32 protein-coding genes are annotated in these 57,671 nt (G+C 48.2%); 11 read left to right on the top strand and 21 right to left on the bottom strand.

Going from position 1 to position 57,671, the window contains the following annotated elements; translation table 11 throughout:
* The coding region (locus tag ACXAH1_RS20815) for an Ig-like domain-containing protein (protein ID WP_475199296.1) at nucleotides 1–10,517 on the top strand (10,517 nt) is incomplete at its 5' end.
* A gap of 107 nt (nucleotides 10,518–10,624) precedes the next feature.
* Nucleotides 10,625–11,566: a class I SAM-dependent methyltransferase gene (locus ACXAH1_RS20820; protein WP_475199298.1), complete on the top strand. Its 942-nt coding sequence runs from the start codon at nucleotides 10,625–10,627 to the stop codon at nucleotides 11,564–11,566.
* Here ACXAH1_RS20820 and ACXAH1_RS20825 read toward each other — a convergent pair.
* Nucleotides 11,559–12,302, bottom strand: a complete 744-nt coding sequence (locus tag ACXAH1_RS20825; protein ID WP_475199299.1) for a substrate-binding periplasmic protein — start codon at nucleotides 12,300–12,302, stop codon at nucleotides 11,559–11,561. The two genes, ACXAH1_RS20820 and ACXAH1_RS20825, sit on opposite strands and share 8 nt — an antisense overlap.
* A gap of 158 nt (nucleotides 12,303–12,460) precedes the next feature.
* On the bottom strand, nucleotides 12,461–13,222 hold the full coding sequence (locus tag ACXAH1_RS20830) for a hypothetical protein (protein ID WP_253047334.1): 762 nt from the start codon (nucleotides 13,220–13,222) through the stop codon (nucleotides 12,461–12,463).
* Nucleotides 13,223–13,437: 215 nt separating this feature from the next.
* Here ACXAH1_RS20830 and ACXAH1_RS20835 point away from each other — a divergent pair, with 215 nt between their 5' ends.
* Both ACXAH1_RS20835 and ACXAH1_RS20840 read left to right on the top strand, forming a co-directional pair.
* Nucleotides 13,438–15,453: a tetratricopeptide repeat-containing sensor histidine kinase gene (locus ACXAH1_RS20835; RefSeq protein ID WP_475199301.1), complete on the top strand. Its 2,016-nt coding sequence runs from the start codon at nucleotides 13,438–13,440 to the stop codon at nucleotides 15,451–15,453.
* Nucleotides 15,454–15,752: 299 nt separating this feature from the next.
* Nucleotides 15,753–17,975 carry a M14 family zinc carboxypeptidase gene (locus ACXAH1_RS20840; protein WP_475199303.1) on the top strand — a complete coding sequence of 741 codons (2,223 nt, stop codon included), beginning with the start codon at nucleotides 15,753–15,755 and terminating at the stop codon, nucleotides 17,973–17,975.
* Between the two features lie 61 nt (nucleotides 17,976–18,036).
* Here the strand turns inward: ACXAH1_RS20840 and ACXAH1_RS20845 are convergent, their stop codons facing one another.
* Entirely contained in the window at nucleotides 18,037–19,581 is a 1,545-nt protein-coding gene (locus tag ACXAH1_RS20845) for a M20/M25/M40 family metallo-hydrolase (RefSeq protein WP_253047347.1), read from the bottom strand.
* A 247-nt stretch (nucleotides 19,582–19,828) separates the two neighbouring features.
* Between ACXAH1_RS20845 and ACXAH1_RS20850 the strand changes: the two genes are divergently transcribed.
* Complete coding sequence (locus ACXAH1_RS20850) at nucleotides 19,829–20,887, top strand: hypothetical protein (protein ID WP_475199306.1); 1,059 nt, start codon at nucleotides 19,829–19,831, stop codon at nucleotides 20,885–20,887.
* Nucleotides 20,888–20,941: 54 nt separating this feature from the next.
* On the opposite strand, the gene ACXAH1_RS20855 is transcribed toward ACXAH1_RS20850, so the two are convergent.
* The 6 genes from ACXAH1_RS20855 to ACXAH1_RS20880 all read right to left on the bottom strand — a co-directional run bounded on the left by ACXAH1_RS20855 (nucleotide 20,942) and on the right by ACXAH1_RS20880 (nucleotide 31,193).
* A complete protein-coding gene (locus tag ACXAH1_RS20855) occupies nucleotides 20,942–21,310 on the bottom strand; it encodes a gamma-glutamylcyclotransferase family protein (RefSeq protein ID WP_475199309.1) in 369 nt (122 codons plus the stop codon).
* A 60-nt stretch (nucleotides 21,311–21,370) separates the two neighbouring features.
* Nucleotides 21,371–23,524 (bottom strand): DUF6351 family protein, encoded by a 2,154-nt coding sequence (locus ACXAH1_RS20860; RefSeq protein ID WP_475199312.1) that lies wholly within the window; start codon nucleotides 23,522–23,524, stop codon nucleotides 21,371–21,373.
* A gap of 84 nt (nucleotides 23,525–23,608) precedes the next feature.
* Nucleotides 23,609–24,799 carry a response regulator gene (locus tag ACXAH1_RS20865; RefSeq protein ID WP_475199314.1) on the bottom strand — a complete coding sequence of 397 codons (1,191 nt, stop codon included), beginning with the start codon at nucleotides 24,797–24,799 and terminating at the stop codon, nucleotides 23,609–23,611.
* Between the two features lie 33 nt (nucleotides 24,800–24,832).
* The gene (locus ACXAH1_RS20870) at nucleotides 24,833–25,207 is read right to left on the bottom strand and encodes a response regulator (protein ID WP_475199315.1); all 375 of its coding nucleotides are present in this window, start codon (nucleotides 25,205–25,207) and stop codon (nucleotides 24,833–24,835) included.
* Nucleotides 25,204–26,409 (bottom strand): EAL domain-containing response regulator, encoded by a 1,206-nt coding sequence (locus ACXAH1_RS20875; RefSeq protein ID WP_475199316.1) that lies wholly within the window; start codon nucleotides 26,407–26,409, stop codon nucleotides 25,204–25,206. Before ACXAH1_RS20875 ends, ACXAH1_RS20870 begins: the two co-directional genes overlap by 4 nt.
* A gap of 68 nt (nucleotides 26,410–26,477) precedes the next feature.
* Nucleotides 26,478–31,193, bottom strand: coding sequence for an ATP-binding protein (locus tag ACXAH1_RS20880; protein ID WP_475199318.1), 4,716 nt, complete (start codon nucleotides 31,191–31,193; stop codon nucleotides 26,478–26,480).
* A gap of 75 nt (nucleotides 31,194–31,268) precedes the next feature.
* Here ACXAH1_RS20880 and ACXAH1_RS20885 point away from each other — a divergent pair, with 75 nt between their 5' ends.
* The gene (locus ACXAH1_RS20885; protein WP_138543599.1) at nucleotides 31,269–31,763 is read left to right on the top strand and encodes a GAF domain-containing protein; all 495 of its coding nucleotides are present in this window, start codon (nucleotides 31,269–31,271) and stop codon (nucleotides 31,761–31,763) included.
* A 7-nt stretch (nucleotides 31,764–31,770) separates the two neighbouring features.
* Here ACXAH1_RS20885 and ACXAH1_RS20890 read toward each other — a convergent pair whose 3' ends face one another.
* The 6 genes from ACXAH1_RS20890 to ACXAH1_RS20915 all read right to left on the bottom strand — a co-directional run bounded on the left by ACXAH1_RS20890 (nucleotide 31,771) and on the right by ACXAH1_RS20915 (nucleotide 38,020).
* The gene (locus ACXAH1_RS20890; protein ID WP_475199320.1) at nucleotides 31,771–32,553 is read right to left on the bottom strand and encodes a substrate-binding periplasmic protein; all 783 of its coding nucleotides are present in this window, start codon (nucleotides 32,551–32,553) and stop codon (nucleotides 31,771–31,773) included.
* An 18-nt stretch (nucleotides 32,554–32,571) separates the two neighbouring features.
* Entirely contained in the window at nucleotides 32,572–33,309 is a 738-nt protein-coding gene (locus ACXAH1_RS20895; protein WP_475199322.1) for a substrate-binding periplasmic protein, read from the bottom strand.
* 141 nt (nucleotides 33,310–33,450) lie between these two features.
* Nucleotides 33,451–34,059, bottom strand: coding sequence for a hypothetical protein (locus ACXAH1_RS20900; protein WP_475199324.1), 609 nt, complete (start codon nucleotides 34,057–34,059; stop codon nucleotides 33,451–33,453).
* A gap of 154 nt (nucleotides 34,060–34,213) precedes the next feature.
* Complete coding sequence (locus ACXAH1_RS20905; protein ID WP_475199326.1) at nucleotides 34,214–36,676, bottom strand: TonB-dependent receptor; 2,463 nt, start codon at nucleotides 36,674–36,676, stop codon at nucleotides 34,214–34,216.
* A 259-nt stretch (nucleotides 36,677–36,935) separates the two neighbouring features.
* Nucleotides 36,936–37,646: a helix-turn-helix transcriptional regulator gene (locus ACXAH1_RS20910; RefSeq protein ID WP_475199328.1), complete on the bottom strand. Its 711-nt coding sequence runs from the start codon at nucleotides 37,644–37,646 to the stop codon at nucleotides 36,936–36,938.
* 56 nt (nucleotides 37,647–37,702) lie between these two features.
* Nucleotides 37,703–38,020 carry an antibiotic biosynthesis monooxygenase family protein gene (locus tag ACXAH1_RS20915; protein ID WP_253047386.1) on the bottom strand — a complete coding sequence of 106 codons (318 nt, stop codon included), beginning with the start codon at nucleotides 38,018–38,020 and terminating at the stop codon, nucleotides 37,703–37,705.
* 174 nt (nucleotides 38,021–38,194) lie between these two features.
* Here ACXAH1_RS20915 and ACXAH1_RS20920 point away from each other — a divergent pair, with 174 nt between their 5' ends.
* Complete coding sequence (locus tag ACXAH1_RS20920) at nucleotides 38,195–38,815, top strand: LysE family translocator (RefSeq protein WP_253047388.1); 621 nt, start codon at nucleotides 38,195–38,197, stop codon at nucleotides 38,813–38,815.
* A gap of 3 nt (nucleotides 38,816–38,818) precedes the next feature.
* Here the strand turns inward: ACXAH1_RS20920 and ACXAH1_RS20925 are convergent, their stop codons facing one another.
* Nucleotides 38,819–39,472: a hypothetical protein gene (locus ACXAH1_RS20925; protein WP_475199332.1), complete on the bottom strand. Its 654-nt coding sequence runs from the start codon at nucleotides 39,470–39,472 to the stop codon at nucleotides 38,819–38,821.
* A gap of 34 nt (nucleotides 39,473–39,506) precedes the next feature.
* Nucleotides 39,507–40,937 (bottom strand): aminotransferase-like domain-containing protein, encoded by a 1,431-nt coding sequence (locus tag ACXAH1_RS20930; protein ID WP_475199335.1) that lies wholly within the window; start codon nucleotides 40,935–40,937, stop codon nucleotides 39,507–39,509.
* An 86-nt stretch (nucleotides 40,938–41,023) separates the two neighbouring features.
* Here ACXAH1_RS20930 and ACXAH1_RS20935 point away from each other — a divergent pair, with 86 nt between their 5' ends.
* Nucleotides 41,024–42,400 (top strand): pyridoxal phosphate-dependent decarboxylase family protein, encoded by a 1,377-nt coding sequence (locus ACXAH1_RS20935; RefSeq protein ID WP_475199337.1) that lies wholly within the window; start codon nucleotides 41,024–41,026, stop codon nucleotides 42,398–42,400.
* 100 nt (nucleotides 42,401–42,500) lie between these two features.
* Here ACXAH1_RS20935 and ACXAH1_RS20940 read toward each other — a convergent pair whose 3' ends face one another.
* Complete coding sequence (locus tag ACXAH1_RS20940; protein ID WP_475199338.1) at nucleotides 42,501–45,995, bottom strand: PKD domain-containing protein; 3,495 nt, start codon at nucleotides 45,993–45,995, stop codon at nucleotides 42,501–42,503.
* Between the two features lie 428 nt (nucleotides 45,996–46,423).
* Here ACXAH1_RS20940 and ACXAH1_RS20945 point away from each other — a divergent pair, with 428 nt between their 5' ends.
* Nucleotides 46,424–48,472: a winged helix-turn-helix domain-containing protein gene (locus ACXAH1_RS20945; protein WP_475199340.1), complete on the top strand. Its 2,049-nt coding sequence runs from the start codon at nucleotides 46,424–46,426 to the stop codon at nucleotides 48,470–48,472.
* A gap of 49 nt (nucleotides 48,473–48,521) precedes the next feature.
* Here ACXAH1_RS20945 and ACXAH1_RS20950 read toward each other — a convergent pair whose 3' ends face one another.
* A complete protein-coding gene (locus ACXAH1_RS20950) occupies nucleotides 48,522–50,708 on the bottom strand; it encodes a carbohydrate binding family 9 domain-containing protein (RefSeq protein ID WP_475199342.1) in 2,187 nt (728 codons plus the stop codon).
* Nucleotides 50,709–50,877: 169 nt separating this feature from the next.
* Here ACXAH1_RS20950 and ACXAH1_RS20955 point away from each other — a divergent pair, with 169 nt between their 5' ends.
* Together ACXAH1_RS20955 and ACXAH1_RS20960 are read left to right on the top strand one after the other, a co-directional pair.
* Nucleotides 50,878–51,918 (top strand): S66 family peptidase, encoded by a 1,041-nt coding sequence (locus ACXAH1_RS20955; protein WP_475199344.1) that lies wholly within the window; start codon nucleotides 50,878–50,880, stop codon nucleotides 51,916–51,918.
* A 145-nt stretch (nucleotides 51,919–52,063) separates the two neighbouring features.
* Nucleotides 52,064–53,311, top strand: a complete 1,248-nt coding sequence (locus ACXAH1_RS20960; RefSeq protein WP_475199393.1) for an alkaline phosphatase family protein — start codon at nucleotides 52,064–52,066, stop codon at nucleotides 53,309–53,311.
* A gap of 304 nt (nucleotides 53,312–53,615) precedes the next feature.
* On the opposite strand, the gene ACXAH1_RS20965 is transcribed toward ACXAH1_RS20960, so the two are convergent.
* Both ACXAH1_RS20965 and hutH read right to left on the bottom strand, forming a co-directional pair.
* Nucleotides 53,616–55,628 (bottom strand): urocanate hydratase, encoded by a 2,013-nt coding sequence (locus tag ACXAH1_RS20965; RefSeq protein ID WP_475199346.1) that lies wholly within the window; start codon nucleotides 55,626–55,628, stop codon nucleotides 53,616–53,618.
* Nucleotides 55,629–55,641: 13 nt separating this feature from the next.
* Nucleotides 55,642–57,135, bottom strand: a complete 1,494-nt coding sequence (gene hutH / locus ACXAH1_RS20970) for a histidine ammonia-lyase (RefSeq protein WP_475199348.1) — start codon at nucleotides 57,133–57,135, stop codon at nucleotides 55,642–55,644.
* Nucleotides 57,136–57,671: the final 536 nt, after the last annotated feature.

Consider the following 57,671-nt stretch of genomic DNA (forward strand, 5'->3'; position numbering starts at 1 on the left):
CGGGCAACAGTGTGACGGTGACCATCACGGATAACAATTCATCTGTCAGTCGCACCGTGACCGCCGACAGCTCAGGCAACTGGACGCTGAGCGGCAGTGAGCTGGATATCAGTGGTCTGAACAATGGCACGCTGACAGTGTCTGCGACGCAAGCGGATACAGCGGGTAACACCTCCACGGCTGCGACACAAAGCATCACACTCGATAATGTGGCGCCATCTGCGGTCACCATCACTACACCCATTGAAACCGATGGTATTGTGAATGCCGCAGAAGATAACGATGTACTCATTGCGGGCTCCGGTGCGGAAGCCGGCAACAGTGTGACGGTGACCATCACCGACAACAACAGCTCGGTGAGCCGTACGGTGACCGCCGATAACTCTGGCAACTGGACGCTAAGCGGCAGTGAACTGGACGTCAGTGGTCTGAACAACGGCACCCTGACGGTGTCTGCTACACAAGCGGATACGGCGGGCAACACCTCCACGGCTGCCACGCAAACCATTACCCTGGATAACGCAGCACCCTCAGCAGTGACCATCACCACGCCGATTGAAACCGATGGCATTGTCAATGCCGCGGAAGACAACGACGTACTCATTGCGGGCTCCGGTGCGGAAGCCGGCAACAGTGTGACCGTGACCATCACCGACAACAACAGCTCGGTGAGCCGCACGGTGACCGCCGATAACTCTGGCAACTGGACGCTGAGCGGTAGTGAGCTGGATGTCAGTGGTCTGAACAACGGCACGCTGACGGTGTCGGCCACCCAGGCGGATACGGCGGGCAACACCTCCACGGCTGCCACGCAAACCATTACCCTGGATAACGCGGCACCTTCGGCGCTGACCATCACTACCCCGATTGAAACCGATGGCATTGTCAATGCGGCGGAAGATAACGATGTACTGATTGCCGGCTCCGGTGCTGAGTCGGGCAACAGCGTGACGGTGACCATCACCGACAGTAACAGCTCGGTGAGCCGTACGGTGACCGCCGACAGCTCAGGTAACTGGACGCTGAGCGGCGGTGAGCTGGATGTCAGTGGCCTGAACAATGGCAGCCTGACGGTGTCTGCTACACAAGCGGATACAGCGGGCAACACCTCCACGGCTGCCACGCAAACCATTACCCTGGATAACGCGGCACCGTCGGCAGTGACCATCACCACCCCGATTGAAACCGATGGCATTGTCAGTGCGGCGGAAGATAACGATGTGCTGATCGCCGGTTCAGGCGCCGAGTCGGGCAACAGTGTGACGGTGACCATCACGGATAACAATTCATCTGTCAGTCGCACCGTGACCGCCGACAGCTCAGGGAACTGGACGCTCAGCGGCAGTGAGCTGGATGTCAGTGGCCTGAACAATGGCACGCTGACAGTGTCGGCCACGCAATCGGATACGGCGGGCAACACCTCTACCGCAGCAACGCAAACCATTACTCTGGATAACGCGGCACCTTCGGCGCTGACCATCACCACGCCGATTGAAACCGATGGTATCGTCAGTGCCGCGGAAGATAACGATGTGCTGATCGCCGGTTCAGGTGCCGAGTCGGGCAACAGTGTGACGGTGACCATCACCGACAATAACAGCTCGGTGAGCCGTACGGTGACCGCCGATAACTCAGGTAACTGGACGCTAAGCGGTAGTGAATTGGACGTCAGTGGCCTGAACAACGGCACCCTGACGGTGTCTGCTACACAAGCTGATACAGCAGGCAACACCTCCACGGCTGCGACACAAAGCATAACACTTGATAATGTTACACCATCAGGCCAATCCGTCGCGATCGACCAAACACTGATCAACCGAGACAATGAATCGGCGCTTAGCTTTACCCTATCTGGCTTAGAAGGGTCTGGTACATTTACCTATCAAGTCAGCGATGGAACCAATACGGTATCAAGTAATAGCGCTACAACAATCACTGCAAGCAGCCAGCAGTTGACAGGCGTTGATGTCAGCACCCTTGATGAGGGAACTTTGACGCTGACCGTGACTGTATCTGATGACGCAGGTAATGCCGCTGAAGGTGTCACTGCCACCGTGACTAAGCAGTATAATGTTGCTCCGGTGCTATCGGGCACGCCTGCTACCACAGTAAACGAAGATGAAGCTTATAGCTTTACTCCGACATTGACCGATTCGGATGATGGAGATACACACACCTACAGCATCGTGAACAAGCCAGACTGGGCAGAGTTCAGCACGACGACGGGCGCCCTCACGGGTACGCCAACGGATGCTGATGTTGGCACACATGCAAATATTCAAATTTCAGTGTCTGATGGCACTGATCAGGCAACGCTGACAGCATTCAGTATTGAGGTGGTAAATACCAATGATGCACCGGTTGGACAGGACTTCACCTTCACATTGGATGAAGAAGCAACTCTGACAGTCACTGCCGCGAACGGTTTATTGAGCACAGCTACGGATGATGACACAGATAGCGGAGACACCTTAACGGTGAGTGCTGTAAGCCAGCCACAGTACGGCCAGTTAACCCTGAACACAGATGGCAGCTTCAGCTATCAGCACGATGGTAGCGAAAACCACAGCGATAGCTTTACTTACCAGGTTACCGACAGTAACAATACAACGTCTGCAACCCAAACTGTTACGCTGACTATCACGCCGGTGGCGGATGCGCCAACGGTAGTTGACGACTCGGCAACCACAAATGAAGACACCGCGGTTATTTTCGACCTGCTGACCAATGACAGCGATCCGGAAAATGATCTGGTCGAGGCTTCAGCTGCTATCGCGACGCAACCTGGCAAAGGATCTGTGACCATCGCGAATGGCGTGGTAACTTATACGCCAAATGCCAATGAAACGGGCCAGGATACATTTACCTATACGGTTAAAGATGCGGCACTTAATACTTCCGCAGAAGCAACTGTGACCGTGACTATCACGGCCGTTAACGACCAACCGACAGTTCAAAACTTCACCGTCTCAATAGATGAAGATAATGCCAGCGACGCCATTGCTGTGCGTGCCGGTGCCAGCGATATTGAGGACGGTACGCCTTCAGGTGATATTGCACTGGCCACACAACCTTCAAAAGGCAGCGTAGCCATAGATCAGCAAGCCGGTACGTTGGTGTACACGCCAAATGCAAACGAGACGGGCACAGATACCTTTACTTATACAATTACTGACAGCGAAGGAAGTACCTCTGAGTCTGGCTCCGTCACAGTGAATATAGGTGCAGTGAACGACCGTCCTGTTGTTGTTGATGACAGTGTGACGACCAATGAAGATGTCAGCGTGACGCTTGACATACTTGCCAACGACTCGGACGTTGAAGATCAGGGTTTCAATGGCGCGAATGTCACTCTGGAAGATCAGGGTAACGGAGCGGGTAGCTATGCCAAAGCAGAGGTCAGTATACTCACAGACGGCACATTGCAGATAGCACCGAAACAAGATGAAACCGGTACCTTTAGCTTTACCTACACGCTGACCGACAGCGAAGGGCTTAGCTCAGATGCAGCAACAGTGACAGTGACGCTGACGCCGGTCAATGATGCGCCAGTTGCTGTTGATAACGTTGCACAGCTCATGGAAGAGGGCTCGTTTGAAGTCAATGTGTTGGGTAATGACACCGATGTGGACGAGAACGACAGCTTCGATGCATCCAGTGTTACAGTGGTTCAGGCCCCAAGCAGTGGTCAGGCCCAAGTCACGACTGCAGGTGCAATTATTTATACACCTAATACTAACTTCTCCGGTGAAGATACCTTTACCTACACGGTAGCGGATACCGCCGGTGCAGTGTCGAACGAAGCGACGGTGACAATGACGGTAACCGCGGTGAATGATGCACCAGTACTATCTGGTACGCCTGCAACTGAAGTTAACGAAGACAGTGCCTACAGCTTTACCCCAACCGCAACGGATGCGGATGCGGATACGCTGACCTTTAGCATTCAGAATCTACCATCGTGGGCTAGCTTTGATACTTCAACAGGAGCACTAACAGGTACGCCGACCAACGACGATGTTGGCAGTTATCAGGGAATTGTTATCAGTGCAACGGATGGCACCGAAACTGTGAGTCTGACGGCATTTGATATCACAGTGGTGAATACCAACGATGCACCTACAATATCAGGCACACCAACGACCAGCGTTAGTGAGGATGCTGCGTACAGCTTTACGCCGACAGCCAATGATGTGGATACCGGTGATAGCTTGACCTTTAGCATCTCGAATCAACCTGCCTGGGCAAGCTTTGATACACAGACTGGCACGCTTTCGGGAACTCCCACGAATGACAATGTAGGTACATTCTCGGATATCGTGATAAGCGTCAGTGATGGTACCGAAACAGTCTCATTGGCTGCCTTCTCGTTAACCGTTACCAATACCAATGATGCCCCTGTCATATCAGGAACGCCAGCGACCAGCGTGAACGAAGATACCGGGTATAGCTTTGTTCCCACGGCGTCAGATGTTGATAGTGGCGACACGTTAACCTTTAGTGTCACTAACCTGCCATCCTGGGCAAGTTTCTCTACCTCAACGGGGGCGATAACTGGCACTCCTGCCAACAGTGACGTAGGGACTTACCAGGGAATCGTGATCAGTGTCACTGATGGTACACAAACGGCAAGCCTGGATGCATTTGCAATTACGGTTGTGAATGTCAATGATGCACCTGTTATTTCCGGTACACCTGAAACATCTGTAAATGAAGACGCGGCGTACAGCTTTACACCGGTTGCGTCGGATATAGACGGAGACAGCTTAACCTTTAGTATTGTGAATCAGCCAACATGGGCACGCTTTGATACGCAAACGGGAACCCTGTCAGGCACACCCAGCAACAGCGATGTAGGTACTACAAGCGACATAGTGATTTCAGTGAGTGACGGCACAACATCGACTTCTCTGGCTGCGTTCTCGCTCACTGTTGTTAATACCAATGATGCGCCAGAAATTAGTGGCACACCGGCGACCAGTGTAAATGAAGACGCAAGCTATAGCTTTACACCGACTGTCTCTGACGTTGATGCAGGTGACGTACTGGTCTTCTCTATCAGTAATCAACCCAGCTGGGCAAGCTTTGATACCTCAACTGGTACGCTTTCGGGCACGCCGAGCGATGCAGATGTGGGTACAGATAGTCAGATAGTGATTACGGTTTCAGACGGTACTGCACAGCAGTCACTCAGTGCCTTTGATATTGAGGTCATTAATACGAATGATGCGCCGACAGCTCAAGACTATAGCTTTGGTCTTGACGAAGGGCAGCTGTTGACTGTCACAACCACGTTAGGCTTACTCAGCAACGCCAATGACGATGATTTAGATAGCGGCGACAGCTTGTCTGTGAGTGCGCTGTCACAGCCTCAGCATGGTGTGCTGACCTTAAATGCCGATGGCAGCTTTAATTATCAACATGATGGTTCGGAAAGTACCAGCGACAGCTTTACCTTCCAGGTCACGGATGCGCAAAATGCAGCCTCTTCAACGCATACGGTGTCGTTAACAATTAACCCGGTAGAGGATGCGCCGACAGCGGTTGATGACAGTGCAACGACAAATGAAGATACAGCGGTACAAATAGCACTGCTGGACAATGACAGTGACCCAGAAGGCAATATGAACGCAGCTTCGGCTGTTGTCGTGACTGAACCCACTAAAGGGTCTGTGTCAATTGTTAATGGTATAGCAACTTACACGCCAGCCAGCAACGAGAATGGCCAGGATAGCTTTACTTACACGGTTGCTGATACTGCGCTTAATACCTCTGAGCAGGCAACGGTAGTTGTGATTATTACGCCGGTAAATGATGCACCGGTTGCAGCAAACTTAACCATCAGCACTGACGAAGATACCCCGTCAGCGGCATTGGCTGTACGCGCAGCAGCGACCGACATTGAAGATGGTGTCCCAACTGGGGAGCTGACACTGACCAGTGCACCAAGTCTTGGTTTGGTCACGCTGGACCAGGAAGCCGGTACTTTAGTTTATACACCAAACACTAATGAGGTTGGGGAAGAGACCTTTACCTACACCATTACTGACAGTGACGGGCTGGCCTCGGCTTCAGCCAACATTACGGTCAATATTGGCGCTATCAATGACCGCCCTGTGGTCGGTGACGATTCAGTAACCACAGATGAAGATGTTACAGTTGTTCTCGACATTCTTGCCAACGACTCGGATGTAGAAGATCAGGGCTTTAATGGTGCGAATGTCACGCTGGAAGATCAAGGCAATGGTGCCGGTAGCTATGCCAAAGCTGACGTCACCATCTTGGCTGATGGCACCTTGGAGATTGCGCCTAAGCAAGACGAAACAGGCTCATTCAGCTTTACCTATACATTAACCGACAGCGAAGGGCTTGCATCGTTACCGGCGACAGTCACCGTCACTTTAACACCTGTGAATGACGCCCCGGTAGCGGTTGACAACAGTGTTGAGCTGCAAGAAGAAGGGTCGTTTGAAGTTAACGTACTGGGCAATGACTTTGATGTAGATGAAGGAGACAGCTTCGACTTAAGCAGTGTCACCGTCGTGAATGCAGCTCAGAATGGCCAAACAACAGTGACAGCACAGGGCACCATTGTTTATACCGCCAATACAAACTACTTTGGTAATGACAGCTTCACCTACACGGTGAGAGATCAGGCCGGCGCGGTATCGAATGAGGCCACCGTAACGCTGAGTGTCACGCCGATAAACGATGCGCCAGTTGTAGAAGGGCAGGTCCTGTCACTCAACGAAGACGATACGCTACTAATCACGCTCAGTGGTACGGATCCTGATGCTGATACGTTGACATACAGCATAGTATCAGGGGTGTCGTCGGGCTCACTGCAACAACAGTCTGATACAACCTGGCTGTATACGCCAAATGCAGATTTTAATGGCTCGGACAGCTTCAGCTTTATGGCAAATGACGGTGTGCTTGACTCAAATACAGCAACTGTCTCGTTAACGGTTAATGCTGTAAATGATGCGCCGGTGATTACCGGTACGCCTGATACCACCGTGGTACATAACACTGAATATAGCTTTACCCCGCAAGCTTCTGATACAGATGGAGACGCTCTGACGTTTGCCATTACCAACCAGCCTGTGTGGGCGCAGTTTGATACCGCAACGGGTACGCTATCGGGCACGCCAGCCAGAGATGACGAGGGTGTTTACAGCGATATTGTGATCAGTGTGAGTGACGGCGTTACACAGACCTCCTTGAGTCCGTTCGACATTGAGGTTCAGTTTGTGAACAACCAGCCAATTGCGAACAATATGGACGTGGTGGTTAACGAGGACGGCACAACCAGTTTTGTGGCAGATACTTCGGACGAAGATGGTGATAGCGTTACAGTTTCCATTGAGCGCCAGCCAGTAAATGGTTTACTGGTGTTGCAGGGTAATACTTTCACCTATACGCCGTTTGGCAACTTTAATGGCCTGGATAGCTTCAGCTATATTGCCAATGACGGCAGCCTGGACTCGACAGCAGGTGAAGTGAAGATCACCATTAATGCGGTCAATGATTTGCCGCGGGCAGTGAATGACAGTTTTACTTTCGAACCGCAGGCCAACAATACTTACAGTCTTGATGTGTTAGCAAACGACACTGATGCTGATGCAGGCGATGTACTGAAGATTGTCGGTGCCAAAGCATCCGTCGGTAGTGTGTCTATTGTTAATGGCACCCTGTCTTACGTCGCCCAGGCGGATACCCAGGGCTTAATTGTCATCGACTACCTGATAGAAGACAGCCAAAAGGCCCGCAGTAAGGCAACGGCTCAGGTTAGGATCAATTCAGCACCGGTGACGGCTTTACCTGTTATTACCGTACCTGCCGACGTGACTGCCAATGCAACAGGGTTATTTACTAAGGTACCTTTAGGCACAGCAACCGCAGTAGACGGAAATGGCAACACAATAGCGGTGTCTTTGGTCGATGGCTCTACCTTGTTTGCGCCGGGCACGCACTTTGTTTACTGGCAGGCGACAGATAGCCAGGGGCTACAGTCCATCGCGACGCAAAATGTATTTGTAAATCCGCTTGTTTCGCTTGAGAAAAACAGTGAAGTAGCAGAAGAGCAAAGCCATACGGTAAATGTGTTCCTGAATGGTCCGGCGCCCAGTTATCCGGTGACCATTCCTTATACTGTTTCGGGTACAGCTGACGCTGCCGACCATGATTTAGTGGATGGCCAAGTGGTGATTGAATCTGGTACCTCAGCTCAAATCAGCTTCAATATATTTGGTGATGGGGTCATAGAGGGCAACGAAAGTATTGTCATTACATTGGCAGACTCGTTGAACCGAGGGGCAAAATCGTCCACTACAGTGACCATTGTTGAAGAAAACGTGGCACCTACTGTCTCTGTCAAAGTCGAGCAGGCAGGTGAAGTCCGTTCACTGCTGACTATCAATGATGAACTGGTCACGGTGACGGCAACAGCCAGAGATGCGAATCCGCAGGATAACGTGACGCTGGCCTGGAATGCTGTTGATAATGCATTGACCGATCAGAGCGCAGAGGAAAATACGTTTGTATTTAGTACTTCTGAGCTAGCAGAGGGTATTTACCAGTTGACGGTGACTGCAACAGATGATGCCCAGCCTAGCCTTTCTTCCAGAAGAGATATCTATCTTGAGGTGGTTGCTGAACTACAGGCGCTAACTCAAGTTGATACCGATGGTGACTTAATTCCAGATGATGAAGAAGGTTACGTTGACTCGGATGGCGATGGTATACCTGACTTCCAGGATGCCATCACTGAGTGTAACGTGATGCAGGAGCAAGCAGCGGAATCGGCCCAGTTCCTGGTTGAAGGCGAACCTGGTGTTTGCTTGCGCAAAGGTGCGACGGTAGCGCAAAACTCAACTGGCGGTGTGCAGTTGCTCGAAAGTGAACTGCCAGGCGATGACAACGCGATAAATATCGGTGGCCTGTTTGACTTTATTGCAACCGGCTTACCACAGGCTGGCGATACGTATACGATTGTAATCCCGCAGCGCAGACCCATTCCTGCCAATGCCGTATATCGTAAATTCAAAAACGGAGACTGGGTTGATTTCGTGGTTGTCGATGGCAATGCCATATTATCTGCCACAGGTGAACCCGGGTATTGTCCACCTCCAGGCAGTAATGAGTGGACCGATGGCATCACAGAGGGCGATTGGTGTGTGCAGTTGCAAATCGTTGATGGTGGTCCTAACGACGACGACGGCATTGCCAACCGCAGTGTCGTTGACCCTGGTGGTATTGCTGTTCCCAGAACGGAAAATACCTTGCCTGTGGCTGTTGCTGATGAGGTCACCGTAGCATCGGGGCAACAGATAGTTATAGATGTACTGGAAAATGACACTGATGCAGATGGTAATCCATTGATGATTACCGGTGCTACAGTTGACTTTGGTACAGTTCGTATTGAAGACAATAAGCTGGTTTATATGCCACCTGCAACTTTCGTCGGTGTCGCCACCATTGAGTATAGTATTTCAGATGGTCAGGGCGGGACGTCAAACAGTCAGGCAATTGTCAATTTGACTGTAAATAGTGCGCCTAAGACGACATTGGATGTTGCCTCGACAAACGACCAGACAACATTGGTGCTTGATGTACTTGCCAACGACACCGACGCGGAAGGGGATGAACTGTTCCTGATAAGCGCTGTCGCGACACATGGTCAGGCGACAGTGAACATCGATGGCACACTCACCTATGTGCCCAAAGTTGGCTTCTCTGGTGAGGATGTGATTGTGTATCAGGTCAGAGATAGTAAAGGCGCGATCAGCCAAGGCATAGCCAAAGTAACAGTATCGGCTTATCAGACTGTGAATGTGGAAAATTCATCTTCGGGTGGTTTAGGAGGACTATTAGTGATCATGATGTCGGCATTAATTTTGCGCCGTCGTAACAGCAAGCTACCGGCATATACGCTGTTAACTACCAGCTGTTTACTGGCTAACCCAGTATTGGCGGAGCAATGGCGGGTACAGGCAACCGTAGGCCAGGCTGAGGCTGATTATCAGGCACCGGCATCTGTTGGTGGGTTAACAGTTGGTGCCGTGGATGATAGCAGTGAGTCCTGGTCTGCAGGTGCTTTTTATGAGCTTATGCCTAAATGGGAGGTTGGCTTACGCTTTATTGACCTCGGTCAGGGGCGTCTGTCGCTTAGTGGCCAATCACTGACACCTGACACCGTTCATGAGCTTGTAGCACGGGCAACACCGGTACTTCCGGAAGGGTTTGCACTACAAACAGGCTATGAGTTATGGCGGCGTGATAGCTTTAGCGCTGAACTGTTTTTAGGGGCATTTGACTGGAAATATCAGATAGACAGTACTCGCGATAGCAAGCATTTACGTCAGTACGAAAAAGAGGGGACCAGTGCCTATGGGGGTATTACATTTGGCTATGATGTATTTGAAAACACGGCAATTAACCTCAGCTACAGCTACTACAACTTAAGTGAAAATGCGATTAGCGAGATTTCAGCCGGGCTTAGCCTGAGATTCTGATTTCTTTCACACTGCAACGGGGGAGCTAAAATGCTCCCCCGCTTATTTGCATCGGACTGAAAAACCTAAGTACAATAGAGGCCAATATTGAAAAGCGCCCAAATTAAATGACTGCTACGCCACTATCTACCTTATTAAACCACCTTGCTCAACAACTTCCATTGCCCAATGAAATTCAACGCCTGTTCCATGGCCGGGGTCGATGTTTCCCTGGGCTTGAGCACCTCACTGTCGATTGGCTTCAGGGACAGCTTCAAGTTTCCTTGTTTAAAGAGCATGATCCGCAATGGGTTGAAGCCCTTAAAGCTGGCCTGTGTGACCTGATGAAAAACCCCGAATGGGGCCAGAAAACACGAGCGATATTGTTGCAGCACCGTTATGCCAGCGGTGCACCGGTAGATATCGTCTGTGGTGAGTTGCAAGCAATGCCTGTTGTTAACGAGAATGGTCTGAAATTTGGTCTGTCTTTGGGCGCTAAGCAAAATATGGGCTTGTTTCTGGATATGCGCCTGGGTCGCGAGTGGGTGCTTAAGCATGCGGCTGGTAAACGCATACTCAATTTGTTTTCCTATACCTGCGGTTTTTCTGTTGCAGCCATTGCTGGAGGCGCTGAGCATGTTGTGAATCTCGATATGTCAAAAGCCGCGTTAAAGCAGGGTAAAGTAAATCATCAGCTGAATGGCCATGACTTAAGCAAGGTGTCCTTTCTGGGGCATGAGCTCTTTAAGTCCTGGGGTAAAGTTAAGAAGCTAGGGCCCTACGACATGATCGTGATTGACCCACCCAGTTTTCAGAAGGGAAGCTTTGCACTGACTAAAGATTATCAACGTATTTTGAGGCGTTTGGGTGAATTGCTCACTGCTCAGGGGATTGTGCTTGCCTGTGTCAACTCACCTGACGTGAGTGCTCAGTTTCTGATCGATGAAATGGCAAGAGAAGCGCCGCAAATGCAATTTGAATCTCGGTTGCCAAACCCACCTGAGTTCCCAGATATTGATGACGATAGTAGTCTAAAATGTCTGGTTTTCAATACTCATAGCGTTATTTAAGCTGCCAGTGAGTCAGGATCTGTTGATACTTTCCTGAGTCTTTGAGCTTAGTCAGAGCTGACTTTAACTGCTCGGCTTGCTTTTGATCAAAATCCAGCCGGGTTGCAAGGTGGAGCTCCGAAGGAAATGATGGTACAGCTAATTTGCGTTCTACCTGCTCTGCAGGTAATCCAAGTGCGCGGAGTTCCTTGTTGATGGTTTGTGCATTAGTTAATACCAAATCGGTACGGCCTTTAAACAGCATTTGCCAGAGCGTCTGATAATGAGAGACCAAGACTAATTCATGCTCTTCTGAATATCCGGCGGCACGTAAGAACCTTTCACTGTAGTAGCCGCGAATGGTGCTCACCCTGTACTGTCGGGCACTGTTTAAGTCGTGTAATGAAAAAGTACGCTCCTTGAGGCCAATTAAATATGCCTGCGCGTGACACATAACACCCAAAAAGCGATACTGCGTGGCTCGTTCCGGAGTTTTGAGCCAAGAGAGCATGAGCGTGTTATTGTGTTCTCTCATCTCATGGAGTGCACGAGCCATCGGCATTATTTCTATGCTGCCGTCTAAACCAGTTTCAGCCATCAGTTGTTGCGCTATTTCTACCAGAGCCCCTGTGGGTTTTTCGTTTACATCGAGAAAATGATAGGGAGGTAGATCTTCTGCAACGAATCGGATGCCAGCAGTGTGACCACAAAATGGCACAAGGATACACAAAAAGACGAACAAGAACGTAAAACGCATAGGCACACTGCATACATTTTAAAACCAGCAGTGTGCCGTGTTTCTGAATAAAAATCCAGTTCAGCACCTCAGACCACTTAGGTGACGCCTGGACAGAGCACGCTTAATTTCCAGGGGAATATGCGTGCGTGTCTCTGTGTGCCGACAATGTGAATAATCTAATCTCTTAGGCGGATCTCAAACTTATCAGAGTAGCGCTCCTGAACCGCTTTTGCTGAACTGCCACTGGCATAGCTGGGATCGACACTACCTCGGCGAGTGCGGGCAAGATAAAAATCAGCACTGCATGCCTGGCGGGTATTGATCACGCTATCCTTCAATCCTTCAATAGCATCCAGGTCGATAGTGAGGCTACCATCGTCTGAAAGCTGGTCATTACTGACGTAAATAAAGATGGGGTCGCCATCATTTCTCTTACATTCAATAGACAACTTACTCTCAAGTTCAGTATCGTCTTCTGTACCCGGTGTCCATGACAGCGTCACTGTGTCAGTGACCGAGAATGACTGATTTTTTTGCGGCGTGATAATATTAAACGGCTTCGGCAATTGCATTGTCGATGTCAGGGTTTGGTTTTCAGACGCTCTGGTAAAGTCGACAGTAAACTCTGTGCCACCAGACGTTACATCGAAGATTGCACGATAGTCTACGTCGAATAGCTCTTCATCTTCGACCATAATCTGACTGATACTGCCTGCTTTTGCGATTAGCTTGTCACTGGAAGTCAGCCGTATATTGTTGCCGTTCGGGCCATCAATGTTTAACTCAGCAATGACACGGGATGTTTCCCCTTGTGTTGTCACGTAGATTTTTGACCAGATAGCCTCCGTTTTTACATTTTCGGAGTCAGTGGTTTCGGTGGAGCATGCCAGCAATGCTGAACAAGCCAACGCCAAAACGGAAAGTTTTACACTATTCATTGTTGTCCCTTACAGGTCTGTGTCATTAATGGCTCCATTCTAATCACGAATCAGCGCGAAAAAAATGGTGTTTTACATTTTAAAACAAACAAACTGGCTTTTAAAACAATGAATATCTTGCTGAATAAGGGGAATAACACGAGCAGCTCCCGGTGTTAAGGTGAGTTTTGTTGCTATGCTTTACATGTAATAGTGGTGTTGAGGGTTAAGGCTTTATGTATATACGTAATGCAATGTGGGTATGGGCATTGGTATCCGGCATTGTGCTGGCAACGCCATATACTGAAGCGGAATTTGAACAATTAAGGGCACAAATTCGCATCACATCCGCTCAGTCACCGTTAAAGGCAATCGATGTGACAGATGACATGCTTACCGAGCATGGTGAGAAATTATCAACAAGACAGAAAATCAGACTGCTTTACGGTAAAGCCTGGTTTCAGATCCAGACGGATGATATTGAAGGGGCTATTGTGACTCTGTCAGTTTGCAAACGGATGAGCAAAGAAATCTCAGATCCGACGATATTATTTAGTTACTACAGTCTCACCGCAGGTGCATTAACTCGTATGAGTATGTACGAAAGAGCGCTGGAAAACTATCTCGAAAGCTACCGATTAGCAGGCTTAATGGACACTGAGCTATATCTGCGCCAAACCGAAAACAACATAGGTAATGTCTATTTAAAACTCGGTCGATTTGAGGATGCTAAGGTCTATTTCGAACGGTTTTACGAGGATGCTAAGGAGAGAGCATTGCCTCAGCAGATGGGAGTTGGGTTAAATAACCTTGGCGAGGCCTATTTTGGTCTGAAGGACTACCAAAAAGCCTTGGTATTCCATACCAATAGCCTGAGTTTGAGGGAGGAAAATGAGCTCACTTATCATAGTTCCTGGTCACACCATAATTTAGGCAGAACTTACCTGGCATTGGGCAATATTGAGTTGGCAGAGCAGCATTTGGTATCTGCAGTGGCGTTGCGCAAGCAGAGTAACGCCGTAGCGGACAGTATAGCTCCTCAGATAGAGTTGATCAGACTCAAACTTCAACAACAAGGTCATGGCGAGCTGGAGCCTTTGATCCACGAAGTGATTTCATTAAGCAGCCAATATGAGCGGTTTCAAGAAAAAGTGGAAGCCTATCAATTATTGGTTGATTACTATAACCAGATACAGGACTGGAAAAATGCTCTGAGCGCATCTGATTTATACATGCAAAGTAAATTCGACTTTTTGCAACGTCAGGCTGAAACCGGCGTGGCATTTTATGCAGCTCAAATGAACCTGGCGATGAAAGAGCGGGATATTGCTAAGTTAACGCAAGAAAACACTCTCTACCAGCTTCATACACAGGCAGCAAGAGATCAGCTTATCTTAGTGCTTGTTTCGGCATGTATCATAGTCTGCCTGAGTTTGTACTTTATGCGCAGGATCAGAACAAAGAACCAGGCGTTAACAGAAACGTTGAGCAACCTTAAAGCCACGCAAAAGCAGCTTTTGGAATCCGAGAAAATGTCAGCAATGACCACGCTGGTTTCCGGCATGGCCCATCAATTAAACACGCCACTTGGTTTGGTGGTTACTTCGGCATCTTGTCTCGAAGATAAACTCAAAGACATAAGCACATTGCTCAATGATCAAAAACTCAGTGCTAAACAGTTAAAGGGATTTCTCGAAGATGCATCAGAGATGCTTTCAATGACAGCAAAAAACGCTAGTCGGGCAGCCGATCTTATCGCTCGCTATAAAATGGTTGCAGCGTCCTTAGATACCAGTGATGCAGTAAATTTTGACGTACTGGATTATCTTAAGCAACGGGGGGCTTTGATAGGGCAAAGCCTTGACCAGAGTATCACGCTGGATGTTTACGGATCGCCCTGTCAGGTTGTATCTCATCCTGAAGCTTTGCTTAAAGTTATCTCTCAGTTGGTGAATAACTCCTGTGTTCATGGGTTTGTGGATCAGCCCTTCGGAAAAATCACGATTGAAGTAAAGGATGAGGGGGAAAACGTGATGGTGATCTACGAAGACAATGGTGTGGGGATCAGTGAAGTTGACCAGCAACAAATGTTTGACCCGTTTTATACGAGTCAGCTTGGACAAGGAAAACTGGGTTTAGGCCTGAATATTGCCTATAACTCTGTTGCGCAAGTTTTAAAAGGCAGCATACATTATGAACACAAAGAACAAGGCGCGAGGTTCGTAATACGATTTCCTAAAACCCAGCAATAACGCCAATCATCGGCGACATTGAGTCTGCCTGGCGGGTAGCCTAAGCCAAAACGGCCCAGTTCAAAATACCAATCAGGCACATATTTTGTTCCTTTTAATCAAGAGTTATCCAGGGAAGAGGCGAGTCAATGTGCTTTAGTGGTCAAAGGGGTAGTAATAAAAGCGTAAATAATGACCTTTTTCATAGGATGATGTGATTATGTTAAGTTCGCAGTCTCTAATTTTGAAACGGAAAGACACTGCTAGACAAAATAGAGCTGAAGAATCGGAACAATTTTCACTAATGAGAAGGAAACACTATGAAAAAAAGCCTATTAAGTATGCTTCTGTTGAGTACGGTTAGTACAATGACCGCCGCTCATAAGGGAGCTGAAGCCGATCATTCATCTGCATACTTACCATCAAACCAATCGCAATCTATTTATCAACTAGCGTTTACCAGCGCTGAGCAAAAAGCAGGTTATCTTGCCCAATATCACGATGCTATGGTTGAAGTTCGGGAGCGATATTTGCTGCTGACGTTAAGTCAGACTGAATTTGATACGTTACGTAACGCCGGGGCATTGATTTTTTCCCGTCCAGATGTAGCCGCTCAGGGCCATATTTCACCCAGCACATTCACGCGTTCTGTCAGTATGGAACAGGAATCCGGCATTCCTAACTTTCCTTGCTACCCCACGTTGGCAGAAACTCATCAAATGGCTCAGCAACTTGCAGACACATACCCCGATTTTGTCGAGCTAAAACAGATAGGTCCATCCTGGGAAAAAAGCCAGGGGCTGGGTGGGCATGATCTGACTGTGCTGATTTTAAAAAATAAACAGAAAAATAAGTGGCGAAAACGCCCTGCTTTATATATGCAGGGCGCTCTGCATGCCAGGGAATATACACCGGGTGCAACAACAATCAAGTTTGCTAAGTACTTACTTGAGAACCGCGAAACGAATGCTGATGTGAATTGGATACTGAACCAGCGAGAGATCCATATTCTGTTAATAGCGAACCCGGACGGCCGGATTCAGGCCGAGCAGGGATTATTTTGGCGAAAAAATACCAATTCTGCTTATTGTGCCATTGATGAGAGTATGCGTGGAGTCGATCTTAATCGTAATTTCGATTTTGCCTGGGCATCGCCTATCGGTGGGTCTACAGATGACCAATGTGCGGCGACTTTTCATGGGCCCAGCGCAGCTTCCGAGCCTGAAACACAAGCGATTCAGGCATATCTTCATTCTTTGTTCCGTGACAGGCGGGGCGATCAGATCACTGACCCCGCGCCACTGAACACCCAGGGCGTGTTTCTCGATTTACATAGCTTCAGCCGTTATGTTATGTGGCCCTGGTCGAGTGAACTCACTCCAGGGCCAAATGACCCGCAACTGTCCATGATGGGGCACAGACTGGCAGCCTACAATAATTATCTGGCATTTCAGACTAAAGAGCGCTTTAAAACAGGCGGGTCCGCAGATGGCTATGCTTATGGCCAACTTGGTGTAGCTGCCTTTACTTTTGAGCTGGGCAACACTTTCTTTGAAAGCTGTGCCAACTTTGAAGGGGAAATATTCCCTAATAATCTGAATGCATTGATATATGCAGCAAAAGTGGCAAATCGCCCTTACAAACTGCCGGGAGGGCCGCAAATTGTCGATCTCAGGTTACAAGGTGCAGGCCGTGAAGCCATACCAGCGGGCGCGCCTGTACAGATTAAGGCGATTATAGCGGATGATCATTTTGGTCCTTCTCTGGTCCAAGAGGCACCACCGAGCGATGCGATTAAAAAAGTGGAACTGGTCATCAGGAAGAAAGGTAGACACTTTAAGCGACGAATTCTGTTGCCTGCTGCGGATGGCCTTTTCGACACCGCACGCGAGACCGTTGATTATATGCTTGATACAAGCCGCTGGCGCAATGGAAAATATACCCTCACGCTACGTGCACAGGATAGCTCTGGCCAGTGGGGCACTAAATATGCAAAATTTCTTACCATCGACAATTCAGCGGATGCGGCCAATGCAGAGCCGGTGGCTGATTTCACCTCTCAGTGTGGTTATGGCGTTTGTAGCTTTAATGGTGCGGTGAGTCAGGATGACAGGGAAGGGCTGACCTATCGTTGGACGTTTGAAGGCGCACGTTTTTCTGGTACCTATCATGGCCAGCAGGTTGAAATAGAGTACTTTTCTGCGGGGAATTACCTGTTAACTTTGCAAGTTGAAGATAGCCATGGTTGTCAGGATATAAAAACAGCGCATCTGGAGCTCGATGGCCTGCGTCCACCCGTGGCTCAGTTTGATTATCAATGCAATGGGTTAACATGTGATTTTGACTCGTCGGCTTCCTACGATCCGGATGGAGAGATCATCGCGCGCTATTGGCAATTTGGTAGTGACGCGCCGTTTGCGCTGGGCACAGAAAAAATGTCGCATACTTTCGAGCAAGCGGGAGAGTATACGATTACATTTGTCGTTGTCGATAATCACTACGAATACCACGAAATCTATCGGACTATTTCAGTAGGTGAATAACTTCGCGGTGAGTGAAAAAATTACAGGGCGCACTTAGGTGCGCCCTGTTCGGTTATCCAGCTCAGAGTTTTTCATTGAGCACGGAAGTGATGATTGCGATACCTTCGATAAAATGCCCAACCCTCAGATTTTCATTTGGGCTGTGCTGGTTATTGTCGCTGTTGACACTGGCGACAATGGCGGCAGGAATATCCAGAGTATCCACTATCGGGGCAATGGGGATTGAACCGCCACCGGAGCGCAGCACTATAGGTGATTTGCCCAGCAGTTTAGTGACCCCTTTGATTGCCATTTGGCCTGCAGCTGAGTCAGGTTCACTGCGAAACGCACCATATATCTCGCGCGATGCCATAGTCACTATGTAAGGATGTTGGGCACGTTCAGCATCAGTCGGTGCTCTGTCGATGACATAATAGCCTTGTTTCTCAATATGCTGACGTACAAGCTGGATCAATCGGCCGGCGTCAGACTCTTTAACCAGGCGAATATCCATTGCGGCAGTTGCGGTGGCTGGCACTATGGTTCTGGCCTGTTTACCAACCCAGGCACTGCTTAGTCCCCTGATATTTAGTGAGGGATATTGGATAGATTCCTGTAAACTTGCACCAACGTCATCCGCTTGCGAGAAGCCTAGTTTTTTCATGATCTGCTGTTCATCATCCGGAACAGTGGCAAGCTGTGCTTTGAGTTCATCTGACAGGGTGATCCCGTCGTAAAAGCCAGGAATAAGCACTTTACCTTGCTGTGACTTCATTGAGCCCAATATCTGAGCAAGGTGAAGCGCTGGATTGGGAGCATAGTTGCCATAGTGCCCGCTGTGCTGAGGCTTACGGGGGCCATATGTTGTGAGCTGGACCGTGGCAATGCCGCGTGCACCCATAGTGATCGTTGGTTTATTCGTCTGGTGTGGCGGACCATCGAAAATGAGCAGTAAATCGGCGCTGAGCTTGTCTTTGTAGGCTTTAATGGCTGCGGGTAAATTAGGGGAGCCCTGCTCCTCTTCAGTATCCATGATGATCTTCAGATTGTAATTGGGTGAAGCTTGCTGGCCATCTAATATGTCTAGTGCCGTAATAAACTGTGCGATTGGGCCTTTCGAGTCAGCTGCCGAACGTGCAAATATACGCCAGTTAGGATCCAGCTTTTGTGCTGAGTCGGGCCACGGGCGCGTTTCCCACTGGCCATTAATAAGTTGTTTTAACTCTGCCGTGTAGGGATCAGGCTGATCCCAGGCTGAATTATCGACCGGCTGACCATCTGCCTGTAAGTAAACCAGCACTGTTTTACTTGCGCCCGGTACCAGGCGTTCGGCATAAACGATGGGACTGCCAGACATTTTAAGCTTTTGTACGTTAAACGCCCGGCGAGAAAATTCCTGCATTAGCCAGGCTGACAGTTTTTCAATATCGTTGGGGTAATTGGCATCGTTCGGCAGGCTGAGCAGTTCACGATATCGAGCGATGGCTTGCGGGGTTTTGAGTTCAACTTGCTGTTGGATTTGTGACACTGACAGAGACTTGTTTGCCTGTGCAAGTGGTATTGTGAAAGCGGTACAACTGACAAGCAATGCAGAAGTTAACCGCGTACTGACTAAGTGCTTTAACATTATTATCATTCCTTTTTTACACTAGTTGTAGCGAAACCCATTGTGTTAGAAAAGCATTTAGAGACCACATGTACTTATTGTGCGTTAAACCACCATCTTTGTTAAATTCAGGTAGCTTTTTGCAAGCCAAAAAGCGAAAAGAAGAGAGCATGTCCGAAACAAAAAATTAACTATATTGACGCTTGTTTGTTGTTTTGTTCGTCTAGTTTTACGACCGCTAAGCACCAAAATAACAAGGAAAAAGTAGATGAAACAAGCATATAAATTAGCACTCTTTGCCATTGCAGGGCTGACTGTTCAGCAAGCTCATGCCGGAACAACCACGCTAAACCTGACTAAGCCTACCGGCAACCCGAACGCGCCACAAAAGCTTCGTACGATAAGCCTGGGTTCACTGGCGGACAATTTGTTTTCTGATATGAGGCAGCTTGAACTGGAGACCGAGGCAGATATTCGCCGAGATATCGGTAGTATGAGTGCAGTGAAAGCGATTTACGCTATTGATGTGGATGCAAAGAATATCTCTGCGACCTTCAGTGGTACCGACAATTATAAAGTACGCTTAACGGTTGGGAACCTCGGCTTGTATACCAAGGTAAAATTTGATGGTATCAGTGTATTGTGTCCAAGCGTTAATGTTTCTGTTCGTCTGGAAAACTTAAGACCAACAGTGACATACAATTATTATACAGGTGCGCTGGAAGACATTGATGTATATTACAACCGAGATGTTGATGTGAGTTGCTCAGGTGGCGTGTTTTCAATTCCGGGGATCAGCCATTTTGTAAACTACTTTGCATCTGACGCTGCCACAGGTGTGGTAGATGATCTGATTAAGGCAAACCTGCAACAATTTGCACCATTGGAACAGCCTGGCGCATTGTTTGGTATGCAAGAGATATTGTCAGATAGTCGGGTACGTGGCAATGTCGACGCCGCAGAGCGCTATCTGGACATAGACATCGATAACATCATTGGCAATCTGGTAACAGGCATGAATTTAACTGTCAGCCTCAACCGGGATGCACATGGTTATGGCAAGCACCAGGCGCATATCGGAGTGTATCAGACAGCGCCAACCATCACCGCCGCATGGGGTGGTCAGTTTAATGCCAGTGCGCCAGGTGCTAACCGTATCAGTAAATATGCGTTAAGCGGGACCTGGCGTACCAGCAGCTGGACACCAGGGTTGCTATATAACAACCAGTTTATAGGCGCTATCGCTTATAACCGTGTTTATGGTATTCCGAGCTATCTTGGCCAAAAGCAGGTCACTATTGGCAACTGTGGCAAAGCGTGTGAATAATACCTGCTGATACTCACATTTTTCTGAAAATAGAATAACAGCCTTTTCAAGCTGTTATTCTATGGTAACCGCATCAAGAATGTGAGCCTTTTCACTGGCTGCATAGATCCAACAGGATTCACCCGACTTCAATACGACCTTTTGCCTGACGTAGTCGTCTACTTCATAGCTGTCAGCGCGTAGTAATTCTTGTTCGGAAATGGCAAAAACAGTTCCCTCTACTTGATCTGCTTCATCGGCAGTATAGATAAGAATAGGGTGATGTTCTTTACCACTACTTTTCAATACGTCAGGGTCAGTAATCTTAACCAGGCCAACACGATATCCGACTAACGCATCAGCCTGTCCGTTGAGCAGGCGACCAAACGTGTCGAGTTGTACTTGCGCTTGTTGTAACGTGCCATAAGAGAACAAAGCTTCCATTAGAGCTCCTTTTGTTTTCTGGCCCACTCTAAATGACTCCTGACCATTCGTAAAGCGGGTTTACAGGTCAGCCGGACGCCCAATATCTTTGCTCTGGTAGTTACATACCCCTTCAGGAAAGGTTTGTTCCAGTAATACCTGGTAGGGACGAGCATCGAACGGGAGATACCAGCCTTTTTGGATGGCGGTTTCAATACTGACCCGTGGGCACTTAAACATATCTCCGCCCCAGTCTCCACCGGCCTGAATTCGACTGGTACTGAACATAGGAAAGCGACTCTGACAATTACCCTGTGGTTTATTATTCCACTGTCCGTCAAAGACATCTGAACCCGCTGCATAGATACTGCCATCTTTATTGAAGCACGCGTCTTGTAAAGAGGCTGGTCTTGCCGACGCAGCATCAAGCTGTGGGTTGGCTTTCATTTCGAGTAACCATGCGTCCATGGCAGCAAAAGCAGCTGTAGTGGGGTTGTGGTCTTTATGCGCAACCCAGATAACATGGTTCTGACTGTGGCCATTATGTTTTGCAATGCGCACCCGGCTGTAAAATGATGCAGACATATGATGCATGTCTAGCTCATTTTCCAGATAGTGCCGCGCATCTATAATAGGCAAATTTACTTTGCCAATAAATACTTGTCCTGATCGATAGGCTTGTTCCATGGCCTCTAATGAACCTTCATGACGACGTGCAGGCCCTGTAGAGGCATTTGTTATGTTATGGTTTCCCCAGAGTGTTAGCCAGATAGGGATCCGGGTGCCCAGTGGTAGCGCAATGTCTTCCTGACGCATGTCTGCTTGGCGCTTCCAACCGCCAATATGATGATTGATGTGAATGAATTCCTCAAAACTAATATGACCCTCACGCAGAGCATTCAGACCATACTGGACGCCTACATTATCCCAGGTACTTTTGCCAAAGCCTTGCTCATCTGTGCCAAAAATATGTACCAGGTCCTGCCAGTAGCTCCAGCGAGTTTGTGCAATCACGTCATCAGAAAAAAAAGGTCTTAAAAATCCTTGTCGAGGATTATTAATGAATGCTGACAGGCCAAAGTAGCCATTAATGCACTCACTGTTACCATCCGGAAATGACGGAACGAACCCAGCCATGAGCTGGTTCAGAGGTTGCAAAAAACCGGCTTTTTGCGGAAAGTCATTGATTGCATTGAGGCCCTCAATTTGCCGCCTACGCTCCCAATCCCGCCAGGCTTTTGGGTCCTGTGCTCGGAAAGTGAAGTAGTTATTGAGCAGATCACAATCAAGTGCATAGGTGGTTTGTGTGATCATGTCGGGATAGCTGTACAGTGGGATAAGCCCGTCCAGAATCCCTGTACTATTTTGTCCTATCAGGTACTGCGCCAGTCCCCCTCCGGATCCGCCAATGCCCACGGTATACAGAGGCTCACCATATAGGCTAATAAACTGCTGCTTGACACGTCTGGCAGTATCTTCTGCAAGCAACATGTTGTAGGTATAACTGGTTTTGTTGCCACTAGAGCTTATCACCGCATACCCGTCCAGCAGTTGCTGAGCCTGGCGAGTCATTACCCGGGAGGCCTTTTGTCGGCCTTGGCGGTAGCCAATCCCTGATCCCCCATTAAACTGATAAATAAGCTTTTGGTTCCATTTAGAATGGCTACTACGCTCCCCAACTTCTTCATTGGAAATTGGCATGACAAGGGTATAAATAAAACGGTTAATTGTCCCTTGCTCTACTCTGAACAAGGGGGATGAGTCATGTGAGCGGGCGCTGTTTTCATCGAGCCTGGTGGCAATATGCTTACCGTCTTGCATTGTCAAAGTGAAGTAGAATAACCGAGTGGGTAGTGAGCAGTCTTTGCTGTAGCCGATGACCTTTGTTCCCTGAAAAACAGGTATACCCAGGCCCTGTTGATTGTCTACAAGCGGCTGCCCAAGCTCAGACTCCTGGGTCATGCAAAAGAAAGGATACTGATTCGGCCCTGAATACAGGTTTGTTGTTGGGCCTGTTTTTTCTAACTCTATTGGAAAGTTAAATGAATCTTGTGGTCTGGAAACCTCTGAAATATGGGGAGTAAAGCGCAACAGCTGATTGGGCTGTGGTGTAGCAATCGCGCCTATCTGTCGGGTACTGACCTCATCATGGTGAGGGTAGAAGTGCATTATCACACCCGTGATTGCTATCAGCACTAAGCTGAACAGAAACATGAACCCGACATTTTTGCTCATAACGACCTCTTCTGATTCAAATCAGTACACATAATAATAAGTGTAGGGCGAAAGAGCGAAGGGGGTTGTTGTTTATTTGTTATTTCAGTGGGCAGGGTTGTAACTGTTATGCACTTTGTCGATGGCTTTTAGGATGGTGACCTTAGTTGAGGGTTTGGTGATATAGCCAGTCAGTCCAAGCGTTGCCCATTTACGGATCAGGTCTTTATTGCGGTTAGTCGACAGGGCAATAATGGGAAGCTTTTTGCAGTGCTTAAAGGTACGAATGTTTTTCGTGGTATTGTATCCATCCAGCTCAGGCATAAATAAGTCCATAAAAACCATATCAAATTTATGCTTTTTCAATAGTTTAATAGCCTCCAGACCCGTGGTAGCGTATTCAGTGGTATGGTGTTCTTCATGAAGGATCTTGAGGAGCATTTCACGATATATTTCGTTGTCTTCGACGACCAGAATATGCATTTTGGGTGGCGCGTCAGACGCTGTAGGCGTTGTGACCGCAGGACTGGGGGCAGGGTGTGCCTGAGCGGCTGCAACGCTGCGTGGGACACCTTTATCATTCAGTACGGCTAACAGCTCAGCCATTGAGACCTGTTTGCTTTTGAGTTGCGATTTTAGCAGCTCGACACTCTCAACAAGTTGATGCTCAAGTTGCTCTATCAGTGGACTAATATGTTGTTGGTTAAGCTGCTCTAACAACTTTTTTTGTACCTGGTTATGGCATTGCTGTTGTGCAATCTTATCTCTATTATGTGCAAAATTTTCCTCTGTTCTGGTTCGGTATTGCGCCACATCGTCAATAAGAGCGCGCAGGTTGTTGTCTATTTTTCCAAAATGAACTTCCTGTAACTCAGAGCTTTTTTTACTGCCTGACACTTCATTGAGTGCGTTGTGTAAAATCATCCTGAAGCGATAGTTTTCGTACATGGGTTTATGAATAAAATAGTCACTGAAAATGTCTTTCATACAGCATTTAAATGCAATGCCTGACTCTTTATTTTCACACAGCAGGATGTTTTTGTGAGGATAATTGAGTAATCCTTGCTTCGCCAGCTCCGTGTATGTTTCTATACTGCTGGTGACAGTGTCCTTAGCCATGATGATGATGGCCGGACTGCTTTCAACAATCAGCTCCGTCGTTTCTTGCCAGTGAAACACTGTGCGGTATGCGTTTGTATGAGCGCCGACAATTTCTATAACCCCCGTCAGTTCATCTGTTTTGTCACAAACAATAACGACCTTGGGCTGAGTTTGGTCAGGATTAGTTCCCACCATAGTTATCGTTTCCCTGAGCGCATGTATGATTCCTCACTTTTGATTAGATGATGCCCCAAGCAGTGCCTGGAGCTGATGCAAGGATATGGGTTTAACAAAGTAAGTATCTATGCCTACGGTGGCGTATCGGCTGGCACAGATTTCATCCCCAGACATACCTATCAGCTGGCAGGTCTGTTCATGCTGCGACTGTTGCTCTCGCAGTATATTGGCCAGTTGCAGCCCGCACTCACCGTCTTCAAGGTGCGCATCGATAAAGGCCCAGTCAAACCAGCCGTACTCAAGGTGTGCCAGTAACTCTTCCTTATCTCTGGCCTGAGATACCTTCACGCCCAGAGTCGCTAATTGATTGCTAAGCAGATTTAAAAACAGGGCATTATCATCAATCAGGATCGCGCTTTGACTCATGTTCCCCACTCCAGTAGAGGTTTATCGAGATTGTGCACCAACCAGTTCAATAATGCTTCGGTGGCCAACGGCTTGGCAAATAAAAACCCCTGTGCAACATCAATACCGCATTGGCGTAAATAGTTTAGTTCACCCACCTGCTCTATGCCTTCTGCGACGGTCTTCAAAGACAGTTTTTTTGCAAGATCAGACGTTGCAGAGACAATTGCTTGCTTTTTACTGTCCGTGTCACAATTTTGCACAAAGCTACGATCAATTTTGAGTTCACTGAAAGGGACCTGATTTAATTGTGTAAAGCTTGAAAATCCAGTGCCGAAATCGTCAATCGACAGTGGAAACCCTTTTAGCCGGAATCGGAGCAATACTTCCAGCGTGCGAGGCAAATTGTCGAGTAACTGACTTTCTGTGATTTCCAGGATAATCTGTTTGCGGGGTACTGAGTATTGTTCGCACACGTTGGCGAGTTTGTTTGGTAGTTCAATGTCGTACAGTGCTCCAGCGCTAAGGTTGAGGCTAAAACTCAGAGATTTCACCAGCTCATAGTGCTCACGATACAGTGTCAGGGTTTGTGCAAGCAGTTGCAGTGCGAGTTCAGCCGAATACCCTGCACGCTCGAGCTGAGGAATGAAGTCTCCAGGCGGGACCAGACCATCAAAAGGATGGTACCAACGAGCGAGGATCTCCATGCCAATCACATTGAGCGATTCTAACGACACCTTGGGTTGGTAATGTGCTTTAAATTGCTGCCGGTCAAGGCCAACTCTGATATCGCTGGCGTTATAGCTTTTCTCAGGCTGAACTGGAGATTTTCTGTGATGTTGATCCAGACACTCAAGCAGGGTGGTCAATCGTGCCAGAGAAACGGGCTTGTCGATATTGGAGATGATGTTTAGGTTATGCATGGTCCCCAGATTGCTGGCGGTTTCTAATACGTCTTTATCTTCGCCGCTAAGTAGCACGATAGGGGTCGTTAATTTGGTATCGGCAAAAATGCGCAATAACTCTATACCATCAATTTCTGGCATATTCAGGTCTAGAAAAATTAAAGACGCAGAGTCACAAAGCCCTGAGTCCAGTGCGCTACGCCCAGCGGTAAAGCCATGGTAGTCGACATCCCGGGCGACTTGTTTAAGTAACAACTCCAGCTGGGTAATGATTAACTGGTTGTCATCGATTGCGATTACTCTTATCAGATTATTCATCTCGCCTTTTAATGACCTTAAGGTTTGAGCATGTTGGGCACTGATTACGACTTGCCTGACTTAACTTTTTATCCAAGTATAGTTTCAATTTCCACACATGCGGCATTAAACTTCTCGTGACAGACCTTTTGCAAGACCAGGACCTGTTCTACGTCTTCAGCTTTCGCAGCTTGCTCAAGTGCGTAAAACTCATCGGCAAGTGATTGAGCACCAATTGCTTTTGCCGATGATTTTAATTGGTGAGCCGTGTTCTTTATGGTGCCAAGCGACACATCCGTGGCATTTAAGCCCTCGACCAGAGGGCGAGAATCTGCCAAAAAACCTTGTAAAAACTGCTTTTGAATGCCTCTGTCAGTGCCCACGTAATTTTCCAGCACACTTAAGTCCACCATACGTGTATTGGTCTCGTCTGGTTCATTCCCTGACGTTTGATTGTTTGGCAAAGTAAGGTGCGGCGCCCCAGTCACTGCATGTGAATCTAATTCAGTGTGACCGTTTATGCCCTTTGGCTGCGCAGCTTTGGGTTGATGCAACCACTGTTCTATTTTGCTGCGCAAAGCATGCAACACAATGGGCTTGCAAATGTAATCATCCATGCCGGCATTAATGCATTTTTCACGCTCGCCACTGAGTGCATTCGCAGTCGCAGCGATGATGGGCAGACAGGGGACCTTTCCTTGTTCTTCGAGTTCACGAAAGGTTTTTGCAAATGTGTAGCCATCCATCACAGGCATATGGCAGTCGCTGATGATCAACGAGAATTGGTACTTCTGCATCAGTTCCAGAGCTATGGCGCCATGCTCGGCAATAATGCACTGCAGCCCCAGCAGAGCGAGCTGGCGTTTAAACAGATCCTGATTGTAGACATTGTCTTCGATCACTAAGATAAGGGCATTTTTTTGTTGTGCTTGTTCTATAGTCGGCAGCTGTTCGTCGCCAGGGAGTGAACTCATGTCTGGCTCTGGACTGAGCTGGCCTTCCAGCGTGGCAATTTTTTCTATGACCCTGAAGGCGTAGTATGGGTTGTTTTCTATCGCATATATGTTGGTGCCTTCTGCGGTGGGCATATTGAAACTGGCATGTTCCAGTACCAGACACTTTAATTCGCTGTTCGTCGAAATAATATCCTGGCCATTGGTCACCAGGTGCTGATATTTCTCGCTGGTGATGATCAGGTAGTCAACGCTTAGGCGGGCAAGCAAGTAGGCATTGAGGTCCTCATCGCTGATTAACTGGCATTGCATGCCATGTGCGCTGAGATTGTGTGCCAGGTCTTGTTCAAATTTATCATCGTCAGAGACGATATAGGCGGTTAAACCCTCAAAGGAAATTGCTATTTCATGATCGCCTGTCGCGCTGGGAGAGAAAGGCAGCGTAACGATAAAGTTACTGCCGACATCCTCCAGGCTATGACACACAATAGTGCCTTGCATAAGCTCACAAAGCCGCATAGTAATGGACAGCCCAAGCCCGGTGCCACCATATTTTCTCTGAATACTGTCATCAGCCTGAACGAAGGGTTTAAACAGACCTTTAGTTTGCTCTTCACTCATGCCTTTGCCATTGTCCTTGACGCTGATCTCCAGGTATCCGGGTTCTGGGGCCGCAGACACGAAGACCTCAACATGACCAATTTTACTGGCGGATGTTTTAGTGAACTTAACCGCATTGCCCACCAGGTTAAGTAAGATCTGGCGGATCCTAATTGGGTCGCTCTCGTGCCAGTAGCCCAGAGAAGGGTCAAAGTAAAAATTCAGGTTTATGCGTTTTTCGTGGCACTGATGACTCATTAGTTCGCACAGCTCTTTGGTCAGGTTTTGCCAGCTGAAGGGGGTGTGCTCAATGACCATTTTACCGGCTTCAATTTTCGAAAAGTCGAGTATGTCGTTGATGATTCTCAGCAGCATCATGGCTGAGTTTTTAGCGACTGAGGTCAGGTGGCGCTGCTCATCACTCAGCCTTGACTGGGATAAGATATCCAGCATGCCGACTACACCGTTCATCGGGGTTCTGATCTCATGGCTCATTGTTGCCAGGAAACGGGATTTGGCTTTATTGGCGGCTTCGGCAGTTTCTTTGGCATCGGCTAAGGTGGTTGCGTCATTTTTGCGTTGGGTAATATCATGCTGATAAAGCAACATATACTTTTTATCGTTACACATGAGGTTAGTTAAAATCACCTCAAACCACATTTTCGAGCCATCAAGCTGATAGCAAATCTCCATATCTTTATAATATAGATCACGTGTCTTGGCAGCTGACAGCGCTTCCAGCAAAGGTTTTTTATTGGACAGCGGTAATAAGGAAATTACGTCAACTAAATTGTCATCCACACGCATTAAAGTGTTGATGAACAGCCCGCTTTCTTCTAAGTTCAGGCGCTTGCTTTTGTACCAAAAACGGTTGATCAGACGGATATTCGCTTCACCGTCCAGCAGCAAAATAAAGGCTGGGATACTATCCAGCGTGGCTTCCAGCAGGCTCTCGGTTTCTCTGTTTCGATGTAACAATTGCTGGACCTCGTGACGCTGGGTTTCGGCTTCTTTCATCCTGTCCAGGGCTTCCTGGCGTGCCGCTTTAAGCGATGCCTGGTACTTGTGTTGTCTATGCTGTTGCGCCACTTGCTCTGAAATATCCCTCACGACCCCGACTACACACAGTGGGAGTGTTTGATCGCTTTGATGAGAGGTCATGATCACCTCAAGTTGTACTTCTGACTCCTGCTCATCGCGTAGATTCAAAGTGAGACGGTGCTGTGAATCCGGCGTCTGATTACGCAGATGTTTGAACAGGGCTTGCCGACTTGTACGTGTGAGTTTTCGCAATACTTCTTTATATGAGGCATATTTTCCGCTGCTTTGAATATTGAGAATGGTTTTAAGTGTCTTTGACAGTAATACCTGGCGGCTACCTTCTTGCCACTCCCAGCTCCCCATGCCAATTATCTGCTCGGAATTGGATAACAACAGGCGTTCTTTATCGAGCTGGCCTTCGGAATGTTGAAGCTGCTCAATAATTCGGTTTTGTGCTCTGTGCGCCAGCACCAATGCGGTCAGGCTCAGGGTGAGTAGCAACACCAGCTGAACCGAAAACTCTTGTTGCAGGGTACTGATATAATGCTCAATCTGCTGGGGATCTTGTGTCGCTCTGACAGTAAAGCCAAGCGCGAAATTACGATGGACCAGTTCCAGGCCATTTTGATTTATCGCAGTGCTATAGTCCGAGCTATGGTCATTACGCCCAATCACAATGTCATTGAACAGCAAATGTGTAGTGATCCCCTGATAGGCAACCGGCATTTTGAGGATTTTAGCGAGCGTATCATCGATGGGCTGAACGAGTACCAGCAGGATATCAGATAGTCCGGTTGCACTTGTCTGTGGTGCGGTTGATACACTATACAACTTGTTATTACTGTCCGTGAGTAATGCAAGCGAGAGAGACTTTTCACCTTGTCTGGCAATACTATTAATGATCGTCTGTTGCAACTGTTGTACGGGTAGAGTCGCGGGAAACAGCCCAACCAGGTCGTTATCTTTAACGGTAAACTTGCCGATGTACTCCGTTCCCGTCGCATTTGAAAAAACAGGCTGTTTGGTGATGCTCAGCGTTTGCAAGCGTTCAGTCAGCGGGGTTAGCCACAAGTTATCGATGGCTATCACCGAATAGGCCAGGTTGTTACTGAGTTCATTAGCCGAGCGGGTGTAGAGGCTGTTACTAAGCTCCCCCTGACTGATATCGTGCTCCGACATGATAAAAGAGACTATCAAGCCTAACAGTAGCAGTAACTGGGATAGCTTAACCGGAGTCTGATATCGTTTTGGGCTGGCTGTACGCCCGAGCGCTCGCCATAGCAGAATGCTCGAAACAACCAGAGCAGCAAACGAAAGCAGGCTCAGCATGACAGCATCCGATTTTTCTGCGTTGTGCAATGCCAGCTCTGTGCTGAGCCGGTTTTTGTTTTCAGTCAATTGCGTGTTAACTATTGTGATCAGTTGCTCAAGAAATTGGGTTTTCTGTTGCCACCATTGCTGCGCATTGAAACTGCTCTGGCCTGTGCGTTCAATTTGCATCACAAGGTTGTCGAGTGTCTGGTTAAGCGGCTGTGCCAGCAGGGTATTCACTTGTTGCGCAATCTCACTATCAAAGGGGGTATTCTTTAGCAGCGCAAGGTGTGTGTTGTGCAAAGTAGACAGCTCAAAAATAGCGCTAGCCCGGCTGTCGATGGTGTTGTTAAGCAGGGCATAGGTGTGTGCCCTGAGTTTGCCTGCCTGTTCAATGGCAAGCGTTAAACTATATAATTGGCTGTTGGGCTTATCGGCAGCAATTTTCAGCTCAATGGCCAGGAACAAATCCAGTAGCGCGTTAATTTTAGCTGTGTACAGGGTCATGGCCTGTTCCCGTGTAAGTAAGCGCTGGTCAAACAGCGCCCTGAGATTCATCAACTCTGCGGTACTAGGAAGGGACGAGATAAGGTTTTGGTTCTGTGCACCCTGAGTTGCAATACTGGTCAGCGCGGTATTACTGGCATTACGATACTGATTGAGCTGGTTCAGGGTGTCTCCGGTGGCTCGCTCCGATAGCCCAAAGGTATAGCCACGTTCTTTTTGGAGCGCAAAGATAGCATGGCTTATTTGTTGAATATAAAGGACGTTTTGCAAGCTTTCCTGAGCTGCCGCCACTTGATGATGTGCTGAAAAATAGGCGCGAGCGAATCTATCAAGCATCACTAAACTGGCAAGAACGACTGTTAACCATAGAACAATTCTGACATGCACTCGCACGTGTGCTTTCCTTAATATAGACGTTTAGGCATTTTTAACTATAGTGTATAAACCATCTGTTAATTGGTGATTTGGATGAAAAGTCCGCCACTACCGGATAACGAAGCCCTGCGATTGCAAACATTACACGACTTGCAAGCGCTGGATACCCTCCCTGACGCAGAGTTAGACAGGCTCACTGAATTTGCAGCCCATGTTTTCAATGTCCCTATTGCGCTTATTAGTCTGGTCGACAGTGACAGGCAATGGTTTAAGTCCAGAGTAGGACTTGATGCCGAGCAGACCTCTCGGGATATTTCGTTTTGTGGTCATGCAATTTGTCAGGAAGACGTGTTTGTTATTGATAATGCAACAAAAGACGAGCGTTTTTTTGACAACCCTCTGGTAACCGATGGGCTCAGTATCCGCTTTTATGCAGGCTGTCCTTTACGTCATCCCAACGGTTGCAATATGGGGACTTTATGCCTGATTGACAGTGAACCCAGAGAGTTTAACGAGCACGATGCTTCAATATTAAAGCAAGTTGCTGACGATGTGGTTGAGCGGTTAATAAAACTGGCCCGACCGTAGCGTATTGCTAGTATTTATACTGGTTTTTAATGGTAGTGCGGACATCTTCTGGTAGTGCTGATAATGCGGCTTCCAGTTGTTGTGCAAGGTGCGCATTACTGTGCCGGTAGCCGATAAACTGAGGCTCACGGTGAAATTCCTGAGCCAGCAAATTCACAGGCAGATCGAACTTATCTATTATATGCTGTGCCCACTGCTTATCCACTAAAATCGCATCGACTCGCTTGGTAGTCAGGATATCAAAAAAGGTTTTAGCGTGTTCGTCGTTTTCTTCATAATAAGAGCGTCTGACCAACCGAGCGTCAAGGGCTTCAAGTTTTCGATATACCGCCTTAGGGTAGGGGTATTCAGTTGCCAGCATGATCCTGGGCGTGTTAATGGTTTTAAAATCATCCAGAGTTTGAAACCTGGCAGCAGACACTGCGAGACTGAGTTGCCAAAAGGTTGTGGTATCAGAAAAAATGGCTAATCCATCCGTTTTGTCGACATGCAAAGAAAAGTCTGTACTGCCAAACTTAACGTTGGCAACACACCGTTTAAAGGGCAATTCGCTGAACTCAACTGTCCGGTTTAATGCTTGCGCTGCGGCTTTGATCAGGTCGACCTCCTGACCTCTTGCAATGCCATCCTGATCAATAAAACTAAAAGGGCGCCAGCGTTCAAAACAGACGGATATTGGATCTGAAGCAAGGTCAGGATGCGTATTTTCAGTCTCTGCCTGTCCTGTCCCTGAAAAGGAAAGTAAAGTGATGACTAAAACTACGACTACCCGTGAATCAAGACGCGCCATTGAACCCTCTGTAAAGCATTAATAGGATTGCGGTAAAAACAATGCAGGCTCGTTTCTTCGCAAGCGTCGCAGCGCCTGATTCATACTCTGAACCCACTGGGATTCTACCTGCTTATTACAGGCAAAGCCCAGATATGAACGAGAAAGCGGCAATATCACGCGGTAGTGTGCCGGGTCTATGCCTGCCCGTTTAAACTGAAATCGTGCGATAATATCGCCGTATGCAATTAAGTCAATGCGTTTTAATTTCAGCATTTGTACCAGCTCGAATCCAGACGCCAGAAAGACCAGATTATCCTGTCCGATGTTCGACTTTCGTAACAGCTGGTGGCCAATGTCGTTCTTCACCACGCCAATTTTGTAGTTCTTTAAGTCGCTCAGGTCCTCGACCTGATAAGCATTTTCTTTATGACCAATAATGGCTACTTGATTATCAATCGAGGGGCCGATAAATTGAAATAGCTCCGCACGCTCGCGTGTGTATGTTATAGAAAAAATGCAGGTGTTAGGTGAGGTCATGGCCATACGATAGGCTCTGGGCCAGGGCACCAGCATGATGTCTCTTTTATCCAATGTCCAACCCAGATCCCGATAAATGCTATTCAGAATACGGATGGATAAGCCCTCCACCTCGCCATTGATATGGTAGTTAAAAGGCGGGTAGTCTTCGGTTACCCACTCCAGATTGGGTGTATCATAAGCCGCACTAAAGGCGACTAGTGGATATAAGGCGACTAAACGTAGTAACTGGTGCATGCAATCTACCTTATTATCGGGCCGATGCAGAAGTCGGCAAAGATCAGCAAATGAATATAGTGTCAGTATAGTATGCTGAGCGCGATTGCACTGTTTGCTGGCAAGGAGTTGCGAGTTGTTTGCAGACGCGGACCCTTAAGACTAGGAGAATAGATTGTCGGGAGTTTTGGTCGATTCGGGTGCCAGCTGTGGGTCTTGTGTATCTCCAAGCAGGTCATCAATTGCCATTTCCAGCCTCGCTTTGAGCTCATCAATGTTGTCTTTTAGCTTGTCTTTCTCATAAGAGGGAAGAGACTTATCATCATTGATTTCCTGCTCTGTGAGGTCCAGCATTTCAATTCTGACTTTGAGTTCTTTGTAAGCCATAAAGTCTATGCCAAGATTATTGAACAGCAAGGCCTCGTTAACTTCATCGGGCTCGACGCTGACTTGGATTGGCATCTCCATGATTTCTCGCATGGTTTCCTGATAAAATTGGATGTGCTGTTGTTTCTCTGGCAAGCTTAAATCTACGTATTTCTGGGCATTGTCTTTCGCAATCTGGTGGAAAGTTCTGGCCTGCTCGGAAATATTAGCGGGATCGATATCCGTGGAAATCGCAACGTCACTGGATTGTGTTCGCCCGGCTGAATTCATGGCGTTGTACAGCTGCTGTGTAAACTGGCGTTGTTGATCTAATTGTACCTGGCTGTGTTTCGGATGTGCTGTGTTCCCGGTGGCAGACTGTTGTGTGAAGGGGGTAACTTTCATAAGACAATTCCTTTAAGTACGTCAGAATTATCAAGCAAAGACCGTACCTAAATTAGTTTTTTAATACGTAATTGTGTGAGCAACAAAAAAGCGAACTGAGCAAGGCTCAATTCGCTTTTTGTCTTAGTGCGCATTTGCACTGCAGGTCTGAGTATCAGAACTGATAATTCACTGACAATTTAACGTTGCGCTCATTTCCTGGTAAGCCACCGAGGAACAGAGCTTTGCTGTAATAACGCTCGTCTGTCAGGTTCTCAATGTTCAGCTGGATCTGGTACTTGTCACCTTGGTAGCGCGCGGCTGCATCCCAGCGAGTATAGCTGTCAATAGTCGCTGTCGGGAGGCCGAAACTGGATGAATTAACAGTACGTTCGTCGACATAGTTGATCCCCAGACTAAGCGTCAGATTGTCCAAAACAGTGGCTGGCAGCTGGTAGTTGACCCACGCGCTGGCCATTTTTTCTGGTACGCCCTTTTTCTGCTCAGAACGTTCCTGTGCACGGATCTCAATCGCATCCTGCCAGGTGGCGTTCAGGTTTAAATCAACCGACTCCGCCAGTGCCAGGTTCAGATCGATTTCTACACCCTTTGACTCATCTTCGTTGTCGTAAAAATATTGCGGAACGCTGATGTTATAGTCAGAGCTCTCTGGGTTTGTGTCATTGTAAAGCGGGTTGTTATAGCGCAGGTTAGTACGGCTGGTTTCAAACCACACAATTGAACCCAATAAATCTTCGTCCAGCGCAGTAAAGCGAATACCTAAGTCCAGTGATTGCGATTCTGAATCCGGGCGGTTAGCTTCTTTTGTCTCATCAGTTAGTGAGCCTAAAATGCTGTAAGCTGTACGGCCTTTCGCAATGTTCACAAACGCCGATAGCTGCGGGTGTACCTGATAGTTAATTCCAAAATTATAGGTCATACCAGAGTCATCTGAATCCAACTCTTTGCTGGCCTCTGGTGCACGGTCACTCCCTTTATGCTGATAAGCCTGCTCAATCGCAGAGTAGGCAAGGCCGGCACGTACGGTTAATTGATCTGTAAGATACAACACTTCCTGGAAGCTGATCCCATAAGCATCTAACGACTTGTCATAGTTGCTGCGTAGTGACGGGTCATAATCCATGATATCTCCGGTTGCCCAGTTCGGGTTACGAATATCCAGAATATACGGGATTGCATTGTCACTATTTCCGCCGTCGGCATCGTAAACAGACCAGCTCTTTAATGCCATTTCACGGTTTTCATAATTGACGCTGACCAGGTGCTCACCCATAACGCCACCCAGACTCCAGCCCAGCTGTAAGTCGGCAAAGTATTGCCAGGTTTGTTCCTCGGCAATCTGACGGCGATATTCCTGACGACGTGCGGCAAAAGGATGAAGCTCATCATCAATGACTAACGGGGCGCGTGGATCCTGGTTGATGATGTTTACTGGTTGTTTGTTGTATGATGTTGCGCGGTTCCAATAAACATAGTTATATGCACCAGTCTGGCGGGCAAGCTCTGAATCATAGCTGCGCCACAATAGTTGTTGCGTCAGGGTCGAATCATTGTTGATATGCCAGTCATGGCGCAGTTTAATACGCAGTTCTTTACCTTCGTTTGGCTTAGACAAAGGTGAGATCAGGTTGCCATCACCCAGATTGTAAGGCTTAAGGCCATCTGTAGCCTGGATTGAAGCGGCAAGCTGTTCGCGTTGCTGCGCTGTGAGTTGAACGCCTAAGTAGTTTTCGCCCTTTTCATCCATTTGAGGGTCATTAGGCAAATCTGCTGCTGTTAACATACCAGGCGTGCCACTGGTGCTATCCCAGTTCATGATTCTGACCGGATCACCAATTGAATCGACTTGCAGCGCATCATTGATATATGCGGTTGAAAGCAGTAGCTTGTGATTGTCATTGACATCAAAGCTCAGGCTGGCATAAATCTCGTCTCTGTCTGATTGCAGGTCGCGATAACCATCACTGCGCTCGTGATTCGTTACCAGGCGGTAAGCCCACTGATCATTCAGACCACCTGTGGCATCAAACCCAATGCCATAGCTGTTCCAGCTGCCTGCTTTGGCGCTGATTTCAAAAGCCTCCTGTTGCTGAGGCTTTTTCTCAACCAGGTTGATCACACCGCCTGCAGCACCGATACCGTATAACCCGGTTGCCGGGCCTTTTAGTACTTCAATGCTCTCAACATTGGTCATGGAGCGGGTCGGGTTAAAGTTGTTACCCAAGTCAGCACCACCGTACATGCCGTCGTAGGTATAGTTCACACCCAGACCACGCACTGTCAGGTTATCACCAATCCCATAGTTGTTACCGGCTTGCCCCAGACCACTGACGTTACGTAGCGCCTCCTGTAATGTGGTGGCATTTTGTGCTTTGAGCAACTCTTTATCAACAACCACAATGGCAGCAGGTGTTTGCATTAATGCCATGTTTGATTTGGTGGCTGTACCTGATTCCAGGATCAGCTTATTGTGTTTACCGTATACACTAATTTTTTCGATGTTTTCATCAGCGTTTTGAGCAAAAGTACCAGTGCTGCTCACCGCGGCACCTAACAGGGCGATTTTAACGGCATTGGCCAATAGATTTGGTGAATTCTTTGAGCGAGAGAATTGCATTTTACACTCCATACAACTAAGGAACCCGGCTTCGGGACTGCAGAGGGAGCGCATACTAACAGTGATTTTAAATGATAACAACTATCATTTGCGTTTAATAAATGTTGCTTGTGTGGCGAATTATTTGATCTGGTTTACCCGCTGAGAATGAATTATTGATAATTTATTAAATAAAAACAATCGTCTAAAAAAAGTACACAGCTCGGATGAGCCAGGTAGCTGTGCATAAAGGCGACAAGCGTCTACGCAATAACTGATTCTAAGGATTGCTTTCGTCGCTTTGTTCCTGATATTTAGCCTTTACCAGCGCGATGTAGTGTTGCATGTTTTTGTGCTCACTGAGCACAAAAGGCTGAGTGAGCAGGGTAATATCACACACCCGGTCGAGTCGGAATTCACGGTAATCGTTGCGTAAAAGGCAATGGCCGATGATGGTCCACTTGCCACCCCAGTACACCAGCCCGAGTGGCTCGATATCCCGTTCACTAAAAGCGTCTTTTGCATCTTTATACTGCAACCTGACCTGACGTTTCTGAACGACAGCTTCACGGAGTGTACTGCTAAACCTTTGATGATCCTCTGTGTGGCCAAAGCTTGCTGCCACATAGGGAAAGTCGTCTATCTGTTGTTTGAGGTGTTCGGGCAGTGCAGCCTCAATTTTAGCCATGGCACTGCTGGCGTGTTCAGATAAGACTGGATCTGTCCAGGCACTGGCCATGCGTGTACCTAACAGCAGGGATTGCAGCTCCGCAACGGTAAACATCATAGGAGGCAAATCGCACTGGGCTATCAGATAACCAATGCCAGCTTCACCTTCGATTGGAACGCCGGAACTTTGCAGGTGCTGGATATCACGATAGATAGTGCGCTCTGATACATTGAGCCGTTCGGCAAGTTGCTTGGCGGTAATGGCAAGGCGCCGGCCTTTAAGCAGGTTAACCAGCTGAAATAATCGTTCAGACTTGTGCAAGGTGGTCTCCAAAGGCAAACCGGGGCGAGGCCCCGGCATTGAAAAGCTTGGTCAGGTTACTCACTACAAGGGGTTTGTGCAACCGCTTCAGTCAGCGTTAATGACAAGCTATCTTTGTCAATTAGTGCGGCAAACTGCTGACAAACCGGCTCGTGCTCGAAGGCTTCTTGCACGCGCTTGGCATCTTCGAGCGTATTCCAGTACACGATGTCAGTATAGGTGCCGCTTGGTGCATGCTTTGACACTGAGCGATACAAAAGGCCTGGCTGCTTCTGCACATATGCCATAAACTCTTCATTTTGCTTTAAAAAATCTGCTTCAGTAACGCCGTTAGCCAATTTGAATGTTGCGATTTCGATGCTGTTAGTACTCATGTTTTTGTCTCCTTGTTTAAGTTGGTGACAGTAAAACACGGTGGTGTGTCAGGGAGTGTCAGTAGGGGGCTTTGACCGGGACGATATTGAATTTGATACATGGAAACTTTAAAACGTTGGCCCGCTCTTTGTCCTCGGTTAGAATGAGCGCTTTTTAATGTGCGGGGAAGTGTGATGGAATTAACAGCCTGGTTAAGTCTGGCGTTTATATGTTGTGTTGGGGCTATGTCTCCCGGACCAAGTCTTGCGGTTGTATTGCGTTATAGTCTGTATCACAGTGCCCAGCATGGGATAGTGGCAAGCTTGTCTCACGGCTTCGGGGTGGGGATCTACGCCAGTCTGTCTTTGCTTGGCCTGGCCAGTTTAATTGAACAGTTTCCCTTGGTTTATCAGGGACTGGTGTATGCTGGAGCAGCGTATCTTGCGTATATGGGGTATAAGATCCTCAGTAGTAAAAGCAGTGGGATTGAAGTGGCTAAGGAGCATGATGCAAAAAGTTACCTTGCAGCGGCAAAAGATGGTTTTGCCATTGCCTTTTTAAACCCCAAGTTGGCCATTTTTTTCCTGGCGTTGTTCTCTCAATTTATCGACCCGGAAGCACTCACACTGCAGACGGCGGTGATCATGTGTATGACAGTCCTGGTAATCGATGCACTATGGTATTTCTTTGTGTCTGTTGTTACGGCCTCAGCCAGAGAGCGGTTTGATTTGACTGCGAAACAAGCCATCATTGATAAGCTGCTCGGATGCGCATTTTTACTGCTTGCGGCCCGAGTTATTTACCAGACTTTCTAGCCCTTATTGCCAGCCATGTTGTCGTACATAGTTGCTGACAACAAAGACTTTTAATGTCGGGCTGGCGACTGTGTAGTGGTCGAACTTGAGTGCCAGCCGATAGTCACCACGACTGGCAACAGAAGCTATGTCAACACGAATGAATTGAGTATTTGGCAGCATCAGGCTTGCGCCTTGCACAGCAAACAAGTCTTGATACGCTGAGGCGTTAAGCGGAAAAGTCGTGATACACGCGCCTGTCAGAGACAACGAGTCCACATGGAACGAAGCGCGCGGGAAGTTTAACATCAGTTTAACTGGTGGGTAGGGTGTAAACCGCCAGCTACGTGGCATGCCATGTCCTTCTACGATATGGGGTAAATCATCAATAATGGATAACAGTGTTTGATGGTCCGGGTGCCATTTACTTGGGGTGCGGCTGAGTGACTGGAGCACAGGTTGAGTGGGAAACTCAAGAATATTTGCGGCGCGTAAATGTGTATCGAACCGACGTTCGGTTTGGGCGTAGCTCGCTTCATGCTGAGCCAGCTCCTCTAACAAGTCACTGGTAAATGCTTCGAGCTCATTGCATAAATTAGAATGTGCCTGAAGTAAATCAAACTGGGACGTTTCAACGACCTGATGAATGTAGTCCAGCTCATCTTGTGTCAAATCCATGATAGTAATCACCGCATAATTCGTAGTTTAAAAATCATACAAGTTTTGTACCAGTTTTAGATTCGTTTCTGACTGATTTCTGACGCTGAAGACGTACGGCGGCTTGTGCGAGTTTTGTAAGCTGTGTTTCTATCTCTGCACGGATACACTGCCCAAAATTAAGGCGGATATAGTTGTGATAATGAGTGGTTGTAGAAAAGGCATCACCACACAGGATATATATTCGTTCTTCTTTAAGTTGCTTCTGCAGCTGTTTGGTATTGATGCCTGGCAGCTCCAACCAAAGTACCAGTCCTCCCTGTGGACGATTCACTCTTACCTTATCAGGTAATAGCCTGGTTAGTAGTTGTATATACTGATTGCATTGCGACGCAAGTGTGTTATTGAGCTTTTTAAGGTACCGGGCATAGTGTCCCCGACTTATGTAGTCGGCCAGAGCCAGCTGGAGCGGACGATTACACCCCAAAGAGCGAACGCGGATCAAGTCGCTGTACTTCTGGTGAAAACGCCCAGGCGCACACCAGCCAAGGCGCAGCCCCGGCGCCAGCGTTTTAGAAATACTGCTGCACCAGATCACCCAGCCATCCTGATCAAAGTGTTTGATAGGTAAGGGGGTGGTGCCGGTATGACACAGCTCGCGATATACATCGTCCTCAATGATGGGAATGCGATACTGGCTGGCCATGTTCGCTAATGCTGCTTTTTGCTGTGTACTCAGGCTGTGACCCGTTGGGTTTTGGAAATTAGCACTGATCAGGCAGGCAGCAACCTGATGCCGGGCCATCGCATGCTCCAGCTGAACCAGATCGATACCATCCTGATTGCTTGGGATCTCAAGTACTTGTCTGCCCATTACGCTGAGTATATCAAGCAAGCCTGTATAACAAGGAGATGGCACAGCAACGATATCTTGTTCTTTGGTCACGAGTTCCAGCGCCGTTTTAACGGCATCAAGACAGCCCTGAGTGATGACTAACTCCTGTGCACGTATTATAAACCCCTGTGTTTTTAGGTGCTCTGATAATGCCTGCCGAAACGCTTGCTCACCCAGCGGGTCGCCATAGTTGAACAATGTATGATCGCTTCGCATCGTTCTCGCCAGCGAGGCACGCAGTTGTTGTGAGTCTATCAGGGTTGGGTCAAGTTGTGCTGTAGCAAAGCCTGATCTAATCCGGCTGGGTGGGGGGATGGGCAAAGTGCACGCCTTGGCATTAAACTGGGCGTAATCAATAGCAGAGGTGTGTTGTGGGTTAAAGCAGGGGAAAAAACCACGTTTTGGGTCGGCCGTTATATAACCCAGAGATTCAAGATATCGGTAGCAGGCAAGTGCGGTGGTCATGCTTACCTGATACAGCGCACTTAGCTGACGCAAAGACGGGAGAGGCTGATCGAACTCATATTCACCGGCTTCTATGGCGGTGATGAATTGCCCGGCCAGGGCTTTGTATTTTGCTTGCTTAGCCATCTGTTATCTAAAAAGTTCTATTTTTTGTATCTGTTCTCTTTTTTCTATCACGTTAAGGTTTACGGGTAAAGTCAAAAGGAGTCAATATGCAGTCACTATCACTACCTACATTTGCACAGATGCTTGGTGCACTTGAGCTTGAATGTCAGGCATTCAATCTGTCACTGGATACACGGCGGGTAAGTAATCCGGTAGCCCGCCTGAAACGCCGGGAGCTTAGCGACGAGCCTGCTGGATTTGAGGTGTTCGGGCAAATTTTTAGCACAGAAATTGCGCCTCAATTATCTGCCAGTAACGGAGGGCGTTACTGGGGGTTTGTTACCGGAGGCGCAAACCCTGTGGCAACATATGCTGACTGGCTTGTCACACTGTACAATCAGAATGTGTCCAAAGGGGGTGATTCGATAGCAAGCGACGTTGAACGTCAGGCCATCGACTGGTTAGTATCGCTGTTTGAATTACCCGCTGCATTCGAAGGGGTGATGACCACGGGCGCCACCGCTGCTAACGTACTTGGGGCGATGGCAGCACGACAATATGCGGGAAGTCGCCAGGGCATTGATGTGGCAAAAGCGGGATGTAAAGACTTGGATTGCACTGTGTTCTCAGCGACGCCACATGCCAGTATGGTCAAGGCGCTCGGGCTGGCAGGTTTCGGTCAGGATACCTGGGTGAAAGTAGCTTGCCAAAGTGATACCGAAGCTATGGATACTCAGGATCTCGCGTTAAAGCTTCGCCAATGCAAAAGCCAGGGAAAGGTCGTGATTGCCAGCGCGGCCACAGTTACCGGCACAGATTTTGACGATTTGGTCACGGTGGCGCAACTATGCCGTGAACATCAGGCCTGGTTGCACGTAGATGGGGCGTTTGGCATTTTCGAGCGTCTTTTAACAGGTGCTGCTGGCAGAACTCAGGGCATTGAACTGGCAGACAGTATCACGCTTGATTGCCACAAATGGTTAAACGTGCCATACGACTGCGGGGTGTTTCTTACGCGTCACCCACAAACCCTGTTTGAGACTTGTGATGTTGATGCGCCCTACCTGGCCAATGATGATAAAGCACGACCTTTTATGTCTCTGGGTATCGAAAATTCCAGGCGGTTTCGAGCATTGCCTGTCTGGGCTACATTACTTGCCTATGGCAAACAAGGCATAAAAGCGCAGATCCAACGCAATATCGCCCAAGCTAGTGCGTTGGCCAATTGGATTGCTGCATCGTCAGAGTATGAGCTACTTAAGCCATGTAACCTTAATGTTGTGCTGTTTTCTGCAAGTACTTCAAATAAGCACGATACACCGTCATTACTGGCGCAACTAAATGAGGCTGGTCAGGTCTTTATGACACCCGGGATTTGGCAGGGCAGGGCCGCGATCCGCTGTGCTTTTAGTAACTGGCGCACTGAGCTGACGGATGTCGAGCTGGCAATCTCGGAGCTCAATAGGTTAGCAAAGGGCGCTTAGCTGAACCGTCAGGAATTTGATGCGTCACCAGGTGGATGAGGTGTAAGTAAAATGGGTATAAATGCGACCCTGTCAGTTACAGGGTCGCAGTAAGGCCAAGCTATCTACGCATATCCGCATCAAAGCGCATATATGTGTCGACAGCGTCATTCTCAGTGGCAGGATCGGGCTCCATCATCTTCAGAACAGAGACTTTCCAGCCATCGTCGAGCGTTGAGCTCGGTGAAATGACATACCCTTCAGCGCTGAGTCCTGCAGATGGGGTATTAGCCAGAAGCTCAAGCTGACCCTGATTAACAGACCAGGTGTAGGCACGGGTTTGCCCGTCTGTAACTATCTCAGCCAGTGAATTCATAGAATGTAACTCAACGTACATGGTTTGTGCGCCGTTGATCAGCGCAAAACGCTCGTACATCAATGTATGGCTATCGAACATGGGCTGACCAGACATAGGTTTAACACGCTGGACTATGCCCAGATCGTTACCATCTTTCCACTGGATCACATCACCGTTGAGGAACATTGCAAACATAGTGTCGCTGTCTGCAAGCTGATTAAGCTCGAAGGTGAGGGTTGTTTTTCCGGTACTGGCATTGTAGTTATAGCTACCATAATTAATGCCGGCCATGGCCGGGTCTTCACTTTCAAAGTCGGCTTCAAAAAACTTGTTATCAGGCATGAATGCGGTGACCCAAATCCGACCTTGATGGAGCGGATACTCAACAAACGCACCTACTAAGGGGTTATTTGCGTCAACAAGGCGCGTTAAGGTGAAAGAAGGCTCGCCTTCAACATCTATCGTCAGGGTATTGCCGTCAATCGTTATGATGTGCTTGAGCTGAGTGTCAAAGCCATACGAGCCATTGGCGTCAAATATCATATCGACTGTAAACTCGCCGGTGCTTTCATCCCAGTTGGCATAGCCTACTTCCAGACCCGCCATTGCGTCAGGTGCATCATCCGACTTCAACTCCATATGCACCCATTTGCCATCCCGGATCACCACGACAAAGTCAGGCTCGTTGGGGTCGTACCAGGCACCCGTGAGCATATCAGTCGAATAAGTCGGCACAGGTGGTGTTACCATGCTGGCTTTGTTTGCTGCCTGGCCGTTGAGATAGTAGGTCATTTGCATGCCCTGGTCACAGTTGGTGTCCAGTGGATAATTACAGACCTTGACATAATCACGGTCAAAGCCCATGAAGTCACTGACTGTTACCGAGCCTGATTCATCAGAATGTAGCTTGCCCGATTTAACAGAGTAAGTACCGATTTCGCTGAAATTATTATCGCGAATGACGCGTGTAAAGGTGTCATCGTCATTATAGTTCAGGAAGTAGTATTTTCTTTCTACCTGATTACTGTCGTTGAGCATGTGGAAAGTCCGGTTGTCCATCCACATATAATCAAACTGAGACAATGTGGGAGCAGACTTCATGTATTTGATCATGTAGGTGCTACCTGGGCCCTGGTCAAAGGCACTGGTATAGCTATGACGCACGTACCAGCTGTCGTTACTCATTGAGATTACGTCATATTTGTCGCTAAAGTTAACTGAACAATTTTCTGGCGTCGCGCCTTCAGGGCATTGGTGCACATTTTTGCCATTCATGCTGTCAAAGTAGCTATTAATTGACAAGGTGCGGCCATTTGTCTCCCAGACCTGCGTATTTTTATTCAGTTGCATGTAGGTCACGCCATTGACGAAGTTGTCAAAGAAATAATTCTGCGGCAGGTTTGCTCCAAAGTATGGAATAAAGCGCCCCAGTGCCATGGCGTCATTCAAAGTGATGCTTTGCTCGGGCATCATAATCCCGGTGCGGCGGCGATGTGTCATGGAGGCCATTTTATCCGGCGTGGTTGCTACCGCATCGTTTGTAAGTGCCCAAAACTGAAAGCCGTTTTGCAGCGACTTCAACATCCAGTAGGTTAGCGTTTGCGCCTCCATAGTGTCTGTCTTGGCGAGCATCACAACCAGGTTATTGCCACTGATCTGCCAGCTGAAATCTCGTTCAGTACCATCTGGTAGTGTGGATTTACCACTTCCATCCTGATTAAACATCATTTTACTGGTTTGTGGTTGATAGTATTCGTTACCAGTTTCACCGCCCATCAGGTAGTACATTTGGTCAAAGTGCCAAACCCCCTGCAATTGGGCTGCTGTGGGGCTAATCGTATTGCCGCGCACAACCAGAGTGAAATCTTCTGTATCACTGACATCGGCATTCAGAACGGTATCATCATCGGCTTTAATTTCGTCTCGTACGGCCGTCAAACTGATGGCTTTGGCAAAACTATTGTCGTCATAAATACTGAATGTGGCGGTTTTATAACGCGAGTAACAGGTGAAGTTCATGCCTTCGGAATTTTTACAGCTGTGTCTTGGCGAGAAGATACCATCACCAAACACAACACTGACTGCGCCATTCGTGGCTTGTGTCCAGGTAATAGTCCCGGCGGTATGATCGGTAAAAGTCCCGGTTCCATCTTCATTCAAGGTCAATTCTGTGAAGTGGCTGCGGAAGTATCGCGTTGAGCCAATAAAATAGGATCCCGCGATAGAGCCTTCGCCATTGTCTACCAGCTTATCGTCGTTCTTGATTTCTTCTTTGGTCTTGTCAATTAGCGTAGGGTCATCGTCGTTGATGGTGTTGGTCAGCTCAGTAGTGGCAGCCTGGCTGGAAACCAGTTGAAATGTATTGCTAACGCCTTGAGGAAGCGAAAACTTCTTATCACCACTGCCGTCGACAACCAACTTGATCAATGCAGACAGGGTGAGCTTTTCATTGGCATCAACGCCCACCAGTGCATTGTTCAGCTCGTTGGTCGTTTGTGGAATACCATCGACAGCGCGTGTGACCAGAGCATATTCAGCAGTTGTGACATTGGTAATGTTAACCCCGAAGTTCTCGGTGCTATTGACGACCCCGTCGCCCCCTGCCTGCTCAGTGACCGACGCAAAGCTTTCCAGCTGAGAGTAAAACTCGACATTCTCTTGATCTGGTCCACCATTGGCTTTGATACGAATGAGTTTGTTTACGGCTGAATCATCAACATCCAGCTGAATAGTATAAGTACCATCATTACCTGCAGTTGTCGGGAAGGATTCATCACCCACGTAAACAGTTAATGCGGCGTTTGCAATCGGAGCATCGGTGACTACACCGGTTAGCGTAACCGATCTGACTAAACGCTTTACTGTAAAGTTTTTTGTAGCAGTAGCGGTGGCGCCGTCGTCATCAGTGACAGTAACGGAAAGCACCATAGGGGTATCTTGTGTGACCTCTGGGGTTGTAAAACTGACATCACTGGTGGTGCTGTTATTCAGTGTAGCTGTCGGTCCGGAAGTGATACTCCAACTATAGCTGGCAATGTTGCCGTCACTGTCTGTGGCATTGGCCTTGAGTGAAACGGCGGTCTGTTCCATTGCTTCACTGTCACCAGTAATGCTGACTGATGGAGCTTGATTAGTTGTTGGATTGGGGTTTGGATTTGGATTTGGGCTCGGAGATGGGCCACTGTCCGATGACCCCCCACACCCGGCTATGAGGGCTGTCAGGCAAGACGCTGCCAGCAACAATTTTAAACTTTTCATAAACACACCTGTTCTGTTTAGCGAAATAAACTCGCACTTCCTTTGGTTGTTTTGTGAGCAGGGTAAGCATAGTTTATAAGTGGCAAAAGTGAATTTAAAATCTGCACAATTCTTAGCCATCAACGAGGGGGTATCACGCATATTTCTTCTGACAGGCAGGATGCCACCTGCTTATTCCTTGGCTGAAGCAGATTTTTGCAATGATATCTTACTGGTGGGTTGCAATGCATTGAGATGATTATAGACTAGGGCATGATTTGTTTTGCTCTGGCTGACCTTGAAGTGAGAGGCACCAGAAAGTAGTGCCGCGCATCGTACTGCCGCGAAACAGTTACGGAACAGAAGAATAATAAGCAGCCCGATATTGCCCAATTCGCGTTCTATTCATAGTGATTAGAACAAAAAGAGGCATGATTGACGAGAAGTCCATGGATTTTATTCAAATTGGCGAGTTTCGCCTCTATCACCAAACGAACGAACTCATTAACGGTGATCACAGCGTCACGCTGGACCCAAGACAGCTTTCGCTACTGCAATTCTTCATTGATAATCCCAATCGTATTATTGGACGTGACGAATTACAGAATGTGATTTGGCAGGGGTCTATTGTTACCGATAACGCCATTAATAAGCTGGTCGCTAATCTGAGAAAAGCGTTTTGTGACGATCCTAAGCTTCCTCAATACATTCAAACAGTCCCTAAACAAGGTTATCGCTTTATTGCACCAATCAGGGTTGGCGCAGCAGCCCCTAAGGCTTTTTCATCACAGCAACCAGAAGCAAAATTTTCTGTACGTCGTTTTTTTATGCCTGGCCTGGTTTTACTCTTTGGTTTGCTGGCAGGTCTGATTTGGCATGATGGCGGTGAACCTTCATGGCAGTACGGAGAAAGTCAGGCGATGAGCCGGGTTAAGGGCGGGAAGATGTACCCAGTTGTATTACCAGAGCACGAACACCTTGCATTTTTAAATATTACCGTAGAGCTGGGACGTAGTTTGTGGGTGGCAAGTTATGATGCACAAAATGATACCTTGCCCCAGATTGTTGCAACACCAGATTACCACCTTCAGCAGCTACTGGGCGGTCAGGGTGAGTTTTTGATTTTTAAAGGGTATTACAAAGAGCAATGTGGTTGGTTTAAAGCACGACTTGACCTGACAACACGGCAACTTGAGGCCCCCTCCGAGGCGCTGTATAACTGTGACCTGATTTATCACGATAGTATTTATGTCCCGGCAGAAGACCATATATACGCGCTGGCACATGAACGTCGTTTCGAGCACAAAAACGATTTATACAAGCTGAGTTTCTCGGGCGAAATCAGTAAATTGCCGACTAAATTAGAAACATCCTGGCGCCTTGCATACCTGGATGCTCATCCTGATACTCGTGCACTGCTACTGACGGTGCACACTAATGACGGAAACAGCCGGGTGCTGAGCTATGAACCTGATTCCAGTAAACAGGTTTTGCAGCTTTCTCGCACCGGATTAATGCATGGGGCAATTTGGGACCATGCTTACAAAGGGGTTGTCTTTTCATCCTCCAGCCCTCGCACTCAGTTGGTTCATCAGTCGTTCGATGATAAGAGTGAGACTTTGCTGAGCAGTCTCAGTGACAAGATCTGTTGCAATCTCGCGCGTCATAGCAATGGTGCGGATTATATCTTTACCACATATGATAAAGACATAGAGCTCCAGTGGCTGGAAACCGGTTTTATGCTGGATAACAGCAGCGGGCTTGACCGCTCACCTCGTCTGGCGCATACCGAAAGTGGCGTCTATTTCATTTCTGATCGTTCCGGCAGTTCTCAGGTGTATTATCAGCGTCCGCAAGAGCAGGCTAAGCCGCTTCCCAGATTGCCTGATCATGTACGCCTCAGGGATATGGCGTTGTCACCAGATGATGAGTTACTACTAATTAATCACGACAACCATGCAATGTGGCTGATCCCAACCAACGAAGCACAACAAGGTAATACGTTGTTTTTCGATGGTTACATCTACCGTCAGAGCTGGTTGAGTAATAGCTTGTTTGCGTTGTCGGTGAAGCAAAACGAACTTAAGCGCGTGCAGATATATAACCGGCAGATGCAACAGGTTGCACAGCTGCCTCATGGCTGGATGTCAGCGATGACCGACCCCTCAACGCCTGATTATGTTTATCTGACCAACATGGACTATGAGCTGTATCGCTTTCCTTTCGCCAGCATCTTGAATGGCCTTGAGCAGGCTCAGGGTGAAAAAATTGGTGAGCTGGAGCCTTTTTCGAATCTGGAATTGGAAAAAGGCGTGGTGTACCTGATGACCAAAGAGTGGCATGAGCTGGCCAGGTATAAGATCACCGATGAAGGCTTGCATCCATTATCCAGGCAAGACATCGGCTCATATATGGGGTTTGATGTGCATGATGCGCAGGTGATCTATGGCCGAAAAGCCGCATTCAGAAGTGATGTCTATAAAACCGTTGCGAGGTAACTGCATGGGCGTTGCTGCTAACTGACAACGCCCATTACTCAGGGTTAGATCACCAGCGATAGGTGTAGTTTAGTTTGATGGCTGTTTCGGAAAAAACGCGTTTTTTATCGTGCCAGCCGTCCTCAAGATCATAACCCTTGTTGATACTTAGCTGGTACAGCTCATCCGGTGCAGGTTCGTAGCGCAACCGGCTAAAGAGCGAGAAGCTGTCGGATTGGGTGTTATGTTGCAACAGTGAGTTCCATGACCACTCGCTGTTAAAGGCAATATTCACTTTTAGCCGGGTGTTGTACATATTGCTCTTTTCACCGGCGCGTTCGTAGTAGTACATATGACGGCCAAGTTGCACGTACAAATGCTTGTTTGGGCGAGTGTTAATGGTCAGACTAAAGCGCTCAAGGTCGGCATCGAAAAAACCCCCTTTGACGAGCCGGCCACTAACAAAAACAGGCCGATCGCTGGCTGTTTCATAATAAATGTTCCATTGATTGTAATCATATTCCCCCTCGGCAAACTGAATATTGTCGCGAAACTCAAAGGGGTTTCTGAGCACTTTGTTGTACATATCGTAACTGATGGAGAAATAGTCGTGAGACCGGGTTTGTACCACTAAAGGCTGTAAGAACAGTTGCTGACCTTTCTTCTCGCCTTCGGTATTTTCCCAGCGCTTATAATAGGTTCTGACCTGATAGAGGTTGAGATTGTCTCCCAGCCAGCCTGATTGTGGGCGAACCCGATAGTGACTGGTGAGGTGATAGTATTTAAGGTCGGTACGGTTCACAAAGCCCATCGCCGGATTAAAATCTTTGCCGATATAGCGATACTTGGTATCCAGATAAAACTTATCATTGGGTAATTTGAATGCCAGGCCATAGGATTTACCATCGCTATCGGTGGTCTCGTTGGGGACGTCAACAGACTGATAGAAGGCATTGGCAATAAACTGCTCTTCACCAAAAAGTAAATCATCAAAGCGATAGTCAATACCCGTCAGTGCCTGGCTGTGACTGTCATCGGCACTGCCATGGGTGAAAATAGCGCCGAGCTGGTGGTGCTCGCCAATATGTTGCTTGGCTCTGGCTACGCTAAGCTGGGTAGTTTCCTCGAGATTGCCGTCACGTTCCTGATTGACGCTCAGTATGCCAAGATCTGTGTTGCCAATCCGGCCTGTTAATTTGGTCCCCCAATTTACATCCAGTATACCTGACTGCGGGCCCTGACCAATGCGGCGCGAATAAAAGGGCATGCCGTTGTTATCGTCATCGTCCATGCCGCCGAAACGAAAAATCTGGCTATCCTGCAAGAAGAAATCGCGCTTTTCACTGTAGTACTGGCCAAACCGTGTCATGTTCATTTCAATTTCATCAACGTCTGTACCCGAAAAATCTGTATTGAGTGTAAGCTGACCTGTCAGACTCGGAGTAAACCGATAGGTCGCATCCAGTGAGGGCTCAAAGCGGCTCTCAGTCTGTGTTTCTTTGTAAGCCAGGCCGGGTTTGACTTCGATTCCCAGGCCCTGATCTAAGTTATTGAGCCCGGAGATCGGCGCGGTTTGCGAGGCATGCCAGCCATACGAGTTGGGGTTATTGAGATTCCAGAAAGACTGGACATAGGGGCTGGATAGTTTATGACGTAGCTGTAGCCCCCAGTTTTTGGCATCCGGGTCAAAAGACATTGACTGCATGGGGATTGCAATTTCAACTGTCCAGCCGTCGTCCTGTTGCTGAGTTTTGGCGTACCACAGCGTTTTCCACTCGGCGATATACTCGGTGCCATTGACCAGGCCGTCTTCACGCACACCAGAAGGAGTAACATGAAACAGGTAGCCGTCTGATTTGTCATGATTGGTGTCTATGATGAGGCCAAAATAGTCTTCGTTCCAGATCCGCTCACCCTGGGTAAGCACTCTGTCCATAATGGTATTGGCAGGTTGAGTAATTTTTGCTGCAACATAAAAGTATTGTTCATCGTAGGCAACATATGCCGTGATCGGATATCTGGGGGTCCCGCCGACGGTTGGACGGAATTCAACAAACTCCGTGATCACACGAGCATTTTGCCACTCCGTGGCAGAGAGCTCACCATCTATGAGTGGCGCATTGTTCAGGCGGGGGATTGCCGTTTCACTTTGCGTAAATTGTTGCCAGGGGCGAATGTGCTCAGACGATTGCTGGGCCGCGCCACAAGCCGTATATAAAGTACAGAGTGTTAAGCTTAGTGCGTTCAACTTATTCATTGTTTTATCCGTTTCGTAAAAAGCTGAGCTCATTGTTGTCTGAACAAGTACAAAAAGCGTGAGAAAGGCGCGAAACGAGGTGACAAAGTGAGGAAATTATGTGATTAATACATGCCTAACGTGATGAATTAAATGGTTTTAAATTTTTAGCATGTAAAAAGGATGCCTTATGTACTATCCCGCTCCCTTAACCTCAGACAGTACGATTGCTGTTACCGCCTTTTCCAGTGGTGTACCTTCACCTTTGCACGCTCGCCTTGACAGAGTGTTACAAGACCTGGTGCTACGTGGGTTTAAGGTGCTCGAAGGTCAGTGTTTAAGGGACGACCAGCTGCATGTCAGCGCACCGGTAGCTCAGCGCGTTGAAGAGCTTATGCGGTTTTTAATGGACGATCAGGTTGATGCCATTATGGCCCCCTGGGGCGGTGAAATTGCCATGGACTTGTTACCCTTGCTCGATTGGGAGGCACTGCAACATGCCCGGCCTAAGTGGCTAATGGGGTTTTCAGATATCAGCACCGTGCTGAGCGCATTTACCAGTAAACTGGGCTGGGCTACATGTCATTGCACTAACCTTATGCAGCTTTCACTTGCACAGTCGGATCCCTTGACCGCCAACACTTTTAAGCATTTGTATACGGCATCAGGCGGTTCGTTTACGCAATATCCCGCGCCTTTTTTTGAACAAGGCTACAGCAATTATGCGCAAGACAGTGAAGCGGTATTTAATTTGACAGAGCAAAGTGGCTGGCAGCGATTAAATCATGATGAACAGCTTGATGGCTCAGTGTCGTTTAGCGGGCGCTTGTTGGGAGGATGTCTGGACACACATATGCTGATGTTTGGCTCTGAGTATTTTGATCCGCAAAGACTGCTTGACAGGCACCCGGATGACAAGCTGATCTTTTACTTTGAAAATGCTGAGCAGTCGCCAACTGGCTATTACCGGGCTTTACAGAGTCTCAAATTACGCGGTGCGTTTGAACACGCTGCCGGTATCCTTATCGGTCGCAATGCCGTTTCGGGGAGAGCCGGAAAAGCGTTTGACGGAGAGACTGCGGTCAAAATGGCGTTAGGGGATTTGACGATTCCGGTTGTAACGGGAGTGGACGTTTCTCATATTGCGCCCAATCTGGTGATGATCAATGGCGCGCTGGCTGAAGTGAGTTGCACAGGTGAGCTGTGGGCTCTGGTTCAGCATCTACGATAACTGAAAACGGGGCGGGGTGACTCGTCCTGAAAATCTGTGATTAGTCGAAAATAGGCCCAGTCTCGGCAAAAGGTCCTTCATTTTATTCATCTTTTAGTTTTACAGTGCGCCCGTTGGTTTATTGTTTTAGGAACAAATGGGCATGATGACAACTCGCGCACTATCGGCTTTGCTGATTTTTATTACCACGGTTTTTAGCGCTGCTTCTATATTACCTGTTAAGGCAGCATCAGTTAAGGCGTCACCTGTTCAGGCATCTGATCAAAGTGTAGTGATATTCTCACTGGATGGCTTTCGCTGGGACTACATTGAAAAGCATAATGCAAAGAATCTGGCTTCTTTGGCTGCGCAGGGAGTGAGGGCCGAGTATCTGGAGCCTGTATACCCGACTAAGACTTTTCCCAATCACCTCTCGATTATAACCGGCTTGCTGCCGTCCAATCATGGTATTGTGGGCAACCACTTTTGCGACAAAGACCGTAACCAGTGTTACAAAATGGGGCATGGTCAGGATGACAGCTCCTGGTTAAAAGGGATCCCGCTTTGGAATTTGGCGCAAATGCAAGGGTTAAAAGCGGCAACCTATTTCTGGCCCGAATCCGATGCCCGCTTCAATGGTATGACTCCCAGCTATTTTTACCACTATTCAAAGCACAGTGACTATCAACAACGTATTGACCAGATAATTCAATGGCTGAAATTACCAGAGCAGACTCGCCCCCGCTTTGTTGCCGGGTATTTTTCACTCGTCGACACCATGGGCCATGACTTTGGTCCTGATGCACAACAGACTTATGAGGCGGTGCAAAAGGTGGATAAATTGATAGGTCAGCTGGCGCGGCGCATACAGCGCGAAGTAGAGCAGGACGTCAACCTTATCATTGTGTCAGACCATGGTATGGCTCAGCTGGATCCTGAGCGGAGTTTGCAGCTTTCTGATCTGGGCATTGATCTGAGTGATTTTATAGTAAAGAACAGTGGCACGCAGGTCTGGTTATATAAACAACCCAACACGGAGATGGACCTGCAAGAGATTCGGGCACAGCTGAAACGCAATGCTCGCGGTCGCTATGATATCCTCAGTGAAGAAACACTCAAAAGTCGCGGTGTGACGATAGATGCAACGACGGCTGATATTGTGATTGAAACTCAGGCACCGCGTTATTTTGCATACGATGACAAAGACAAACACTATGGCACGCATGGCTTTGCCGTTACACAGGATATGCATGCGACCTTTGTTGCAGTGGGCCCGGCGTTTAAACAGGGGGTGAAGATTGGCCCGGTGAAAAACCTCGATATTTATCCTGTAGTAGCACAGATCCTGGGCCTGGACTTACTGTCTGAGGTGGACGGAACCGGCGCTTCATTATTGCCTGCACTGCGTCACTAGGCGTTATTCGTGAATAATGTGTGGGTGGCTTATTGTATCAGGGCGATTGCTCTGTAAGAAAACGATTTGGATGTGGATTAAAACACTGTTGATAGATAACTGAATAATCCTTGAGTTACTCACAAGATAGTCACAAAATCTGTGAGTAAATATATAAATGTAAAATAAATCAAGGTGTTATTTTTTTAAAATGAGTAACCAGTAAAGTACTCATGAAGCAGAACAAGTTCGCCTGGCCTGTCACACTTATCTTGGACAAAAAATGGCTGCCCGAGGCAGCCATTGTTAAGCCCTTTGCAAAAGCTTACAGCGACAGATTATTTAAAATCTCGTCGTCTACGCCATTTGGCAGGGTTACTTTCAGCTTAGGCGTACGGGCCATTTCACGTTTGATCGCAAAATTGGCTTCTTCGTTACGGGCCCAGCTGCGACGTGCAATACCATTGTTAACATCGAACAACAGCATAGACTTAAGACGACGCTCAGCGTCGCTGCTGCCATCCAGTACCATACCAAAACCGCCGTTGATCACTTCACCCCAGCCAACACCACCGCCGTTGTGGATAGACACCCAGGTTGCTCCACGGAAGCTGTCGCCAATCACGTTGTGAATGGCCATATCTGCGGTAAAGCGGCTGCCATCATAAATGTTTGAAGTTTCGCGGAACGGTGAATCGGTACCACTTACATCGTGGTGGTCACGGCCCAATACCACAGGACCAATGTCGCCACGAGCAATTGCATCGTTAAAGGCCTTGGCTATTTCCATACGACCTTGTGCATCGGCGTACAGAATACGAGCTTGTGAGCCAACCACCAGTTTGTTTTGCTTGGCATCTTTGATCCAGGTGATGTTGTCCTGCATCTGCTGTTGGATCTCTTCCGGCGATTCCGCCATGATCTTGTTCAGCACTTCAGCTGCAATGGTATCGGTTTTGTCCAGATCAGCCGGATTGCCAGAAGCACATACCCAGCGGAATGGGCCAAAGCCGTAGTCAAAACACATTGGGCCAAGAATATCCTGTACGTAAGACGGATATTTAAAGTCGATGCCGTTTTCGGCCATCACGTCGCCACCGGCACGGGATGATTCGAGCAAGAAAGCATTGCCGTAATCGAAGAAGTAAGTACCACGGGCCGTGTGCTTGTTCACCGCATCAGCGTGACGCTTCAGCGTGGCCTGAACTTTTTCTTTAAAGACTTCCGGCTCTTCGCGGATCAGTCGGTTAGACTCTTCAAAGCTGATATCGACCGGGTAGTAACCGCCTGACCAGGGGTTGTGCAGCGACGTCTGATCTGACCCCAAGTGAATGAAAATATCCTGCTCATAGAAGGTTTCCCAGACATCAACCACGTTACCGATGAAGGCAATTGATACCACTTCTTCGTTCGCCTGCGCGGTTTTAACGCGGGCAACCAGCTCGTCCATGTTGTCGATCAGCTCATCAACCCAGCCTTGCTGGTGACGTTTGGTGGCAGCGGCCGGGTTCACTTCGGCACAGACGGTAATACAGTTAGCGATGTTACCGGCTTTAGGTTGTGCACCACTCATGCCACCAAGACCGGCAGTCAGGAATACTTTGCCTTTCGGGCTGTCACCTTTTTCAAGGACTTTACGGAATGCGTTCATCACAGTGATGGTGGTACCGTGAACAATGCCCTGTGGGCCAATGTACATGAAAGAACCAGCAGTCATCTGGCCGTACTGAGTGACACCCAGTGCGTTGAATTTTTCCCAGTCATCAGGCTTAGAGTAGTTGGGGATCATCATACCATTGGTGACAACAACCCTTGGGGCATCTTCGCTTGATGGAAACAAGCCCATCGGGTGACCTGAGTAAATGTGCAATGTTTGATCGCTTTCCATCTCGCTCAGGTATTTCATGGCCAGCAGGTACTGCGCCCAGTTCTGGAATACCGCGCCGTTACCGCCGTAAGTGATCAGCTCTTCCGGGTGCTGCGCAACTGCCGGATCCAGGTTATTGTCGATCATCAGCATGATGGCTGCGGCTTGCTGACACTTAGCAGGATAATCGCTGACAGAGCGCGCTTTAAGGTCGTAGTTAGGCTTAAAGCGGTACATGTAAATACGGCCGAAGTTTTTCAGCTCCTCGGCAAATTCAGCCGCCAGCTCCTGGTGCCATTCTTTCGGGAAGTAGCGTAGCGCATTGCGCAGCGCCAGTTGCTTTTCGTCGGCTGATAAAATGTCTTTACGCTTAGGGGCGCGGTTGGCACCTGCCGGGTAAGGCTTAGGTGCAGGCAACTCACTGGGGATCCCTTGCTTAATTTGGTCCTGAAAACTCAGTGTTGTGGTCATTGTTATTTTCCCCTTAGTTAACCGTAAATGCTTGTGACTTAACCAATGCTACCATGTGATCAATGTCAGGTTTAAGCAGTCTGTCTTCTTCAAGTTTTGCTACTTTGCTGCGGATCAGCGCAAAGTTCTCTTCAATCAGGTCTGAGCAGGTGTTAGGACGTCTGAACTCGATGGCTTGAGCAGCATACATCAGCTCAATGGCAAAGATTTTTTCCAGATTCCCCAGGATCTGGTTCAGTTTACGACCCGAGATACTCCCCATAGACACGTGGTCTTCCTGGCCCATGGACGTTGGTACGCTGTCTGCTGATGGCGGGAAACACAGCGATTTGTTTTCGGTAACCAAAGCTGCGGTGGTGTACTGCGGGATCATCATGCCCGAGTTAAGACCGCCAGAAGTCGTCAACAGGCGCGGCAGGCCGTGCAGACCTTCCAGTAGCAAATAACAGCGGCGGTCTGAAATGTTACCCAGCTCAGCAGCAGCAATCGACGCGTAATCCAGCACCATGGCCAACGGCTGACCGTGGAAGCTACCGCCTGAGATGGCTTCTTCGCTGCTGATCACAATCGGGTTGTCGGTGACTGAGTTCATTTCAATCTCTGCCAGCTCTTTAAGGTGGTTGTAGGCGTTACGAGACGCACCATGCACTTGCGGAATACAACGCAGTGAATACGGGTCCTGTACGCGGTCGCACTCTTCGTGGTCGGCCATATTTTGCGAGTCTTTGAATAAACGACGCATGCGCTTGGCCACTTCTAGGTTACCGGCAAAGGCGCGAATTTGGTGCAGCTCTTCACGGAACGGCGACTGGCTGCCCTGCATACCTTCAATACTCATGGCACCGGCAACGTCAGCCAAATCGAGCAGGTAGCGCATTTTGGTCAGCGCGGTAATGGCGTGTGAGAGGATAAACTGAGTGCCATTAATCAGCGCCAGGCCTTCTTTGGCGTGCAGCTCCATTGGCTCCAGGCCATGTTCTTTTAGTGCGTCGGCCGCAGGTACAATTTTGTCACCCTGCCAGAATTCACCTTCGCCAAGCAGCGGCAGGAATAAGTGAGACAGCGGCGCCAGGTCACCCGATGCACCTACAGAGCCTTGCTCCGGCACCACAGGGATAAGGTCCAGCTCAATAAACTTCAGCATACGCTCCACGGTTTCCAGGCGAATACCTGAGAAGCCCTGGCTCAGTGCGTGAACTTTGGTGATTAACATCAGCTTAGAAATGGGCTTAGCGATTGGCTCGCCAACCCCAACAGCATGAGTGATAAGCAGGTTTTTTTGCAGCAGATTGGTTTCGGCAGGTGAGATTTGCGTGTCGCACAGCGGACCAAAACCAGTGTTAATACCGTATACGGCCTTATCAGAAGCGGCCATTACGTCGACATTGCTGCGGCTGGCGTTGATTTTATCCAGCGCTTCCTGACACAGCTCGGCTTTAATGCTGCCGTCGGCAATGCCGTTGACTGTGTCCAAGTCCAGACGATCGATACCATATCTAAACGTCATTTTATTCTCCTAAATATCATCTTGTTACATGCAGATGTTGTTTTTATCCCGCAATCCTAACTTGCTGTAGTAGTTTTATAAATGCATAATTATCGTAATTCATTCCGATATTTTCGAACTAAAAGTATCGAACTAAAAAGTATCGAACTAAAAGTTTGGGCGAGTAAGAGGTGTTGTTTTGGTTGAACAGCGTACGTTTAACCTAGGTCATCCCGAACTCAACTCCGGTAATTCAGCACCCAACACCGGTTATTAGGCACCCAACTCCGGTTGTAAAATGCTCAACTCCGATTGTTAAGCATCCAACTCCGGTCATCCCGCACTTGATGCGGGATCTACCAGCCGGCAACTTGGGTGTTACACCAGACGCCTAAATAGTCTGGGCGTAGATCCCGGCTCAAGGCCGGGATGACGGAAGAGAAGGCCGGGAAGAGGGAAGAAAAGGGTAGGCTTTTGTGAAAAGGTGTGATGGTGGATAGTTTGATTAGTGTGCTTTTATGCTTCGTTATTCGGCACCTCACTCTGGCCCTCCTGCA

It is taken from the genome of Pseudoalteromonas sp. AWH4_217 (assembly GCF_056161105.1).

Bases quoted from the DNA above. Each gene is read 5' to 3' on its own strand.
- ACXAH1_RS20960 (WP_475199393.1), top strand. From the start codon at position 52,064: ATGACAACTCGCGCACTATCGGCTTTGCTGATTTTTATTACCACGGTT.
- ACXAH1_RS20955 (WP_475199344.1), top strand. From the start codon at position 50,878: ATGTACTATCCCGCTCCCTTAACCTCAGACAGTACGATTGCTGTTACC.
- ACXAH1_RS20925 (WP_475199332.1), bottom strand. From the start codon at position 39,472: ATGGATTTGACACAAGATGAGCTGGACTACATTCATCAGGTCGTTGAA.
- ACXAH1_RS20905 (WP_475199326.1), bottom strand. From the start codon at position 36,676: ATGCAATTCTCTCGCTCAAAGAATTCACCAAATCTATTGGCCAATGCC.
- ACXAH1_RS20825 (WP_475199299.1), bottom strand. From the start codon at position 12,302: ATGCGTTTTACGTTCTTGTTCGTCTTTTTGTGTATCCTTGTGCCATTT.
- hutH (WP_475199348.1), bottom strand. From the start codon at position 57,135: ATGACGTTTAGATATGGTATCGATCGTCTGGACTTGGACACAGTCAAC.
- ACXAH1_RS20890 (WP_475199320.1), bottom strand. From the start codon at position 32,553: ATGGCGCGTCTTGATTCACGGGTAGTCGTAGTTTTAGTCATCACTTTA.
- ACXAH1_RS20935 (WP_475199337.1), top strand. From the start codon at position 41,024: ATGCAGTCACTATCACTACCTACATTTGCACAGATGCTTGGTGCACTT.
- ACXAH1_RS20845 (WP_253047347.1), bottom strand. From the start codon at position 19,581: ATGTTAAAGCACTTAGTCAGTACGCGGTTAACTTCTGCATTGCTTGTC.
- ACXAH1_RS20860 (WP_475199312.1), bottom strand. From the start codon at position 23,524: ATGAGCAAAAATGTCGGGTTCATGTTTCTGTTCAGCTTAGTGCTGATA.
- ACXAH1_RS20885 (WP_138543599.1), top strand. From the start codon at position 31,269: ATGAAAAGTCCGCCACTACCGGATAACGAAGCCCTGCGATTGCAAACA.
- ACXAH1_RS20870 (WP_475199315.1), bottom strand. From the start codon at position 25,207: ATGAGTCAAAGCGCGATCCTGATTGATGATAATGCCCTGTTTTTAAAT.
- ACXAH1_RS20950 (WP_475199342.1), bottom strand. From the start codon at position 50,708: ATGAATAAGTTGAACGCACTAAGCTTAACACTCTGTACTTTATATACG.
- ACXAH1_RS20945 (WP_475199340.1), top strand. From the start codon at position 46,424: ATGGATTTTATTCAAATTGGCGAGTTTCGCCTCTATCACCAAACGAAC.
- ACXAH1_RS20855 (WP_475199309.1), bottom strand. From the start codon at position 21,310: ATGGAAGCTTTGTTCTCTTATGGCACGTTACAACAAGCGCAAGTACAA.
- ACXAH1_RS20900 (WP_475199324.1), bottom strand. From the start codon at position 34,059: ATGAAAGTTACCCCCTTCACACAACAGTCTGCCACCGGGAACACAGCA.
- ACXAH1_RS20840 (WP_475199303.1), top strand. From the start codon at position 15,753: ATGAAAAAAAGCCTATTAAGTATGCTTCTGTTGAGTACGGTTAGTACA.
- ACXAH1_RS20895 (WP_475199322.1), bottom strand. From the start codon at position 33,309: ATGCACCAGTTACTACGTTTAGTCGCCTTATATCCACTAGTCGCCTTT.
- ACXAH1_RS20820 (WP_475199298.1), top strand. From the start codon at position 10,625: ATGACTGCTACGCCACTATCTACCTTATTAAACCACCTTGCTCAACAA.
- ACXAH1_RS20930 (WP_475199335.1), bottom strand. From the start codon at position 40,937: ATGGCTAAGCAAGCAAAATACAAAGCCCTGGCCGGGCAATTCATCACC.
- ACXAH1_RS20835 (WP_475199301.1), top strand. From the start codon at position 13,438: ATGTATATACGTAATGCAATGTGGGTATGGGCATTGGTATCCGGCATT.
- ACXAH1_RS20920 (WP_253047388.1), top strand. From the start codon at position 38,195: ATGGAATTAACAGCCTGGTTAAGTCTGGCGTTTATATGTTGTGTTGGG.
- ACXAH1_RS20915 (WP_253047386.1), bottom strand. From the start codon at position 38,020: ATGAGTACTAACAGCATCGAAATCGCAACATTCAAATTGGCTAACGGC.
- ACXAH1_RS20830 (WP_253047334.1), bottom strand. From the start codon at position 13,222: ATGAATAGTGTAAAACTTTCCGTTTTGGCGTTGGCTTGTTCAGCATTG.
- ACXAH1_RS20875 (WP_475199316.1), bottom strand. From the start codon at position 26,409: ATGAATAATCTGATAAGAGTAATCGCAATCGATGACAACCAGTTAATC.
- ACXAH1_RS20965 (WP_475199346.1), bottom strand. From the start codon at position 55,628: ATGACCACAACACTGAGTTTTCAGGACCAAATTAAGCAAGGGATCCCC.
- ACXAH1_RS20850 (WP_475199306.1), top strand. From the start codon at position 19,829: ATGAAACAAGCATATAAATTAGCACTCTTTGCCATTGCAGGGCTGACT.
- ACXAH1_RS20865 (WP_475199314.1), bottom strand. From the start codon at position 24,799: ATGGTGGGAACTAATCCTGACCAAACTCAGCCCAAGGTCGTTATTGTT.
- ACXAH1_RS20940 (WP_475199338.1), bottom strand. From the start codon at position 45,995: ATGAAAAGTTTAAAATTGTTGCTGGCAGCGTCTTGCCTGACAGCCCTC.